Genomic DNA, 55898 nt, shown 5'->3' on the forward strand with positions numbered 1-55898 from the left:
GACGATCTGGCCTTCACTATCGAGCCCGGCGAAGACGCCCTCGGCAGTACTGCCGCGCTGCGTGACGACACGCATGCGGCGATTCTGGAACCGCTGCGGCTCCGCGCGGAGCTGCTCCAGTGCCAGCGCCCCCTGCTGCTGCGCAACAGCGGGAGCGACTGCGGCGACCTCCGGTTGCGGTTCGTCGACCACGGGAGACTGCATGGGCGGAGCGCCCTCACGCAGCCTTGGGTAATGGTCGTCGCGCACCGCCCAGCCCTTCTGCGCCGAGCGGTAGAGTTCGACCTGCAGCCAATCGGGCTGGCCAGCCACCCTGAAGCCCAGCGGTACGCTCAATTCGTTGCGGCGGGTATCCAGGCGCGGCAACGGCGACAGCTCCACCTCATGGCTGGCGAAACGCCGTTGCAGATAGTCGCGCAGGACCCAGGCAAGGGTATCCTGGGAATCGAAGCGGGTATCCACCAGGCCGTCCCTGTAGCGCAGGCGGTCGGTATACAGCTCGATCTGCCCGCTCAAGGTGGTTTTGTATTCCGCCGGCAGCACCAGATGGAAAGCGCCGCGCATGCGGTTCGGCGACTCCGGGTGCAGGTCCAGATGCAAGCTGTAGCCCCGGCTCAGACGCCGGGCCTCGGGCAGGTCCTGCTCCGGCTCCAGCCAGCTGATCTCGATCTCCGGGCGGACACCGCTATCGTCCGGCAATACATCCAGTTGCAGCGGGCCGTTCGGCAGTTGCGGCAAACGCACCTGGATTTCGCGCCGGGCATAGAAGTCCTGCCCTTCTCGCAGGCTCAGCACACCGTCGATCAGCTCGGCCTGTTCCGGAGCGAAAGGCGCGCCGCGGAACTCGCCGCGCAGGCTGATCGCCAGCTCCGGCTGTGGCGGCGGCTCCGGCCTGAGCCATTTCAGGCTGAAGAGCGCCTCCAGCCGAGAGCTGTCGTGGCTGGCCATCAGCGCCAGACCGACCACCAGCGGAATCCAGCCCAGCGCGCCAAACACCACAGCCTTGCGCACCAATCCCCAATAGCGCAGCAGGAACACCAGCGCCAGCGGCGGAAACAGGCTGGCGATGCCCCACAGCAGGCTGCGCCCGAAGGCCAGCATGACGAACCACACATAGCCCGCCAGGATCAGCAGCAGCCCGCCCAGGATCAGCAAGGTTTCCATTCGATGCCTCGTGGCTAGGGCACGTCGATCTTGAAATGCGCGCGCGCCGTGGCAATCGGTTCGTCACGATGGGTCTGCCAGGCGGTGATCGCCACGTTCGCCACCTTCCGACCCTGGCGCCAGACCTGGCACTGCGCGTAGGTATCGCGGAAGTGCCCGGCACGCAGGTAGTCGGTCGAAAAGTCGATGATCTTGGGGATGTGCGGAACGCCCATGAACATCAGCAGGTGCAGCACCGCCGAATGCTCCATGAACCCCGCGATCACCCCGCCATGCAGTGCCGGCAGGATCGGATTGCCGATATTGTCCTTGTTCGCCGGCAGGTGGAAGATCGCCTCGTCCCCCTGGCGCTGGCACTGGATACCGATCATCCGGGCGTAGGGAATGGCGTCGATCAACGGACTGTAGTCGTTGGTTTCGCGGGCCACGCACACCAGTTCGGCGATGTTGAGCACGGTCATTGCGCACCTCCGGCGGCCTTGGGCGGCCTGGTCGCATTCTTGCCCAGGCGCATGAAGGTGCCGACCACATGGGCGATCGGCTTCTGCGGGTCGTCCTGGAAGGCGAAACCACGGGTAAAGATGACTTCCCGCGTTACCCGGTAGCATTCGGCGAATCCATAGACGTCCTTGCCCGGCTCGGCCGGTCGCATGTAGTCCACGCGCAGGTCCAGCGTCGGGCACACCTCGAATTCGGGCAGCACGCAAACGGTGGAGATGCCGCAGGCGGTATCCATCAGGGTGGTGATGGCGCCCCCGTGGATCACGCCGGTTTCCGGATTGCCGATGATCGATTCGCTATAAGGCAGGCGTAATGTCAGTCCCTTTTCGTCCGCTGAATGAATACTGACGCCAAGCACCTGGCAGTGCCTGATGACCATGAGAAAACGCTGTGCGCGCTCTAGAATGGGGCTCTTGCTCATCAATGCGATTCAACCAAGTCACTGAACGAGAGCGCATCATACCCCGCCGGACGAAGGGCCTACAGAGCGCGAAAAACGAAGATTTGTAGATTCGTCAGGAACTTCTGCCACACTCCTCATCTCAAACGGTTATCAACAGGAAAGCCATACATGGAGGCTCCGCAATGAAAAAAGCTCTTCCCTTCGCTCTGCTGCTGGCTGCTGGTCTGGGTCTCGCCGCCTGCGACAAGAAGGAAGAATCCAGTGCACCGGCTACCCCGCCGGCCACCGAGCAACCGGCTGAGCCGGCACCGGCACCGACCACTCCGCCTGCCAGCGAACCTGCTCCGGCCGCGCCGAGCACCGCCCCTGCACCGGCGGAAGGCGAACAGCAGAGCCAGTAACCCGCGTTACTACGTAAAACACGAGGCCCGCATTTGCGGGCCTCGTCGTTTCTACTCGGTTTCCTTTGGCGGCTCGCTGAGCGACGTCGGCGTGTAGACCATCACGTTCAGCACGTCGGAATGGAACTCGCGGCGATACAGCACCAGCACCACGCCGGCAGTGACCAGCATGAACAGCCAGGGGTGGATGAACCAGGCGAGCATCGCCAGGCCGAAGTAGTAGGAACGCAGGCCCAGGTTGAACTGGTTGGCCGCCATCGACACCACCCGCGCGGCGCGATCGGCGAATGCCCTGCGTTCCTGCTCATTGACGTGACGCTCGGCGACCATCGGCGCCGATCCCACCAGCACCGCGGCGAAGTTGTACTGGCGCATGCACCAGCTGAAGGTGAAGAAGGCATAGACGAACACCACCGCCAGGGCGAGCAGCTTCAGCTCGGACAGGCTGCGGCTGGCGGGTTGGGTGAACGGCAGGTCCGCCAGTACCGAGATGGTCTGCTCGGCGGAACCGAGCAGCGTCAGGATGCCGGCCAGGATGATCAGGGTGCTGGAGGCGAAGAAGGAGGCGTTGCGCTCCAGATTGGCGATCACGCTGGCGTCGGCCACCCGGTTGTCACGCAGCAACAGGCGACGCATCCAGTCTTCCCGGTAGAGATGCAGCACGCTGGCCAGGCACGGCGTATCGCGCCCCTTCCAGGTGGCATAGCGGGTATAGCCGAGCCAGCAGAACACGAACCACAGCACTGCGATGAGGTTCCACAGGTATTGCACGTCGAACAGGTCGGAAACGTCGGTCATGGCTATCCTTGGCCGCTCCTGACGTCAGGCTCGGCTCGATCCGGTAACTGGAGAAATCGCCGCAGTTAGACACATTTCGCGGCTCCCAGGTTACGCCGTAGGCATAAAAAAGGTCGCCCGGAACAGACCGTGTGAAAACGTCGCGAGCGAAGGTTAGGCAAGGCGAAATCAGGCGAAAAAGCGCAGTTTACGAGCTGTAAATGAGCATTTTGAGCCTGATTTCAACGCCGCATAACCGAGCGCAGCAGTTTTCACACAGTCTGGAAGGCGACCTCTTTTTGACTGCCGGGATCAGGCCATCGCTTCGGCCGGTTTGCCCAGCAGACGATCGACCCCCACCATCAGCGCCAGTGCGATGACCGACGGGATCAGCCAGGCCAGGCCCTGTTCAGTCAGGGGCAGGTGAGTCATCCAGGACGGCATCCAGGCATCCAGACCGGCACCCTTCAGCGCATCGATGACGCCGAACAGCAGGGAAACCGCCATTACCGGCGCGACGATGCGGGCCTGCGAGTGCCACAGGCCGGCGCAGAAGCTCAGCGCGACGAGAACGATGCACGGCGGGTAGATGGCGGTCAGCACCGGCACCGAGAAGGCGATCAGCTTGGTCAGGCCGAGGTTGGAAACCTGCAGCGAGAAGCCAGCGAGGATGATCACCAGGCTGCGATAGGACAGCGGCACGATGCGGCAGAAGTACTCGGCGCAGGCGCAGGTCAGGCCAACGGCGGTGACCAGGCAGGCCAGGGCGATCAGCACGGCGAGGAAGCCGCTGCCCAGCGAACCGAAGGTGTGCTGCACGTAGGCATGCAACACCGCCGCGCCATTTGCAGCGCCGGCCGCGATGTCATGGCTGCCCGCGCCAAGACGGAACAGGCTGATATACACCAGCGCCAGCCCTACCCCGGCGATCAGGCCGGCGATGACAGCGTAGCGGGTGATCAGGCGCGGCGACTGCACGCCACGGGAACGGATCGCATTGACGATGACGATGCCGAATACCAGCGCCCCCAGGGTATCCATGGTCAGGTAGCCATTGATGAAGCCCTGGGAGAACGCCGCGTTCTGGTAGGCCGGTTCGGCGGTGCCGATAGTGCCGGCCGGCAGCATGAAGGCAGCGATGCCCAGTGCGGCCAGAGCGACGATCTTCAGCGGCGCGAGGAAGCGGCCGACGGTATCCAGCAGGCGGCCGGGATACAGCGAGATCACCAGCACGACCAGGAAGTAGACCAGGCTGTAGATGAACAGCGGCAAGGGGCCGTCCCCGGTCAGCGGCGCCAGCCCTACTTCGAAGGAAACGGTGGCGGTGCGCGGGGTGGCGAACAGCGGGCCGACCGACAGGTAGCAGACGGCCGCGAGCAATCCGCCGGCAACTCGGCCAATGGGATGGCTGAGGGTGTCCATCGCCCCGCCGACCTTGGCCAGGGCGACCACGGTGATCACCGGCAGGCCGACGGCGGTGATCAGGAAGCCCAGGGCCGCCATCCATACGTGTGGACCGGACTGCAGGCCGACGATGGGCGGGAAGATGATGTTGCCTGCCCCGACGAACAGGGCAAAAGTCATAAAACCAAGCGCCAGGATATCCTGGCCTTTCAAGACGTTCATGAAGGGAAATACCACAGTGCTGAAACGGGGGTTAGCAGAGGTCTTCCTAATGGCTCGTGGCCAGGTACGCTCCTGCATTCTCGGAGTCCCGCCATCCGTGACGGGTCAGGAAATACGCTCGCCCGGGTAGGACGAACGGCACGCCGGACGTCACCCTTGTGGGGCGAGAGGTCCAAGTAGTTGCTAGCCTAACGATTTGCCGATCCGGACGGCAGTGACACAAGTCAGGCTGTCTCCGGGATGTTCGAGGCTGTCGCATCGACGACAGTTATTGCGGGGGTTTGGTAACGACAGAGGCCACCCGCGGGTGGCCTCTGTGCGATGCACGGTCGGTAAGCGAGACGCTTACTTGACTTCCCAGCCAGTCAGCTCGGCCAGGGCCTTGCCGATGTCAGCCAGGGAACGCACGGTTTTCACACCGGCGTCCTGCAGGGCGGCGAACTTCTCGTCCGCAGTGCCCTTGCCACCGGAGATGATGGCGCCAGCATGGCCCATGCGCTTGCCCGGCGGGGCAGTCACACCAGCGATGTAGGAAACCACCGGCTTGGTGACGTTGGCCTTGATGTAGGCAGCAGCTTCTTCTTCAGCGGAACCGCCGATCTCACCGATCATGACGATCGCTTCGGTCTTCGGATCTTCCTGGAACAGCTTCAGGATGTCGATGAAGTTGGAGCCCGGGATCGGGTCGCCACCGATGCCCACGCAGGTGGACTGGCCGAAGCCGGCGTCGGTGGTCTGCTTCACGGCTTCATAGGTCAGGGTGCCGGAACGCGACACGATGCCTACCTTGCCCGGCAGGTGGATGTGACCCGGCATGATGCCGATCTTGCACTCGCCGGGAGTGATCACGCCCGGGCAGTTCGGGCCGATCAGGCGTACGCCCAGCTCGTCGCACTTGACCTTGGCTTCCAGCATGTCGATGGTCGGGATGCCTTCGGTGATGCAGACGATCAGCTTGATGCCGCCGAAGGCAGCTTCCAGGATCGAGTCCTTGCAGAACGGAGCCGGAACGTAGATCACCGACGCGTCGGCGCCAGTGGCTTCCACGGCTTCCTTGACGGTGTTGAACACCGGCAGGCCCAGGTGGGTGGTGCCGCCCTTGCCGGGGGTCACGCCGCCGACCATCTTGGTGCCGTAGGCGATGGCTTGCTCGGAGTGGAAGGTACCCTGCGAGCCGGTGAAGCCCTGGCAGATGACTTTGGTGTCTTTGTTGATCAGGACGCTCATTACTTACCCTCCGCGGCCTTGACGACTTGCTGGGCGGCGTCGGTCAGACCGTTCGCAGCGATGATGTTCAGACCGCTTTCGGCCAGAACCTTGGCGCCGAGATCGGCGTTGTTGCCTTCCAGGCGAACCACGACCGGAACCTTCACGCCAACTTCCTTCACTGCACCGATGATGCCTTCGGCGATCATGTCGCAGCGCACGATGCCGCCGAAGATGTTCACCAGAACGGCCTTCACGTTGTCATCGGAGAGGATGATCTTGAACGCTTCGGTCACGCGCTCTTTGGTCGCGCCGCCGCCAACGTCGAGGAAGTTCGCCGGCTTGCCGCCGTGCAGGTTGACGATGTCCATGGTGCCCATCGCCAGACCGGCGCCGTTCACCATGCAGCCGATGTTGCCGTCCAGCGCAACGTAGTTCAGCTCCCACTTCTGCGCATGGGCTTCACGAGCGTCGTCCTGGGACGGGTCGTGCATGGCACGCAGCTTGGGCTGACGGTACATGGCGTTGGAGTCGATGTTGATCTTGGCGTCCAGGCAGTGCAGGTTGCCGTCTTTCTTGATCACCAGCGGGTTCACTTCCAGCAGTGCCAGGTCGTAGTCCTGGAACAGCTTGGCCAGGCCAACGAAGATGTGGGTGAACTGCTTGATCTGGTCGCCTTGCAGGCCCAGCTGGAAGGCCAGCTCGCGGCCCTGGTACGGCTGAGCGCCGACCAGCGGGTCGATGGTGGCCTTGAGGATCTTCTCAGGAGTCTCGTGAGCGACTTTCTCGATGTCCACGCCACCTTCGGTGGAAGCCATGAACACGATACGGCGGCTGGAACGATCGACTACGGCGCCGAGGTACAGCTCCTTGTCGATATCAGTGCAGGATTCCACCAGGATCTTGCTGACCGGCTGGCCGTTGGCGTCTGTCTGGTAGGTCACCAGACGCTTGCCCAGCCAATTGGCGGCGAACGCCTTGGCGTCCTCTTTGCTCTTGACCAGCTTCACACCGCCCGCTTTACCGCGGCCACCGGCGTGCACCTGGGCCTTCACGACCCACTCGCTGCCACCGATTTTTTCACAGGCTTCTGCGGCCTCTTCGGGTGTGTCGACGGCAAAGCCCTTGGATACGGGCAGGCCGTACTCAGCGAACAGCTGCTTACCCTGATACTCGTGGAGATTCATGCTTGTCTACCGTTTTCGTCTTGGGTATTGCGCATTCGGCGCAGCGCGCAAGGCACCGCGCCACCTGTGACCAGATCCCCGGAGGGAAACGGTCCGGCGGGGTCGGTCGGCAGTCCCTCGCGAATGGCTGCCGACCTCCCCCGCCGTGGTCCTGTCGTCTTAGCGCTTCTTGCGGTTGGCGATGTGGATGGCGTGGCCATTCACTGCCAGGGCCGCTTCGTGCAGCGCTTCGGACAGAGTCGGGTGGGAGAAGACCATCATGCCCAGGTCTTCGGCACTGGTGCCGAATTCCATGCCGATCGCGCCCTGCTGCACCAGCTCGGCGGCGCTCGGGCCGATCACGTGGACGCCCAGTACGCGGTCGGTCTTGGCATCGGCGATGACCTTGACCAGGCCGGTGGTGTCGTTGGCTGCCATGGCACGGCCGCTGGCGGCGAACGGGAAGGTGCCGACGTTGACTTCGACGCCTTCAGCCTTCAGGGACTGCTCGGTCTTGCCGACCCATGCGATTTCCGGGTGGGTGTAGATCACCGACGGAATCAGGTCGTAGTTCATCTGCGCCTTGTGGCCGGCGATACGCTCGGCGACCATCACGCCCTCTTCCGAGGCCTTGTGCGCCAGCATTGCGCCGCGGACCACGTCACCAATGGCGTAGACGCCCGGAACGCTGGTCCGGCAGTAGTCGTCGACGAAGATGAAGCCGCGCTCGTCGAGGGTCACGCCGCTGTCGGCGGCCAGCAGATCGGTGGTCACCGGACGACGGCCTACCGCAACGATCAGCTTGTCGAAGACTTCCTTCTGCTCGCCGTTGGCGTCGGTGAAGCTGACGGTTACCTGCTTCTTCTTCACCTCGGTGCCGGTCACGCGGGCGCCCAGGCGAATCTTCAGGCCCTGCTTGGTCAGGACCTTCATGGCTTCCTTGGCGATCTGCTCGTCGGCAGCCGGGAGGAACTTGTCCAGGGCTTCCAGAACGGTCACTTCAGCGCCCAGGCGGGCCCATACCGAACCCAGCTCCAGGCCGATGACGCCGGCGCCGATGACGCCCAGCTTCTTCGGTACGCTCTGGAATTCCAGGGCGCCGGTGGAGTCGACGATCACGTCCTGGTCGACCGGGGCCGGCGGGATTTCGACCGGCTTGGAGCCGGAAGCGATGATCACGTTCTCGGCTTCCAGGACCTGCACCTTGCCGTCCAGACCGGTCACTTCGACCTGCTTGTTGGCCAGCACCTTGCCGTGGCCTTCGAAGGCGGTGACGCCGTTGGCCTTGAACAGGGTAGCGATGCCGCCAGTCAGGTTCTTGACGATGTTGGCCTTGCGCTCGACCATCGCCGGCACGTCCATGGAGACGCCCTTCACCTCGATGCCGTGGACCTTAAAGGCTTCCTTGGCTTCGTGGTACTTGTAGGAGCTGTCCAGCAGCGCCTTGGACGGGATGCAGCCTACGTTCAGGCAGGTGCCGCCGAGAGCGACTTTACCGTCCTTGCCGATGTACTTCTCGATGCAGGCGGTCTTCAGGCCGAGTTGGGCGGCACGGATGGCGGTAACGTAACCGCCGGGGCCAGCGCCAATCACAACCACGTCGAATTTCTGGCTCATATTCAATCCTTAATTCCGGTGAGGCGAACGGCCCCTTGTGGGGGCCGTCGAGTATTACGGGGCCGTCGGGTCGGGTAGTACGACGTATCAGACGTCCAGCAGCAGACGAGCCGGATCTTCCAGCAGGTCCTTGATGGCAACCAGGAAGCTCACCGCTTCCTTGCCGTCGATCAGGCGGTGGTCGTAGGACAGGGCCAGGTACATCATCGGCAGGATCACCACCTGGCCGTCGACCGCCATCGGGCGCTCCTGGATCTTGTGCATGCCCAGGATCGCGGTTTGCGGCGGGTTGACGATCGGAGTCGACAGCAGGGAACCGAATACGCCACCGTTGGAAATGGTGAAAGTACCGCCGGTCATGTCTTCGATGGTCAGCTTGCCGTCACGGGCCTTCTTGCCGAAGTTGGCGATGGTGCCTTCGACTTCCGCCAGGCTCATGAACTCGGCATTGCGCAGTACCGGCACCACCAGGCCACGGTCGCTGGAAACGGCAACGCCGATGTCCTGGTAGCCGTGGTAGACGATGTCGTTGCCATCGATCGAGGCGTTCACGCCCGGGAAGCGCTTCAGCGCCTCGGTGGCGGCCTTGACGAAGAAGGACATGAAGCCCAGGCGGACGCCGTTGTGCTTCTTCTCGAAGAGGTCCTTGTACTTGTTGCGCAGGTCCATGACCGGCTTCATGTTGACCTCATTGAAGGTGGTCAGCATGGCCATGGCGGACTGGGCTTCGACCAGGCGCTCGGCGACCTTGGCGCGCAGGCGGGTCATCGGCACGCGCTTCTCGACGCGATCGCCGGCAGCGAAGATCGGTGCTTCGGCGGCCGGAGCAGCCGGCTTGGCGACCGGGGCGGCCGGAGCGGCTTTCTTGGCCTCGACGGCGGCAACCACGTCTTCCTTGGTTACGCGACCGCCCTTGCCGGTACCGGCGATGCTGTTCGGGTCGATGGCGTTCTCTTCGGCGATCTTGCGTGCAGCCGGCGAGAGGATGGCGTCCTCGCTGGCAGCGGCCGGTGCGGCAGCCTGGGCGGCCGGAGCAGCTGCAGCCGGTGCGGCCACGGCGGCACCGCCTTCGCCCAGCAGGCCCAGCAGTTCGTTGCTGAGTACGGTGTCGCCCTCGTTCTTGATGATTTGAGCGAGGACGCCGTCGGCTTCGGCCAGAACTTCGATCACCACCTTGTCGGTCTCGATGTCGACGATCAGCTCGTCGCGCTGTACAGCATCGCCCGGCTTCTTGTGCCAGGTAGCGACGGTGCCGTCAGCAACCGATTCCGGGAAGGTTGGGGCTTTGATTTCGATAGCCATTCTGAGTATTTCCTTAAAAATTCGGTTTCAATGCGCCTGGGCGTTAAACAGTAAAGGCGTCCTGCAGCAGCTTTTCCTGCTGCTCGGCGTGCATCGAGGCATAGCCACATGCCGGTGCTGCCGAACCTTCGCGGCCCGCATACTCAAGGTTGAGGCCTTTCTTGTGTGCGCTGATGACACGGCGCATGTGGTGCTGGCTGCAGTACCAGGCGCCCTGGTTCATCGGTTCTTCCTGGCACCAGACGACGTGCTTGAGGTTCTTGTACTGCGACAGGACCTCGGCCAGATCATCTTCCGGGAACGGATAGAGCTGCTCGATGCGGACGATGGCGATATCGTCGCGGCCTTCGGCGCGGCGCTTCTCCAGCAGGTCGTAGTACACCTTGCCGCTGCACAGGACCAGACGGTCGACCTTTTTCGGATCCAGGCTGTCGATTTCCCCGATCACGCTATGGAACGAACCGTTGGCCAGTTCTTCCAGGGTCGAGATGGCCAGTTTGTGGCGCAGCAGCGACTTCGGCGTCATCACCACCAGCGGCTTGCGCAGCGGGCGGATCACCTGGCGACGGAGCATGTGGTAGACCTGTGCCGGGGTAGTCGGCACGCAGACCTGGATGTTCTGCTCGGCGCAGAGTTGCAGGTAGCGTTCCAGACGCGCGGAGGAGTGCTCCGGGCCCTGCCCTTCGTAGCCGTGCGGCAGCAGCATGGTCAGGCCGCAGAGGCGCTGCCACTTGATCTCGCCGCTGGTGATGAACTGGTCGATCACCACTTGTGCGCCGTTGGCGAAGTCGCCGAACTGGGCTTCCCAGACGACCAGCGCGTTCGGCATGGTGGTGGCATAGCCGTATTCGAAGGCCAGTACCGCCTCTTCCGAGAGCAGCGAGTCGTTGATGGTCATGCGCGGCTGGCCTTCGTACAGGTTGGCCAACGGTGCGTAGACCGAACCATCCTTCTGGCTGTGCAGCACGGCATGACGGTGCGAGAAGGTGCCACGGCCGACATCCTGGCCGGTCATGCGCACCGGGTGACCTTCGAACAGCAGGGTCGCGTACGCCAGGTTCTCGGCGAAGCCCCAGTTGATCGGCAGGCCACCGGCGGTCATCTTCTGGCGGTCTTCGTAGATCTTGGTGACCTGGCGCTGAACCACGAAGCCTTCCGGCACTTCCAGCAGCTTGCTGGACAGTTCCTGCAGGGTCTTCAGGTCGAAGCGGGTATCGTGACGCGCGGTCCAGGCATGGCCCAGATACGGACGCCAGTCGACGAACAGCTCCTTGTTCGGTTCCTTGACCAGGCTCTTGACCACGTGCAGGCCGTTGTCCAACGCATCACGGTAGTCGTCGACCTTGGCCTGGATCTGCTCCTTGCTCAACACGCCCGCGCCAACCAGGGCGTCAGCGTACAGCTCACGGGTGGTGCGCTGCTTGGCGATCTGCTGGTACATCAGCGGCTGGGTGCCACTCGGTTCGTCGGCCTCGTTGTGGCCGCGACGGCGGTAGCAGACCAGGTCGATGACCACATCGCGCTTGAACTGCATGCGGTAGTCGACGGCCAGCTGGGTAACGAACAGCACGGCTTCCGGATCGTCGCCGTTCACGTGGAAGATCGGCGCCTGGATCATCTTCGCCACGTCGGTGCAGTACTCGGTGGAGCGCGCATCTTCCTGGCGGTTGGTGGTGAAGCCGACCTGGTTGTTGATCACGATGTGGATGGTGCCGCCCGTCTTGTAGGCACGGGTCTGCGACATCTGGAAGGTTTCCATGACCACGCCCTGCCCCGCGAACGCGGCATCGCCATGGATGGAAATCGGCACGACCTTGTCGCCATTGCCGTCATTGCGACGGTCCTGGCGGGCGCGCACGGAGCCTTCCACCACCGGGGAAACGATTTCCAGGTGGGACGGGTTGAACGCCAGCGCGAGGTGGACTTCGCCGCCGGTGGTCATGACGTTGGACGAGAAGCCCTGGTGGTACTTCACGTCACCGGAACCCAGCTCGACGATCTTCTTGCCTTCGAACTCGTCGAACAGGTCGCGCGGGTTCTTGCCGAGGGTGTTGACCAGCACGTTCAGGCGGCCGCGGTGGGCCATGCCGATGACGATTTCCTTGGCGCCGTAGGAACCGGAGCGCTGGATGATCTCGTCGACCATCGGGATCAGGCTCTCGCCACCCTCCAGGCCGAAGCGCTTGGTGCCCGGGTACTTGGTGCCCAGGTACTTCTCCAGGCCCTCGGCCGCGGTCAGGCGCTCGAGCAGGTGCGCGCGCGCTTCGGCGGAGAAGTCCGGACGGCCACGCACGCTTTCCAGGCGCTGGGCGAACCAGTGGCGCTGTTCGGAATCGACGATGTGCATGAACTCTGCGCCGATGCCGCCGCAGTAGGTGCTTTTCAGGCAGTCGACGATTTCGCGCAGGGTCGCCTCTTCCTTGCCGATGTACAGCTCACCGGTACGGAAGGTGGTGTCGAGGTCGGCTGCGGTCAGACCGTAGTGTTCGACCGACAGATCGGCAGGCGGAGTGCGCTTCCAGAGGCCCAGCGGATCGAGTTTGGAAGCCTGGTGACCACGCAGACGGTAGGCCAGGATCAGGCGCAGGACTTCTACCTGTTTCTTCTCATGCTCGGTGCTTACGCTGCCAGCGGAAACCGGCTGGGCGCGGCGCTGGTTCTTGGCCAGCAGGACGAAATGATCACGTACGGAGGAATGCGATACGTCAGGGGTGGGGTTACCGTCGGTGGGGAGTTTCTGGAAGTACGTGCGCCACTCTTCGGGCACAGCGTTGGGGTCGTGCAGGTAGAGCTCGTAGAGCTCTTCGACGTAGGCAGCGTTGCCACCGGATAGATGGGCACTGTTCCACATCCGCTGCATTACGCTTTCGTGCATGCTTGGTCACCCTCGGGTAAGGGGACACCACCTGGCGTGAAACCGACCGGCCGCGAAATCCATTTCCAGGAGTTTCGCTGAACCGCTAGGGATCCCGCAGATAGTCCGGGTACCAGCCCGGATGCCCCTGCTGGTCATCTATATAATTTTCAAAATCAGAACCACCGCTTTGTGGGCTGTGGTTCGTTAGTTGCTGCACCGCCGGAACTGATCCGGCGGTGCAGGTCTTGCTCTTACAACTACTTGCTTCGTTCGCAAGCGAACGAATCAGGTACCGCTATGCAGCAGCATGCTGCGCACGTGACCGATTGCCTTCGTCGGGTTCAGACCCTTCGGGCAGACGTTCACGCAGTTCATGATCCCGCGGCAACGGAACACGCTGAACGGATCGTCCAGCGCGGCCAGACGCTCTTCGGTCTTGTTGTCGCGACTGTCGGCCAGGAAGCGATAGGCCTGCAGCAGCGCAGCGGGACCGAGGAACTTGTCGGGGTTCCACCAGAACGACGGGCAGGAGGTCGAGCAGCAGGCGCACAGGATGCACTCGTACAGACCGTCCAGCTTTTCGCGCTCTTCCGGGGACTGCAGACGCTCGATGGCCGGGGCCGGAGTATCGTTCTGCAGGAACGGTTTCACCTTCTCGTACTGCTTGTAGAAGATGCTCATGTCCACGACCAGGTCACGGATCACCGGCAGGCCCGGCAGCGGGCGGATCACCAGCTTGCCGCCCTTCAGGCCGGCAGCGGACAGCGGAGTGATGCAGGCCAGGCCGTTCTTGCCGTTGATGTTCATGCCGTCGGAGCCGCAAACGCCCTCACGGCAGGAGCGACGGTAGGAGAAGCCTTCGTCCTGTTCCTTGATCAGTGCCAGCACGTCGAGGACCATGATGTCCTTGCCGCCGGTATCGACCTGGAAGTCCTGCATGAACGGAGCTTCGTCCACATCAGGGTTATAGCGATAAACACTTACATTCAACATGGCGGGCACCCTTAGTAAGTCCGAACCTTGGGTTCGAATGCCGGAACGGTCTTCGGCGCGAAATTGACGGCACGCTTGGCAACGCGCTTCTCACCCGGGAAGTACAGGGTGTGGCACAGCCAGTTCTCGTCATCGCGCTCCTCGAAGTCTTCGCGGGCATGGGCGCCGCGGGACTCTTTGCGGACTTCGGCCGCAATAGCGGTGGCTTCGGCCACCTCGAGGAGGTTTTGCAGTTCCAGCGCTTCGATGCGCGCGGTGTTGAATGCCTGGCTCTTGTCGGCGATCTTGACGTTGGCGATGCGCTGACGGAGCTCGGCCAGTTGGGCAATACCCTTCTGCATGTATTCGCCGGTACGGAATACACCGAAGTAGTTCTGCATGCACTGTTGCAGCTCTTTACGCAGCGGAGCCACGTCTTCGCCGGAGGTGCGCTCGTTCACGCCGTTCAGGCGCTTGAAGGAGGCTTCCAGGTCGCTCTCGGACGCACCGCGAACTTCGATGCCTTCCTTGAGCGCTTTTTCCAAGTGCAGACCGGCCGCACGGCCGAACACCACCAGGTCGAGCAGCGAGTTGCCGCCCAGGCGGTTGGCGCCGTGTACCGACACGCAAGCCACTTCGCCCACGGCGAACAGGCCTTCGATGATGGTGTCGTTGCCGTTGGCGTCCTGGGTGATGGCCTGGCCATGAATGTTGGTGGCAACGCCGCCCATCATGTAGTGGCAGGTCGGGATAACCGGGATCGGAGCCACGACCGGGTCGACGTGGGCGAAGGTCTTGGACAGCTCGCAGATGCCGGGCAGGCGGCTGTGCAGGACTTCCTCGCCGAGGTGGTCGAGCTTCAGCAGCACGTGGTCCTTGTCCGGGCCCACGCCGTTGCCGGCGATGACTTCCTTGACCATGGAGCGGGCGACCACGTCGCGGCCGGCCAGGTCCTTGGCGTTCGGAGCGTAACGCTCCATGAAACGCTCGCCATGGGCGTTGATCAGGTAGCCGCCTTCACCGCGGCAACCTTCGGTGACCAGTACACCGGCGCCGGCGATGCCGGTCGGGTGGAACTGCCACATCTCGATGTCCTGCACCGGTACGCCGGCACGCAGGGCCATGCCCACGCCGTCGCCGGTGTTGATCAGGGCGTTGGTGGTGGAGGCATAGATACGGCCGGCACCGCCAGTGGCCAGGACCACGGCCTTGGAGCGGATGTAGACGGTTTCGCCGGTCTCGATGCAGATGGCGATGATGCCGACAATGGCGCCGTCCTGGTTCTTCACCAGATCGACCGCGTACCACTCATTAAGGAAGGAAGTGCCGCTCTTCAGGTTGGCCTGATAGAGGGTGTGCAGCAGGGCGTGACCGGTACGGTCGGCCGCAGCGCAGGTACGGGCAGCCTGGCCACCCTTGCCGAAGTCCTTGGACTGGCCACCGAACGGACGCTGGTAGATGCGGCCCTGCTCGGTACGGGAGAACGGCAGGCCCATGTGCTCGAGTTCGAACACGGCTTCCGGACCTACGGAGCACATATATTCGATAGCGTCCTGGTCACCGATGTAGTCGGAACCCTTGACGGTATCGTACATGTGCCAGCGCCAGTCATCGTTCGGGTCGGCCGAAGCGATGGCGCAGGTGATGCCGCCCTGGGCGGATACGGTGTGCGAACGGGTCGGGAACACCTTGGTGACCACGGCGGTCTTGTGGCCGCCCTGTGCCAGTTGCAGTGCGGCACGCATGCCGGCGCCGCCGCCGCCAACGATGATGGCGTCGAAAGAAAGAGTACGAATGCTAGCCATGGATCAGTTACCCCAGAGAATCTGCACACCCCAGACGAACAGTGCGAACATCGCCATGCCGCAAGCTGCCTGGACGAGGAAACGCACGACGGTCGCGGACCGGCCCAGCGCCATCGGAGTCAGGTAGTCGGTGGTGATGGTCCACATACCGACCCACGCGTGCACGCTCAGGGAAACCAGAGTCAGCAGGCTGAAGATGCGCATCAGGCTGTTGGAGAACAGACCATGCCACTCCGCATAGGAGAGGTTCGGGTGAGCGACGAGGTAGCCCAGCAGGAACAATACATAAGCCGCAAGAACGACCGCGGAAACGCGCTGAGCCATCCAGTCATAGAGGCCCGAACGCGAGAAGTTTGTGACGTTAGTTACCATACCCATACCCCCGCCAGAACGATCAGCACCACCGATACGGCGATGACGATTTTGGAACCGCGCTTGCCACCTTCCAGGGTTTCACCGATACCAGCGTCCATGACGAGGTGGCGAATACCGGCTACCAGGTGGTACAGCAGCGCAGACAGCAGGCCCCAGATCACCAGCTTGGCCAGCGGACTGGTCAGACACGCCTTCACCTGCTCGAAGCCCTCTTCCGAAGCCAGGGACCTGTCGAGCGCGAACAGCAGCACGGCAATACCCAGGAACAGAATGACGCCGGAGATACGATGCAGAATGGACGTGTAAGCAGTGACAGGGAGTTTTATGGTCCTAAGGTCTAGGTTTACTGGTCGTTTGCTATTCACGGCTTTTTTTCACACTGAGAGCCCCAAGGAGCAGGGCTAGTTGTCGGGAGGTGCACTTGTCAGGTACCCATCACCTTTTGGGAGTGACAACCGCCCCGTGGAGCAAGGCCCTGGGGGCCCTAGGCGGCTGGTCGCGGAGTATAGACAGTTAGGCTCCTAATGACAACGGAAACGCCTACTCCTAAGGACGTATTGCCGCACCCCCTTCAAAAGCGTAAAAAGTCGCTTTTTTCGCCAAAAACAATGGCTTGAGAGTGGCTCTGGAACGCCATCTGGCAAATTGACTTTCGAATTTATCTCTCTATAGTGGTGCGGGCCCTGCGTGGGGGGTAGTACTGATGATTTCAAGCATAAATAGGAGGCCATCATGGCTGACAAAAAAGCGCAGTTGATCATCGAGGGCGCAGCCCCCGTCGAACTGCCTATCCTCACCGGCACCATGGGGCCCGATGTCGTAGATGTACGAGGCCTTACCGCCACGGGCAGCTACACCTTTGATCCTGGCTTCATGTCGACCGCCTCTTGCGAGTCGCAGATCACCTTCATCGATGGCGACAAGGGCGTGCTGCTGCATCGCGGCTACCCGATCGAGCAGCTGGCCGAGAAATCCGACTACCTGGAAACCTGCTACCTGCTGCTGAAGGGCGAACTGCCCAACGCTGCGCAGAAAGAGCAGTTCGTCAGCACCATCAAGAACCACACCATGGTTCACGAGCAGTTGAAGAGCTTCTTCAACGGCTTCCGCCGCGATGCCCACCCGATGGCCGTGATGTGCGGCGTGGTCGGTGCGCTTTCGGCCTTCTATCACGACTCCCTGGACATCAACGATCCGCGCCACCGCGAAATCTCCGCGATGCGCCTGATCGCCAAGATGCCGACCATCGCCGCCATGGTTTACAAGTACTCCATGGGCCAGCCGATGATGTATCCGCGCAACGACCTGACCTACGCGGAAAACTTCCTGCACATGATGTTCAACACGCCTTGCGAGACCAAGCCGATCAGCCCGATTCTGGGCAAGGCGATGGACCGCATCTTCATCCTCCACGCCGACCACGAGCAGAACGCCTCCACCTCCACCGTTCGCCTGGCCGGCTCCTCGGGCGCCAACCCGTTCGCCTGTATCGCCGCCGGCATCGCCGCCCTCTGGGGCCCGGCCCACGGTGGCGCGAACGAAGCCGTTCTGCGCATGCTGGATGAAATCGGCGACGTCTCGAACATCGACAAGTTCGTGGCCAAGGCCAAGGACAAGAACGATCCGTTCAAGCTGATGGGCTTCGGCCACCGCGTGTACAAGAACTTCGACCCGCGCGCCAAGGTCATGAAGCAGACCTGCGACGAGGTTCTGAGCGAGCTGGGCATCAACGACCCGCAGCTGGAACTGGCCATGAAGCTGGAAGAACTGGCTCGCCAGGATCCGTACTTCAAGGAGCGCAACCTGTACCCGAACGTGGACTTCTACTCGGGCATCATCCTGAAGGCCATCGGCATCCCGACCAGCATGTTCACCGTGATCTTCGCCCTGGCGCGCACCGTCGGCTGGATCTCGCACTGGCAGGAAATGCTCTCCAGCCCGTACAAGATCGGTCGTCCGCGCCAGCTGTACACTGGCCACCAGGAACGCAACTTCGTCGGCCTGAGCGACCGCAAGTAAGCGTTCCGCCAGGAACGAAAAAGGCTGCCTCGGCAGCCTTTTTCATTTCTTCCCGCAAAGCAGGGAAAGCATCAGCCTTCCCCTACCCCAGGCGATGGCCAGGTCGCCCGGCCAACCAGCCCTTACCTTCCGGCGATCAGCGCGGAAGCCCGCACCTCACGCCCTGCCCGCGCCACGCTCTGCGGCAGCATTTCCGGCCGATAACCCAGGCGCAACCCGCCCCACTGGCGACCGGCGACGAAGATCGGCACCGACAGGTCGTGCATCAGTTCGCCGGTATCCCGGCAATAGGTCTGCAACAGCAGCGGCTGCTGGTGGCTGCCACAACGCAGGCCGGCACGATCGTTGAACAGGCGCTTGCTGCGGCTCTTCAGGCGATCCACGCGCGGATCGCCAATCGGCGACTGGTTGAACGCCGCGTTGTGCGTCGGCACGTAGCCTTCCGGGGTGCAGGCGATGGCGTAGATCAGCCCTTCGTGCCGCTGCAGCAGATCCTCCTGGATACGCGGCAGTACCTCGTCGGTGTAACGATCGAAGCGCGTGGCGTATTTCTGCGGATCGGTCCCCGGCAGTGCCTGATAGTCGCGGTCGAACAAGTCATTGGCGGAAATCCGGCCGGCCTCTATATCCGCCGCGAAGCGCGCAGCGATGGCATGCGCGCCCTCACGGGCGAGGTCGTAGACGCGCTGGTGATAGTCATCCAGCGCCACCTCGGCGAGCCGTTCGCTGATCTCCTCGGTCTGCGCCTCCAGCTGTACGGCGGCCTCGGCCAGGCGATGGGTCTGCTCGTCACTGACACGCAGGTCGCCGCGCATCTGCTCCACCGCGGCGAACAGGCTGTCCAGTTGATGACGGTTGATCTCCGCGCCCTCGGCAATCTCGGTGATCTGCTTTTCCACCCCCGAAGCCAGTCCGGCGATCAGCTCCAGTTGCTGGCCGGTCCGCTCCACCTGGCCGACACCTTCGTCGAGGTCGCCGGCCAACTGGCGGATCTGCTCGACCACCTCGCCGGTCCGCTGCTGGATGTCCTCGACCATCTTGCCGACCTCTTCGGTGGCATCCGCCGTGCGTCCGGCCAGGCCGCGCACCTCTTCCGCCACCACGGCGAACCCGCGCCCATGCTCGCCAGCCCGCGCCGCCTCGATGGCCGCGTTGAGCGCCAGCAGGTTGGTCTGGTTGGCGATCGACTGGATGACGTGGGCGACGCGCTGGATTTCCTCACTGCGCTGGTTGAGCGCCTCGATCAGCTCGCGACTGGCGCTGGCCCGGGCGCTGAGCTGGTGCATGCGGGCGATGGCCGCCTGCAGCTCGCTGCGGCCGGCGTCGCTGCCGACGCGCGCCTGGGTCGCGGACTCCATGGCCTGCCGCGCCAGGTTGGAAGTGGCCCGCTCGGTGTGGATCATCACCTCGGCGCTGCCGACGATCTGCTCCGCCGCCAGCAACTGCGATTCCAGGCGATCCACCAGCTGTTGCACCGAATAGGAAACGCCCGCGGCGGAAAGCGCGTTGTGGCTGATGCCCTGCGACAGGTCGCGGGTCAGCTCGGCAATATCCGGCAAGTCCCGGGACATGCGCGGCGTGGCGCGGCGACCGGCAATGCACCAGGGCAGCCAGAGCAGCGCAAGCGCCAGCAGCAGGCACAGCGAGAGCGGCCAGCCGCCCATGCCCTGGGCGATGAACAGCAATGCAAACCCGGCGGTCTGCAGGGAAAGGACAGGGAAAATACGCGAACGCGCGGAACCCATGGGGGATTACCTCTTCGAGCGCCAGCCGTGCGGCACTCCATTTACTACGAAAGAGATAAGCCCGCCGGAAAACCTGACTGTTGTTGTCGGGTGTATTAGGCGGCCTGACTGCGTTTCCGGCTATACGCCCTTAGTGGTAAGGCAGAGTCCCGCCGGCACTGCTACCGGCGGGACCACGGCTGCGCCGTATCAGAGGTCGAAGGTAGCGGACAGCGACAGGGTTCGCGGGTCGTTGAGGGTGAGTTGGCCGAAGGAGTTGGCGTCCCAATAGTTGTCGTCCAGCGCATTGTCCAGGTTGGCGCGCAGGGTCACCGCCTTGCCCTCGCCGCGCTCGAAGCGGTAGCGGGCGCCGATGTCCAGGCGCGTCCAGGCGGGAATGTCCTGGGTATTGGCCTGGTCGAGATACATCGATTCGTTGCGCGTCGCACGGGCACTCAAGGTCAGACCGGGCATGAACGGGGTGTCCCACTCCGCCCCGAGGATCAGGCGCCACTCCGGCACCGCGGCACCCCGGTTGCCCTCGTTGATCCCGCCTTCGGTCCTGGTCAGTTCGGAGTCTATATAGGCCGCACCACCCAGCAGGCGTACACCCTCCATGACCTCGCCATAGACATTCAGATCCATACCGCGGTGCCGCTGCTCACCATTGACCTTGAAGATGTTGCTGGCCGGGTCGGTGAAGGCGCTCGGCTGGGTGATCTGGTACAGCGACAGGGTCGCGCCGAAGCCATCGAGCTCCAGCTTGGTGCCGACTTCGTACTGCTCCGTCACCGAAGGCGCGAACACCTCTCCCGCGTTCGCCGCGGTATCCGGCGCGGTGGGGCCTTGCTCCAGCCCCTCGATGTAGTTGGCATAGAAGGAAACCTCCTGCCATGGCCTGATCACCAGCCCGGCCATGGGCGTTACCTCTTTCTCGTCGTAGCTGACGCCGAAGCCGGTCGAATCGATTTTCTGCTGGCGCGCGCCGAGGGTGAGTTGTACCCGCTCCTCGAATACCGACAGCGTATCGACCAGAGCCACGCTGGAAAGCTTCAGATCCTGCATCGTCTGTGCGTCGTTCAGATCCGGCACCAGGGAAAAGTCCGGCTTCGGACCGAACACCGGGCGATAGATGTTGGACGCGGGAACTGCGCCAGGCAGATTGACATTGATGCGCCGCCAGTCCCGGTCCAGCCCGCTGTAGGCCAGTACCGCCTGATGGCTCACCGGCCCGGTCTCGAAGCGCCCCCGGAGGCCTGCTTCCTGCGCCCGCGAATACATCTTGTCGGCCGACATGCGTCCATTGCCCGGCGCCAGGTTGCCCTCGGCGTCGACGATGGTGCGAAGGTTCAGCATATATTGCGTGTTGCGCTCGCTGCCGCCCGCCGCGGCGTAGCCGGTGAGATGTTCGTTGAAGTCAAACTCGCCGCGCACGGTGCCGTAGTACACCTCGGGCTTGCTGAAGTCGTAGGGACCATCGTAGTTGTCGCCGGCGTCGGGCGCGTCGGGAACCGGCACCCCGGCGGCCAGACTGGTGAAGTCGGTGATGCCTTCAAGGTCCTGCTTCTGGTAGCCGAGATCGGAAGACAGGCGCAGGCTCTCGCCGCTGTAGTCGAGCCCGAGAGCCAGCAGTTGCGACTCGCGCGACTGATGGTCGGTGGCCGTATCGCCATCGCGGTAGACGCCGTTGAAGCGCACGCCGAACTCCTGCTCCGCGCCGAAGCGCCTGCCGATGTCGAGATGCCCGCCGACCTGGGAATCGGACGCATAGCTGGGTGTGAACTGCGTCAGCGGCTGCGCGCCGGCACGCTTGGGCACCAGGTTGATCGTCCCGCCGACGCTGCCGTTGGGTGCCGAACCGTTAAGGAGGGCATTGGGCCCCTTGAGCACCTCCACCCGCTCGATGGACTCGGCCATCATCGAGTTGAAGAACGTCGGAGCGACGCCGGGCATGCCGCCAAACAGCAGGTCGGTGTTGCTGACATAGAAACCGCGGATGCTGAAATCGTCCGCACCGGTCGAAGTGGCGCCGTTCGCATGGGCAGTCGGGTCGTTGTTCAGCACAGCGGCGATGTGGCGCGCCTGCTGGTTCTCCATCAGCTCCGCCGTGTAGTTGGTCTGGTTGAACGGCGTATCCATGATGTCGCGATTGCCGAGGATACCCACCTGGCCTCCGGTGGCGACCTGCCCGCCAGCATAGGCCGGCATCGGTTCGCCGGACAGGCGGGGGCTGGCGGTCACCGTCGAGGCCGGCAGCGCCAGCGTGTCGGCGGTTCCGGGCAATCTCTGCAGCGACCAGGCGCCGTCGCCCTTGTCCACCAGCTCATAGCCGCTGCCGGCGAGCAGGCGGGCGAAACCTTCCTCGACACTGAAGCTGCCCTGAAGCCCGTCGCTGTGAATGGCGGACAACGGCCGCGGGTCGAACGAAAGCGGCACGCCGGCCGATGCGGCGAAATGCGCCAGCACATCGCTCAGCTTTCCCGCGGGAATGGCGTAGCGTTTCTTCTCGCCGACGACCGCTTCCGCCGCCTGCACCGCCCCACTGCCAATCAGCGCAGCGCCGACGATCCCCGCCAGGGCGCTGCCGACAGCCAGGCTCAGGACGCTCGCGCGCATCTGCAGGATCGCCGGGCTGGCGTGAAGGCTTGGCCGCTGGGCTGGGCGGGATTGGCGAAGAGACCTGGGGCGCATGATTTCTACCTTGTTGTCGAGGGTTGGCGGGACGCGTGCAGGAACACGCTTTCATCCGCTACACCGAACGACAGGAAAAAAGGTATCAGCCCCACTGCAAATATTTTCCAAGGAGGCTCAGCGGGCCTCGACGGCGACCCACCAGGATGTCGTGCTGCTGATGTGCAGCGGCAGGGTTTTCTCCAGCAGCGCCAGGCTGGCGCGCGTATCCCGCAGCGGGAACGCGCCGGAGACGGGCATATCGGCCACAGCCGGATCGCAGCGCAGGATCCCCGTGCGATAGCGCCCGAGCTCCCGCAGCAGATCGCCCAGGCGCATGTCCTTGGCGACCAGCATGCCCTGCTCCCACAGTGCGGCGCTGGCATCCACCGGCTGCACCGCCTGCGTCCGGCTCGCGCTGAAGGTCATCCGCTCTCCGGCCCGGACGATCGCTGCATCGCCCGCCGCGAGCGGCTGCACGGCGACCGCGCCCTCGAAGACCGCCACGTGCGTGCTGTCGGCATCGCTGCGCACGGTGAAGCGGGTCCCCAGCGCCCGCAGGCTGCCATGGACGGTCTGCACGATGAAGGGACGATAGGCCGGCGATGGGTCCCTGCCGGTGGTGACGAGAATTTCACCGGCCCGCAGCAGCAGGCGCCGCTCGCCCGCACTGAAGACGACATCCACGGCGCTCGCGGTATTCAGCACCAGGCGGGTGCCGTCGGCGAGGTCGATGGCCTTCTGCTCGCCGGTGCCAGTGCGGATATCCGCGGTCCACTCCCGCCAGGGCATCTGCCGCCAGGCCAGCCAGGCGGCCGGCGCAGTGGCCAGCAACAGCCCCAGCGTGCGCAGAACCTGACGGCGTCCCGGTTTGCCGAGACGTTGCAGGGTGGTGCGGCCGATGGCCGGCGGAACCTGCCGGAAGGCGCCAAGGATGGTTTCGGCGCGCCGCCAGGCCTCCTCGTGCGCAGGACTCTGCCCACGCCACAGGGTGAGCGCGGCGAGGTCCGCATCGCCGGCCTCGCCGGATTGCAGCAGCACCAGCCAGTCGGCCACCTCATCGAGGATCGCCGGATCGATGTCGTCGCGTTGCGCCATGCCCGCCTGCATGTCCCGTTCGTCCTAGGCCACGGCGAGACAGGCGAGAAACGCCTTGCGCATGTGCCGTTTCACGGTGATCAGCGAGGTGCCCAGGCGTTCGGCGATTTCCCGGTAGGCAAGGCCGTCCAGTTGGGCGAGCAGGAATATCTCCCGCGTCTGCTCCGGCAAGCCGCGCAGCATCGCCTCGATGCGGTACAGCGCTTCGAGGATCAGCAGGCGCGTTTCCGGCGACGGGGTCTCTGGCTCGGGCAGATGGGCGATGGCGTCCAGATAGGCGCGCTCGACGTCCTGCCGGCGCCAATGATCCACCACCAGAGCCTTGGCGATGTGCGTCAGCAGTGCGCGCGGCTCGTCGCCGAACTGCGTGCGGCGCGACTGCATGAGGCGGACAAAGGTGTCGTGGGCGAGATCCGCCGCATCGCAGGCATTGCCCAGCTTGCCGCGCAGCCAGCCATACAACCAGCCGTGGTGATTGCTGTAGAGCGCATGGATTTCACGCTGCGGGGCGAACTCGGCCGGCACGGCGCCTCCTTGGGAAGTCTGGTTTCCGTTGCCGGAGATGGACAAATGAGAATTAGTTTCATTTTAAACAGGGCAAAATCCGCTGCGCAAGAGCAGGCAGCCGGGAAGCTGCCCCGCCCCGCCGGCACACCGCACTCAATGGATATCGCCGCGCCATGCAGCGCGGCTGAGAATCAGAGCGTCCTTTCCAGTTCCGGCAGGAGCTCGAACAGATCGCCGACCAGTCCGTAGTCCGCCACCTGGAAGATCGGCGCGTCCTTGTCCAGGTTGATCGCCACTATCACCTTGGAGTCCTTGATCCCGGCCACATGCTGGATCGCCCCGGAAATGCCCACCGCTATATAAAGCTGCGGGGCGATGATCTTGCCACTCTGGCCGACCTGCAGATCGTTCGGCGCGAAGCCGGATTCGACGGCGGCAAGCGAGGCGCCGACCGCCGCTCCTAGCTTGTCGGCCAGCGAGTAGAGCAGCGCGAAGCTTTCCTCGCTCTGCAGGCCTCGACCGCCGGCGACCACGATCTTCGCCGTGCCCAGCTCGGGGCGGTCGGAGCTGGAAAGCTCTTCGCCGACGAAGGAAGACAGCCTGGCATCGACAGGTCCGGAAACCGTCTCGATGACCGCCTCGCCGCCTTCAGCACTCACCGGCTCGAAGGCCGTGCCGCGCACGCTCAACACGGTCACGGCAGCGATGGACTGCACCGTGGTTACGGCATTGCCGGCATAGATGGCGCGCCTGAAGGTATCGGGGCCGAGCACGTCGACGATTTCGGATATCTGGTCGACATCCAGCAGCGCGGCAACACGCGGCAGCAGGTTCTTGCCATCGGCAGTGGCCGGCGCCAGGACATGGCTGTAATGCCGCTCGCGGACCAGCCGGACGATGAACGGCGCCAGGTTCTCCGGCAGGCGATGGGCGCACGCGGCGTCATCCGCCAGCAGGACCTTCGTCACCCCTTCGATGCGCGCCGCCGCCCCGGCGACGCTGGCGACGTTCTGCCCGGCGACCAGCACGTCGATCTCACCGCCGATCTTTCGCGCGGCGGCGACGGCGTTCAGGGTCGTACCGTCCAGGGCGCCGCCGGATGTCGTGTGCTCAGCGATTACCAGGATTGCCATGACGCCCTCGCCGCGAAGTTGCCCGGGAGAAGGAGTCTAGCCCAGAAGGCAAGCCGTCCGGTCGCAGCCCGGTGCCATCAACCGCCGCCGGGTTGATCCAGGCCAATCGAAAGGAACGGAGCGGTGCCAATGCATGGCACCGCTCCGAATGCGTCAGCGAATGCCCGCGTTGCGCAGGGCGGCCGGAGTGAAGTCTTTCAGAGTGAAGTTCTGGCCATACTGGTTGTAGTGCTTGGACTCGTTCATCAGGCCCAGCACGGCGTAACGCCCGGCGATCAGGTCATACAGCGTCTGCGCGGCGTACAGGCTGGCGCCCTGCTGGTAGTCCAGCACCTGGAAGCCTTCGCCGACGCGCCAGAGCTGGCCGCGCCCGTCGTAATGATCGACCTCGGCGATGCTCCAGGTGTCCTCGTCGATGAACATGTGGCGCTTGGCATAGATGTGCCGCGCCCCCGGCTTGACCGTCCCGATCACTTCCCATACCCGGTGCAGTTCGTAACGGGTCAGGTCCTGGTTGATATGGCCGGGCTTGAGGATGTCCGAGTACTTCAGGTTGGTCGACCACAGCCGGTAGTTGTTGTACGGGATGTACAACTCCTTCTTGCCGACCAGTTTCCAGTCGTAGCGGTCCGGTGCGCCGTTGTACATGTCGTTGTTGTCGGCGGTGCGCATGCCGTCGGAGGCCGTACCCGGACCGTCGTAGGCGACCTGCGGCGCACGCCGCACACGGCGCTGGCCGGCGTTGTAGGCCCAGGCCAGACGGGGCTCCTTGACCTGGTCGATGGTCTCGTGGACCAGCGTCACGTTGCCGGCCAGCCGCGCCGGGGCAACGATTTCCTGCTTCACATAGAAGAGGAAGTTGGCCCCACGCTCCGGACTGACATCCGACATCATCTGCGGATAGGCGATGTCCTGCTTGAATTCGACGATGGTGTAGGTCCCGTTCGCCTGCGGCGTCGCCTGGGCGATCACCTGGGTCATGTTCGAACCGCGAAAGCGGGTTTCGTGGTTCCACACCACTTCCACGCCACTCTTCGGGATCGGGAAGGCGTAGTTGTGCGATTTCTCGAAGTTCTTCAGGCCATTGCCGTCATTGACCGTTTCAGTATTCAGAGCACTGACCTTGGCCGCATCATAGAGCGCTTGCGGCGCGGCAGCGGTGCGGCGGGTCTGGAATACCGGAATCCTGTAGGTGTCCGGATAGCGCTGGAACATCGCCAGTTGGCCGGGACTCAGCTTGTCCTTGTACTGCGCGACATTGGCCGCGGTGATGGTGAACTGTGGCTTGTCGCCGGGGAACGGGTCGCTGAGAAAGCCATTGGCAGCCACCGGTGCGGCGCCCGGCTGCAGGCCGCCGCTCCAGGCGGGAATGCTGCCGTCGGCATTGCCGGCCTTTTCGGCGCCCAGCGGAGTCAGGCTGGTTCCAAGCTTGGCCGCTTCGTCGGGAGATACTGCGGCCATCACGCCGCTGGCGAGAAGTGACAGCGCCAGAACGGTCGTATGCATCATTGTTCTTGTATTCATGCACTTTGCCTCTACTTGTCTGGTGAGGTATCGGGACGTACACGCCGACGTTGCGCACAGCCAGGCCGCGCACGTCGTTGATGCCTCGATGCCCGCCATGGAGATCGATGTAACGAAGCTGGCGGTCTGGGCATTCAGGTAATCCGCATGGACGACTTCGTTGGCCGGCAAGGGGTTTTCCCCAGGAACGGACAATCCCCATCACGTCACAAGCCCGGGTCAGGCTCTTCGAGCGGAAAGCCACAGCCGGCGCGGGCTACAGGCAGATCCGATTCGATAGCCCCGGGAACATTAAGTGTAGAAGCAGTTGCCTCCATGTTCCTGCCCCAGGCATCGACGCCGCGCGGAACGGACGTGCGGGGGCGACTGCTGGTAGAATTCGCGGTTGCCCTCCCGGCGAATGCCTCCGCGAAACAGACGTACCCCAATGCCTGCAGAAACGACCCAGACCAAGGAATCCACCCGCCCAGCCCTGTCCCGCCGCTTCTCGGTTGCCCCGATGATGGACTGGACGGATAGGCACTGCCGTTTCTTCCTGCGCCTGCTGTCGCGCAATACCCTCCTCTATACCGAGATGGTTACCACCGGTGCGCTACTGCACGGGGATCGCCAGCGCTTCCTTCGCCACGACGAGAGCGAGCACCCGCTGGCACTGCAACTGGGCGGCAGCGTGCCAGCCGAACTGGCTGCCGCGGCCCGATACGCCGAGGAAGCCGGGTACGACGAGGTGAACCTGAACGTCGGCTGCCCCAGCGACCGGGTGCAGCACAACATGATCGGCGCCTGCCTGATGGCGCATCCCGCGCTGGTGGCCGATTGCGTGAAGGCCATGGGCGACGCGGTTTCCATCCCGGTAACGGTGAAACACCGGATCGGCATCAACGGCCGCGACGGCTATGCCGAACTGTGCGATTTCGTCGGCCAGGTGCGCGAGGCCGGCTGCCGCAGCTTCACCGTGCACGCGCGCATCGCCATCCTCGAAGGCCTTTCGCCGAAGGAGAACCGCGAAGTGCCGCCGCTGCGCTATGACGTGGCCGCACAGCTCAAGCGCGACTTCCCCGAGCTGGAAATCATCCTCAATGGCGGCATCAAGACCATCGACGAATGCCGCGAACACCTGCAGACCTTCGACGGCGTGATGCTCGGCCGCGAGGCCTACCACAACCCTTATCTGCTGGCCCAGGTCGACTCCGAGCTGTTCGGCGACGACCGCGCCCCGATCAGCCGCGCCGAAGCGCTGGCACGCCTGCGTCCGTACATCGAGCGGCACATCGCCGAGGGCGGCGCGATGCACCATGTCACCCGCCATGTGCTTGGCCTGGCACAGGGCTTCCCCGGTGCGCGACGCTTCCGCCAGCTGCTCTCGGTGGACGTGCACAAGGTCGCCGACCCGCTGGCCCTGCTCGACCAGGCTACAGAACTTCTCGTCGGGCACTGAGTCCCGTTGAGCAGAGCCGCGGGCTCGGGTAAGGTCGATGGACCGCAACCGGAAGACCCGCCATGACCTCCAAGCTGGAACAACTCAAGCAGTACACCACGGTGGTAGCCGACACCGGCGATTTCGATGCCATTGCCCGCCTGAAGCCGGTCGATGCCACCACGAACCCCTCCCTGCTGCTCAAGGCCGCAGCCCTGCCCCGCTATGCCGAGCATCTGGCCAAGGCCACCGAGGCCGGCAAGGGTGACGCCGGCCTGGCCTGCGACCGCTTCGCCGTGGCGGTGGGCACGGACATCCTGGGAGTGATCCCCGGCCGCGTTTCCACCGAAGTTGACGCGCGCCTGTCGTTCGACCGCGATGCCACCCTGCAACGCGCCCAGCGCCTGATCGAGCTCTACGCCGAACAGGGCATCGGCAAGGAGCGCGTGCTGATCAAGATCGCCTCGACCTGGGAGGGCATTCGCGCCGCCGAGATTCTCGAGCGCGAAGGCATCCAGACCAACCTCACCCTGCTGTTCTCCTTCGCCCAGGCGGCTGCCTGCGCCGATGCCGGGGTGTTCCTGATTTCGCCCTTCGTCGGCCGTATCTACGACTGGTACAAGAAGGCCAACAACCGCGACTACACCGGCGCCGAAGACCCCGGCGTGCAGTCCGTCGCGCGGATCTACCGCTACTACAAGGCCAACGGCTACAACACCGTGGTCATGGGCGCCAGCTTCCGCAACATCGGGCAGATCGAGCAACTGGCCGGCTGCGACCGCTTGACCATCAGCCCTGACCTGCTGCACCAGCTTGCTGACGCCCAGGGCGAGCTGCCGCGCAACCTGCAGCCCGGCGCCGGCGAAGCCCGCCAGGTGCTGGACGAAAGCGCCTTCCGCTGGCAGCTGAACGAGGACGCCATGGGTACCGAGAAACTGGCCGAGGGCATCCGCCTGTTCGCCCGCGACCAGGAAAAGCTCGAAGCCCTGCTGGCAGGCAGAAGCTGAGCAAGCGCAAACGAAAACCGGCGCCCAAGGGCGCCGGTTCTCGTTTCAAGCCTGGAAATCAGGGACGTTCCAGCGCACTCACCAGATCATGGAACGCTTCGCGGTTGGACTCGTTCAGCCCCATCAGGATGCGGTGAGCCTCCAGCACCTTGTTGCGTACCACGTCCTCGGACTGATCCTGCGGCGGCAGGTCGGTCAGGCACTCTGGGCACGGAATCGGCCGGTCGACGATGTTGAACACCTGGTCGAAGCCCATCGACTGCAGCAACCGGGTGATATCCGGGTTGGTGGTCACCAGGGTCGGCAACAGCCCGATTTTCTGCCGCGAAAGGATCGACAGCTTGGCCAGCAGGCCAAGAGTCGTGCTGTCGATGCTCTGGGTTTCCGTGAGATCGATGATGATCGCCGTGAAATTCAGCGCAGCGAAGATTTTTTCAATGGTGGCATCCAGTGCCGAACACAGGGTCAGTCGGACTTCGCCCGTGAACTTCAGAACGAAGGAGCCATCCTGTTCAGCGAACTGGATCTTACCGGTACTCATGCAAGGTTCCTGCTCAACACCAGCAACGCAATATCATCCGGCATCTCGGACAACTTCGCCAGCCCGAAGACCTGACGCAAGCCATCCAGAGTGCCTTTAGCGGCAGTCACCTGCTCCGGCAGCGTCGCCTCCTTTTCCTTCAGGGTAGTGCCGGGCAGCACATCGAGGATGCCGTCGGAGAACAGCGAAATGCTGAAGGATTCGGGCAGTTCGAGGACGTGGTCGTCGTACTTCGCCTCGTTGAACAGGCCGACCGGCAGGCCGCGGCCGTCCAGGTAGCGCGCCTGGCCATCGGCGTAGAGCACCGGCAACGGCAGATGGCCGCCGACGCTGTAGGTCAGGCGGTTGGTATCCAGGTCGATCACGCCACCGAGCATGGTCACATGCTTGCCCAGCTTGCAGTTGATCAGGCCGCGGTTGATGTGGCCGAGCACATCGGACGGCTGGAACTCCGGCAGACCGCCGTTGCGCCGCGACTCATAGAGCAGGCGGGTGGTCATGAACTTGAGCAGCACAGTGACGAACGCCGACGAAGCGCCATGCCCGGAGACATCGGCCAGATAGAAGGCGATGCGCCGCTCGTCGACGCGGAAGTAGTCGACGAAATCACCGGACAGATACAGCGACGGAATGATCTGGTGGGCGAACACCAGGCCGTCGGTTTCCCACGGGGTCACCGGGAGCATGTTCATCTGCACCTGGCGACCGGCGTTCTGGTCTTCCTGGAGCAGGCTCAGGCTGGCCTGCAGCTCGCGGTTGGCGGTTTCCAGCTTTTCCCGGTAGCGGCGGTTCTCGGCGCGCAGATTGGCGCGATCCAGCGCGCGGCGCACCGAGTGCTCGAGCACGGCGAGGTCTTCCAGCGGCTTGATCAGGTAATCGGCGGCGCCCAGGCGCAGGGCCTCCACCACATCGCTCATCACCCCGGCGCCAGAAAGCACGATCACCGGCGTTTCCACGGCCTTCTCGCTGATCCGGCGGATCAATTCGAGGCCGTCCAGTTGCGGCATGCGCAGATCGCAGATCACCACGTCGGGCAGGTCGTGTTCGAAGACCTGCAGGCCCTGCAGGCCATTGGCCGCCTGCAGTACATGGAAACCACTGTCTTCCAGATAGGCGGCGAGACTGATCCGCACTACCTCGTCGTCATCGATGATAAGCAGCTTGGCACTGGCTTTGTGCATGGGGTATCCAGGCATTCGGCGCCGAAATTGTTGGATATGGCGCCTTTATGGTGGCAATCACGCGGGTCGGGGGCCGACAAGGCGCAGACACTACTCCCATCCGCAGGCGGGTTCAAGCGCGGCGCCGGGGCGCCGCGCGAGGGCCTGCCTGGCCGCCGACGATCAGAAATCGTCCTCGACCTGCCCGTCCTTGACCTTGAACTCGCGGTTCTGCAGATAAGCATTGCGGATGAAGTTGTATTTGTCGCCACTGATCAGCTTTTCCGACTTCAGCAGGTCGGCACGGGTATCGACCACATCGACCGCGCGGATGCTGTTGCGCAGCGATACGTCGTCGATATACGAGTACGGGCCGAGGAAGGAATCCGGGATCTTGGCCGGCGCGTCACGCAGGGTGCTCGGACCGAAGAACGGCAGCATCACGTACGGACCGCTGCCCAGGCCCCAGGCGCCCAGGGTCTGGCCGAAGTCCTCGTCGTTGCGGTCGAGGCCCATGCGGGTGGCGACGTCGATGAAGCCGGCCAGGCCGAAGGTGGTGTTGAACAGGATGCGGCTGGTATCCACGCCGGCCTCGTGAACCTTGCCCTGCAGCAGGTCGTTGACCAGGTTGCGCACGTCGCCGATGTTGCCGAAGAAGTTGTGCACGCCATCCTGCATGAACTGCGGGGTCACCTTCTGGTAGCCCTGCGCGACGGGCTTCAGCGCATAGGTATCGAGGGTGTCGTTGAACACGAAGATCGGGCGGTTCACGCTTTCCCAGGGATCGTCGGCACTGTCCGCCTGCGCCAGGAATGGCACGAAAGCCAGGCTGGCGGTGGCCAGCAGTCGAATACCGCGTTGCATCCAGTTCACGCCCTTGCAGCGCATCGAAAATCTCCTTTTGAGAAGCACCAGACCGCTGGCATGCGGCCAGTCAAACCTGCGCAGTATATCGGGATAATCGGTATTTTCAGCGCGAAAATGCCGTGTTCGCGCCGTTCGTTCAGTTCCTTTTTGTTACCGGCTCCGGATAGCTCGCCTCGATCACCACCTCCAGCGCATCCGGGCGCCAGAACTCCTGGTCGAACTCGACGATCCGCTCGCCCTCGGCGAAGCTCTGCCGCTCCAGGTACAGCGCCGGCGAACCCGGCGCCAGCTGCAGCGGCTCGGCCTGGGCGCGGTCCAGCGCCGTGGGATGCATCGCCAGGCGGCAGCGGCTCGGCGCCAGGCCGAACTCCTTCTGCAGCAGGTCGCCCAGCGAGGTATCCAGGTTCAGTTCCAGCAGCCCCGGACACCAGTCGGCATCCAGGGCGATCACTTCGAGCATCACCGGACGCTGGTCGATCCAGCGGCGCCGATGCACGAGGAACACCTCGTCCGTCTCCGCCAGCCCCATCCGCCGCGCCAGCCAGGCGCCGGCGGGACGGCGCTCGGCGTGCAGCGTCTCGGTGCGCGGCACACGTCCCTGGCCCGCCACGTAGTCCATGAAGCCGGTGGTGCGGGTCGGGTTATAAAGGATGCGCGGCGGCGAGACGAACCAGCCACGGCGATTCTCGCGATACACCCGGCCTTCGGTTTCCAGTTGCTGCAACGCCTCGCGCAGGGTGATGCGCGTACAGCGGAAGCGTTCGGCGAGTTCGCGTTCGGAGGGTAGCTTGAGGGTCAGGGTCCCCTCGGCGATCTCCAGGGCAAGCTGGTCGCGGATGCGCAGGTAGTGTCGTGACTGGTCGGCCGGCATGGCGGGCTCTCTGCTTCGGGCTGAGGGATTATAACGGCCCGGACGGCACGTAACTTGAACGTCATGGGCATCGGCTAGGCTTGCGCGGATAAGCCGGCACCCACCCCGCCCGCGAGGAGAATCGCCATGAAGCCCACCCGCCACCGCTTCCTCGACGAACTGGCCGAACGTTTCGCCAGCCATGGAGCGGAACCCTACGGCGAGGCCATCAGCCAGGCGGAGCATGCCCTGCAATGCGCGACCCTGGCCGAACGGGCAGGCTGTTCCGACAGCCTGGTGATCGCCGCCCTGCTCCACGACATCGGCCACCTGTACGAAGACCCGGCGGTCATCGACGAACAGGACCTGCGCCACGAGGAATTCGGCGCGCGGCTGCTGCGCGACCTGCTGCCCGAATCGGTATGGCAGCCGATCCGCCTGCATGTCGCGGCCAAGCGCTATCTCTGCGCGGTCGACAGCAGCTATCACGCCAGCCTGTCGGACGCCTCCCTGCACAGCCTGGACCTGCAGGGCGGGCCGTTCGACGAGCGCGCCGTCAGCGCCTTCCTCAAGGCGCCCTACGCCCAGGACGCGGTCACCCTGCGCCGCTTCGACGACCTCGGCAAGGACCCGTCGATGCGCACGCCGGAGCTGTCGTACTTCTTCCCGCTGATCGAACGCCTGCTGCGCACTGATCGGCATCAGACACGCCTGCACAAGGCGAGTTAAGCTGTCTGGCATGGCGATGGATTTCCTGCCGCCGAGGCAGGGTCCATCATGGGTATGCACCGCAGAAGGAAACCACCATGCCGACACAACGTCTCCGGGAAGAACTGCAGGCCCTGCGTGACCAGTTGGAGCGCCAGCCGCCATTGAGCGAAGAGGAGCGCGCCTCGCTGCAGACGCTGATCGAGGATATTGAGCTGCAACTGGCCAACGAGGAGGCGCTGTCCAACGAAAGTCTGGTGGATGGCCTCAACCTCGCGGTGGAGCGATTCGAAGTCAGCCACCCGACCCTGGCCGGTACCCTCCGCTCCATCGTGCAGACCCTGGCGAACATGGGCATCTGAACGACCCACAATGAAAAAACCCGGCTTCGATGCCGGGTTTTTTGTATCCGCTTCTTACTGGCGCACCAGTCGCCGGTTGTCCACTTGAACCTCTTCGGTGCTGCGGTACGGATTGATGTCCAGCCCGCCGCGCCGCACGTAGCGGGCGTAGACCGTCAGGCGTCGCGGCTGCAGCAGGCGCTGCAGGTCGAGGAAGATACGCTCGACGCACTGCTCGTGGAAATCCTGGTGCTGGCGGAAGGAAGCCACATAGGCCAGCAGGCTCGCAGGGTCCAGCGCCGGGCCGCTGTATTCGACCACCAGCGTGCCCCAGTCGGGCTGGCCGGTGACCGGGCAGTTGGATTTCAGCAGATGGCTGTAGAGCACCTCGTCCACCCGCCGCGCATCGTCGCAACGCAGCAGTTCCGGGCGCGGGTGGTCGTAGCTCTCCACCGTCACGTCGAGGTCGTCGATGCAGGTGCCTTCGATGCCGGCGACACCTTCGCCGGCGACTTCGTCGAGACCGCGCACGCGCACGCCCACCGGCTTGCCGGCGGCGGCCGACAGATCGCGTTCGAGCACCACGCGCAGCGCCTCGGGGCTTTCGAAGGCGCTCTGGTTCAGCGAGTTGAGGTAGAGCTTGAACGACTTGGATTCGATGATGTTCGGCGAATCCGCCGGAATCGCGAACTCGCCGATGGCCACCACCGGTTTGCCCGACGGGGTCAGCCAGGACAGCTCGTAGCAGTTCCAGATATCCACGCCGCGATACGGCAGCGTCTCCGCGCTCAGCCCCAGCTCGGCCCACTTGGTGGCCCGGGAAATCGGGAACAGCAGCTCGGGCGAATAGGTGGAAACGTACTCGCTGGACTTGCCCAGTGGAGAATGTTCGGCGGGATGGTGCATGACGGGAAACCTGCTGGATCGATCGACGCCAGGCTGAAGCGCCGGCGGGCGACAAGTGTATACAAATCGGCCGGCGCTTTCAGCCCTCGGTCGCCGCACGACCTGTAGGTTGGGCTGAGGTACGAAGCCCAACGAAATTGGTACAGGCCCCACCAGATGTTGGGCTTCGCTGCGCTCAGCACCAACCTACGCGACCGACTCAAAACCACATCCGCACCCCGGCCACCCACATTCCTTCCTCGTCGTCCCCGCCCTCGGCGCGGGCGATGTCGCCGTTGCGGCCGTACTGTCTGTTCCACTGGTAACCGATATAGGGCGCGAACTCGCGGCGGATCTCGTAACGCAGGCGCAATCCCGCTTCCAGCTCGCTGCCACCGGCGCCAACGCCAATATCGCGGTCGTCGGCCAGGGCCAGTTTGTATTCCAGCGACGGCTGCAGGATCAGCTTCTGGGTCAGCAGCAGCTCATACTCGCTTTCCAGGCGCAACGAGGGATCGCCGCGTTCGCTGACGAACAGGTTGGCGTCCACCTCGAACCACTGCGGCGCCAGTCCCTGCACGCCGAGCACGGCGTAGCTGCGCGACGGTCCGGGCTGGTCGTCGTATCTCAGGCCGGCCTGCACATCCCAGAAGTCGGCAACCATGCGCTGGTAGAGCAATTGCACCTCGTTGTCGGTGGTCGGCCCACCGGCGTCGCGCTCGCCTTCCAGCTTCAGGCGCAGCTTCTGGTAATCGGTGCCGTACCAGCCCTGCGCTTCCCAGGCGAGCGCCTGGTCGTTGCCGTGGAAACGGTTTTCCAGACGCTGGATCAGCAGCGAGCCCAGTGGCATGTGGTCCATCTCGGCGCTTTCCACGGGCAGCGCCAGGACCGCGGCGCAGGCCGCCATCGCGACAGCTTTCATGGCGCCTCCTGCAGTGCGGTCGGAGCCGGCTCGACGATGACCTTGCGCATCATCCCGGCGGCCATGTGGTAGATCAGGTGGCAGTGGAACGCCCATTCGCCGAGGGCGTCGGCGGGTACGTCCACATCCAGCGTGCTGCCCGGGGCGACGCTGACCACGTGCTTGAGCGGATTGAAGCGGCCGTTGCCCTTGTCCAGCTGCATCCACATGCCGTGCAGGTGCATGGGGTGGGTCATCATGGTGTCGTTGACGAAGCGGATGCGCACCCGCTCGCCGTAGGTCAGGCGGATCGGTTCGGCCTCGGAGTACTTCTTGCCGTTCATCGACCAGAAGTAGCGCTCCATGTTGCCGGTCAGGCGGAACTCGATGGTGCGGTCCGGTGCGCGGTAGTCGGCGTAGGGCCGCATCGCCTTGAGGTCGGCATAGACCAGCAGCCTGTCGCCCGGATTGGCGGGCTGCGGAGCCAGGCCGCTGCCCGGCGCATAGTCGGAGCGCGGCGGCGGCACGGAATGGTCCATCGCCGAATGATCCATCCCGGCCATCTGCGAATGGTCCATCCCCTCGTGGTTCATGCCCATGTCCGCCATGCTCAGCAGCGGCCGCTCGCGCAGCGGCGGCACCTCGCCCTGCATGCCGGCGCGCGGCGCCAGGGTGGCGCGGGCGTAGCCGCTGCGGTCCATGGCTTCGGCGAACAGGGTATAGGCGCGTTCCTCCTGCGGCTGGACGATCACGTCGTAGGTCTCGGCCACGGCGATGCGCAGCTCGTCCACCGTCACCGGCTGCACATCGTTGCCGTCGGCCTGCACCACGGTCATCTTCAGCCCGGGAATGCGCACGTCGAAGTAGCTCATCCCCGAGCCGTTGATCAGCCGCAGGCGCACCCGCTCGCCCGGCTTGAACAGCCCGCTCCAGTTCTGCTGCGGGTCCTGGCCGTTGACCAGGAAGCGGAAGCCGGCGATGTCGGCGATATCGGTCGGCGTCATGCGCATGCCGCCCCAGTCCAGGCGATCCTTCAGCGTGGCTCGCCAGCCGTTGGCGCGGGCGTCGGCGAAGAAGTCGCCGAGGGTGCGCTGGCTGTAGTTGTAGTAGTCGCTCTGCTTCTTCAGGTTGGCGAACACGGTTTCCGGGCGGGTGTCGTGCCAGTCCGCCAGCAGCAGGGTGTATTCGCGGTCGTAGCGATACGGCTCGCGTCCCTTCGGCTCGATCACCAGCGGCCCGTAGAGCCCTTCGATCTCCTGGAAATCCGAATGCGCGTGATACCAGTAGGTGCCGGACTGGCGGACCGTGAAGCGGTAGGTGAAGGTCTGCCCCGGCTTGATCCCGGGGAAGCTGATGCCCGGCACACCGTCCTGGGTATAGGGCAGGATGATCCCGTGCCAGTGCAGCGAGGTGTCGCGGTCGAGGGTGTTGCGCACGCGGATCTCGACTTCCTCACCTTCCCTGATACGCAGCTCCGGCGCCGGAGTCTGGCCATTGACGGTCAGCGCCTTGCGCGGGCCGTCAGACAACTGCAGCCGCCCCTCGCCGATGGTCAGCTCATAGACGCCCGCCTCGGCCAGCAGCGCCTGTCCCAGTAGCACGCCGCCGAGCAGCAGCGGCAATTTCCCTTTGCGCATGATCGCCCCCTGCCATCAGGGTTTGACGGTGAGGTCGCCGACCATGCCGGCCTGGTAATGCCCGGGGACGTTGCAGGCGAACTCCAGGGTGGTGGCCTTGCCGAAGGTCCAGGTCAGTTCGGCGGTCTTGCCCGGCTCCACCAGCACGCTGTTGGGATCGTCGTGCTTCATCATCTGGCCGTGATCCATGCCGGCCGTGCCCTGCCCCATCTTGCTGTGGTCCATCTTGCTCATGTCGTGCTGCATGCCGGTCGGCGTGAGCATGCCCATGTCCTGCATGTGCTGCATTTCCTTCTGGTGCTCGGCGTGCATGGCGGCGCGGCCGAGGTTGAATTCGTGCAGCAGGCTGCCCTCGTTCTTCAGGACGAAACGCACGGTTTCGCCGGCCTTCACTTCCAGCGACTTCGGCTCGAAATACATCTCGCCCATGACCACCTCCACCGTACGGCTGGCCTGTTCGGCTTTGGCCGGCTTGCCAAAGTCATAGGAGTGCCCGTTCGCGGCCAGGGCCGGGAGGCTGGCGGCGCAGGCCAGGGCGAGGAAGGCGGCGGAGAACAGCTGACGCATTTGCATGGCGGTGATTCCTTGCATACCAGAATTGCCGGCCATTCTCGCGCCGCCCGCCTGCCGCCTGGCTGTCGGGAAGATTACAGTTCTGTCAGCTTCGCCCGACCTGCGCCGCCCGAACGCTAGAATCACCCCGTCCGTATTACCTGGAGAGCCCGCGTTGAAACTGCTGATCGTCGAAGACGAGCCGCGCATCGGCCACTACCTGCAGCAGGGCCTGAGCGAAGCCGGTTTCGCCGTCGACCTGTGTGCCGATGGCGCGGAAGGCGAACAACTCGCCCTGGGCGGCGCCCACGACCTGCTGATCCTCGACGTGATGCTGCCCGGCCGCGACGGCTGGCAGATTCTCCAGTCCGTGCGCCAGGCCGGGCTGGCGGTGCCGGTGCTGTTCCTCACCGCCCGCGACGCCGTGGAAGACCGCGTGCGCGGCCTGGAACTCGGCGCCGACGACTACCTGGTGAAGCCCTTCGCCTTCGTCGAACTGCTGGCCCGCGTGCGCACCCTGTTGCGCCGGGGCAGCCAGCAGCTGCAGGAAACCACCCTGCAACTGGCCGACCTGGAACTCGACCTGCTGCGACGCCGGGTGCAGCGCGGTGGGCGGCGCATCGAGCTGACCGCCAAGGAGTTCGCCCTGCTCGAACTGCTGCTGCGCCGCCATGGCGAGGTGCTGCCGAAATCGCTGATCGCCTCGCAGGTGTGGGACATGAATTTCGACAGCGATACCAATGTCATCGAGGTCGCCATCCGCCGCCTGCGCGCCAAGGTCGACGACGAATTCCCGCACAAGCTGATCCACACCGTGCGCGGCATGGGCTACGTGCTGGAAGAGCGCGACGCATGAAGCCGTCCCTCGCCACGCGCCTGAGCCTGCTGTTCGCCGCCTGCACCGCCGCGGTCTCGCTGATCGCCGGGATCGTCTTCAACCGTGCCAGCGAAGCGCATTTCGCCGAACTCGACCACCAGCTCATGGCCGGCAAGCTGGCGTTCTTCCAGGAAACCCTGGCAGGCGTAACGAATGCCGCACAAGTCCCATCCCGCGAGGCCGAGCTACGCGGCGAACTGGAGCGCCATCCCGACCTCGGCCTGCGCCTGACCGGCCCGGACGGGAGCCGCTGGTTCGAGCGGCTGCCCAGCGCCACCGGCACGGAGACCGCCGCCTACCGCGAACTCCCCGCCCCGCTCGACCCGCAGCACCCCGACGGCAGCCGGTTGACCCTGATCCTCGACATCACCCACCACCAGCATTTCCTGCAGCGCGTGCAGCGGTTGATCTGGCTGACCATGGGCCTCTCGGCGCTGGCCACTGCCCTGCTCGGTGCCTGGGCCGCCCGCGCCAGCCTGCGGCCGCTGCGGCGGATCAGCGCGACCGCCGCGCATGTTTCGGCGCAGTCGCTGACCACCCGCCTGGACAGCGCCAGCTTCCCGGTCGAACTGCGTGGGCTGGCCGACGAGCTGAACGCCATGCTCGCCCGCCTGGAAGACGCCTTCCAGCGGCTGTCCGGATTCTCCGCCGATATTGCCCACGAACTGCGCACCCCGCTGACCGGCCTGCTGACCCAGACCCAGGTGGTGCTGGCCCGTCCGCGCACGCTGGAGGATTACCGCGAAGCGCTGCACGGCAACCTGGAGGAACTGCAGCGCCTGACCGCGATGGTCAACGACATGCTGCTCCTGGCCAAGGCCGACCACGGCCTGCTCGCCCCCGACCGCCAGCCGCTGGAACTGGCCGCCGAGGTGGATGCGCTGCTGGAGTTCTACGCGCCGCTGGCCGAGGAACGCTCGATCCGCCTGGAGCGCGAGGGGGAAATGCAACTGCGCGGCGACCGCGGCATGCTGCGCCGGGTGCTGGCCAACCTGCTGGACAACGCGCTGCGCTTCAGCGCCGACGGCACGGCCATCCGCATCCGCCTGCAACCGGGCAGCGTCAGCGTGGAAAACCAGGGGGCGCCCATCGCCGTCGAACGCCTGCCGTACCTGTTCGAACGCTTCTACCGCACCGATTCGGCTCGTCGCGAAGGCCACGGCGAACACGCAGGACTCGGCCTGGCGATCTGCCGCTCCATCGTTCGCGCACACGGCGGGGAAATCCGCTGCGAGTCGAACGATGGCTGGACGCGGTTCATCATCGAGTTTCCCGCCATATCGGCCCCATAAGGCACAGCCGGATGCGCTGAGCCAGGAGCAGCCATGGATGAACGAGCCGACGATTCCGGCTTGTGGCCGGAACCGTCGCTCGCCCGAGGCTTGGAATGATGGAGCATCTCCCGGTGCTCGTAACTCCGGGCGATGGCATGCCCATCCGGCACAAGGCGGGGCGGAATGCCGGTGCATTGTGCCGGGCCTTGCTTTCACGATCCTTTCGGCTCACCCCACCCCGCCGGGTGGACAACGCTTTGCTTGTCCACCCTGGGCACGGCACGCTGGTGAAGCGCCAGCGCTTACTGACGCATGCCGCGGCCGCTGATCAGCAGACGGATGCAGAAGAAGTAGAGGATCACCGTAGCCGCCAGCATGAAGGCGATGGCGATGCCGATGCGGATGTCCGACACGCCGAGGATGCCGTAGCGGAAGGCATTGACCATATGCAGGATCGGGTTGGCCAGCGACACCGTCTGCCAGAACGCCGGCAGCATGTGGATCGAGTAGAACACCCCGCCCAGGTAGGTCAGCGGCGTCAGCACGAAGGTCGGGATGATCGAAACATCGTCGAAGTTGCGCGCGTACACGGCGTTGATGAAGCCGCCCATCGAGAAGATGGTCGCCGTCAGCAGTACCACCAGCACGGTCACGCCCAGGTGGTGCATCTGCAGCCGGGTGAAGAACAGCGACAGCACCGTGACGATCACCCCCACCGCCAGCCCGCGCAGCACGCCGCCGGCGATGTAGCCGATGAGGATGGTATGCGGCGATACCGGCGAGACCAGCAGTTCCTCGATGTTGCGCTGGAACTTGCTGCCGAAGAAGCTCGACACCACGTTGCCGTAGGAGTTGGTGATCACCGCCATCATGATCAGCCCCGGCACGATGTACTGCATGTAGGTGAAGCCACCCATGTCGCCAATCTGCCGGCCGATCAGGTTGCCGAAGATGACGAAGTACAGAACCATGGTGATCGCCGGCGGCAGCAGGGTCTGCGGCCAGATGCGCACGAAGCGGCGGACTTCGCGGTAGACGATGGTATTCAGGGCGACCCAGTTGGCCTGCAGTTCGCTGCTCATACCGCCACCCTCGACAGGTTCTTCTCCACCAGCGACACGAACAGCTCCTCCAGCCGGTTGGTCTTGTTGCGCAGGCTGAGCACCTCGATGCCCTGTGCCGCGAGCTGGCCGAACAGGCCGGTGATGCCCTGCTCCTTCTCCACCTGGACTTCCAGCGTGTGGTCGTCGACCAGGCGTGCCGGATAGCCATCCAGCACCGGCACCTGCTGCACGGACGCCTTCAGGTCGAGCAGGAAAGTTTCCACGTGCAGCTTCTTCAGCAGCTTGCGCATGCTGGTGTTCTCCACGATGGTGCCGTGGTCGATGATCGCGATGTTGCGGCAGAGCTGCTCGGCCTCTTCCAGGTAGTGCGTGGTGAGGATGATGGTGATGCCCTGCTGGTTCAGCTCGGTGAGGAAGTTCCACATCGAGCGGCGCAGTTCGATGTCCACCCCGGCGGTCGGTTCGTCGAGGATCAGCAGGCGCGGCTCGTGGACCAGCGCGCGGGCGATCATCAGTCGGCGCTTCATGCCGCCGGACAGCTCGCGGGAGGCGGAGTTGCGCTTGTCCCACAGGCCGAGCTGGGTCAGGTACCTCTCGGCGCGCTCCCTGGCGATCTTCGCCGGGATGCCGTAGTAGCCGGCCTGGGTGACGACGATGTCGAACACCTTCTCGAACTGGTTGAAGTTGAACTCCTGCGGCACCACGCCGAGGCAGCGCTTGAGCTTGTAGGGCTCGCGGTCGAGGTCGTTGCCGAACACCGAGACGCTGCCGCTGGTCTTGTTCACCAGGGTCGAGAGGATGCCGATGGTGGTGGACTTGCCGGCGCCGTTGGGGCCGAGCAAGGCGAAGAAGTCACCTTCGGCCACTTCCAGATCGATGCCCTTGAGGGCCTGGAAGCCGTTGCCGTAGGTCTTCGTCAATTGACGGATGGAAAGCGCGGAACTCATGGGATTTCCCGTGGCAGAGCGGAAAAAGGAACAGCTAGATAAGGGGGCGCGGCGGCAAATGCAACCATTTGTTGCACTCAGGTCAGCGCCGTCATCACCGCCTTGCGGTAGGCCGGGCGCTCCTTCAGTCGCGCATACCAGGCGGACAGGTGCGGCAAGGGCGGGCGCTGGATCGGCATTTCGAACCAAGCATAGATGAAGCTTCCCAACGGAATGTCGCCCATTCCGAAGTGCTCGCCGGAAAGGTACGGTTGTGTCGTCAGAACCTTCTCGGGAATCGTCAGCAGACGTCCGCATTCGGCTAGCGCGGTGGCGATGGCGGCCTCGTCGCGCTGCTCCGGCGGCGTGCGCAGGGTGCCCCAGAACAGCGTGCGGAATGGCCCGGCGAAAGCCGAGGTGGTCCAGTCCATCCACTTCTCGGCGCTGGCGCGCTGCTGCAGGTTGGAGGGATAGAGCGCCGGCGCGTACTTCGCCGCCAGATAGCGGACGATGGCGTTGGACTCCCACAGCACGAATCCGTCGTCCTCGATCATCGGCACCAGGCCGTTCGGGTTCTTCGCCCGGTAGGCCGGCTCGTTGACCACGCCGAAGGCACCGCCGGCATCGACGGCTTCGTAAGCCAGCCCGGCCTCCTCCGCGCACCACAGCGCCTTGCGCACGTTGGACGAATTCTTCCTGCCCCAGATCTTCAGCATGCCATGCAGCCCTTTTCGGTGGTTGATGGATCGGCGCCCGCCCCCCGGCGGGCACGGGCTCCGGATTGCAGCACCCTACCGGCGATGACGCACGGAAAAAAGGCATGCATATCGATGATGACTATCGATGTCCTTCATACGATGCGGCTCCGCCTATCGACACCCTGCCCGCCCCGGCCGTCTAAGCTAGATGGATTGTCGTAACTCATGGAGGAATCCCGCATGTTGCTGCTCTGGCTGATCGTCCTGATCCTCGGCGTGGCCTGGCTCGCCCACCGGCGCGTCGCCCCGGCACCCGCCCTCGGCATCGTCGCCGTCTACCTGATCCTGATGGGGCTGTTCAGCCACGCCCACGGCTGGATGATCCTGCTCTGGCTGCCCTGGCTGGCGGTCACCGTCTCGCTGCTCGCGCCGGACCTGCGCCGTACGCTGGTCAGCGCGCCGCTGTTCGCCTGGTTCCGCAAGGTGCTGCCGCCGATGTCCGACACCGAGCGCGAGGCCATCGAGGCCGGCACCGTGTGGTGGGATGGCGAGCTGTTCAGCGGCCGGCCGGACTGGAGCAAGCTGCTCGGCTATCCGCGCCCGCAACTGAGCGAAGAGGAGCAGGCGTTCGTCGACGGCCCCACCGAACAGCTCTGCGCCATGGTCGACGACTGGGAGCTGGGGCAGCGCATGGACCTGCCGGCGGAAGCCTGGGCCTTCATCAAGGAACAGGGCTTCTTCGGCCTGATCATCCCGAAGGAATACGGCGGCAAGGGCTTCTCCGCCCTCGCCCATTCCCAGGTGGTGATGAAGCTCGCCACCCGCAGCGGCGACCTGGCGTCCACCGTGATGGTGCCGAACTCCCTCGGCCCGGCCGAACTGCTGCTGCACTACGGCACCGACGAGCAGCGCCGGCACTACCTGCCGCGCCTGGCGAAGGGCGAGGACATCCCCTGCTTCGCCCTGACCAGCCCGCTGGCCGGCTCCGACGCCGGCGGCATGACCGACATCGGCATCGTCTGCAAGGGCCAGTGGGAAGGCCAGGAAGTGCTCGGCCTGCGCCTGACCTGGGAGAAGCGCTACATCACCCTCGGCCCGGTGGCGACGCTGCTCGGCCTGGCCTTCAAGTGCCATGACCCGGACCACCTGCTGGGCGACGAGGAAGACCTCGGCATCACCCTGGCGCTGATCCCCACCAGCACGCCGGGCGTGGAGATCGGCCGCCGCCACCTGCCGCTGGGCGCCGCGTTCATGAACGGGCCGAACTCCGGCAAGGACGTGTTCGTCCCGCTGGACTTCGTCATCGGCGGCCAGGAAATGATCGGCAAGGGCTGGATGATGCTGATGAACTGCCTGTCGGTCGGCCGCTCGATCTCCCTGCCTGCCGCCGGCACCGCCGCGGCCAAGGCCTGCAGCTTCGTCAGCGGCCGCTACGCGCAGATCCGCGAGCAGTTCAACGTGCCGATCGCCGCCTTCGAAGGCATCCAGGAAGCCCTGGCGCGGATCGGCGGCAACGCCTGGATGATGGACAGTGCGCGCATCCTCACCGCCAGCGCGGTGGACCTCGGCGAGAAACCCTCGGTGCTCTCGGCGATCCTCAAGTACCACCTCACCGAGCGCGGCCGCGCCTGCGTCGCCGACGCCATGGACATCCACGGCGGCAAGGGCATCGTCCTCGGCCCGAACAACTACCTCGGCCGCGCCTGGCAGACCGCGCCGATCTCAATCACCGTGGAAGGCGCCAACATCCTCTCGCGCAACCTGATGATCTTCGGCCAGGGCGCGATCCGCTGCCATCCGTACGTGCTGGAGGAAATGTCCCTGGCCCAGCGCGAGGATCAGGGTCAGGCCGAGCGCGAGTTCGACCGGCTGCTGGTCAAGCACGTCGGCTTCGCCGTCAGCAATGCCGCCAGCAGCCTGCTGCTCGGCCTCGGCTTCGGCACCTTCGACCAGGTGCCCGGCGACCGCGTCAGCCGCCGCTACTACCGCGCGCTGAACCGTCTGGCGGCGGCCTTCGCCCTGCTCGCCGACTTCAGCATGATGCTGCTGGGCGGCGAGCTGAAGCGCCGCGAACGCCTCTCGGCCCGCCTGGGCGATGCGCTGAGCCATCTCTATCTCGGCTCGGCGGCGCTCAAGCGCTACCACGACCTGGACAATCCGGAGTACCTGCAGCCACTGCTGCGCTGGGCCATGGAGGAAAACCTGTGCAAGGCCGAAGCGGCGCTGGCCGGGCTGCTGGAGAACTTCCCCAACTGCTGGCTCGGCTGCGCGCTGAAGGTGCTGGTGCTGCCGCTCGGCCGCCGGCACAAGGGCCCGGGCGACAAGCTGGACGCGGAGATCGCCGAAATCCTCGGCCATCCGCTCGGCAGCCCGGCCTTGCAGGCGATCCTTGCCGGCGCCTTCCTGCCAAACGATCCGCAGGACCCGGTCGGCAAGCTGACAGCCGCCTACGACCTGCTGCGCGACGCCGCCCCGGCGCAGAAGAAGCTGCAGCAGGCCCTGCGCGACGGGCGGGTCAAGCCGGCCGCCGGCGAATCGCCGATCAGCGCCGCACTGCAGGCCGGTGCGCTCGACGGCGACGAGGCGGAACGCCTGCAACAGGCGGAAGCGGCACGGCGACAGGTCATCGATGTCGATGACTTCGCCAAGGAGGAGCTCGGCAGCCGCTGAGCCCTGGTCCGGCACGGGCGCCGCAGGGCGTCCGTGCTCGCGACGGGCGGAAATCCGACGGCCAGCCGCCCCCTCGCCGCCTTTCCGGGTGCACACTGGACGGACATATCGACGGATCACCGACCATGCGCGCAATCCCTACGCTGCTCGCCGTCCTCCTGCTGAGCGCTCCGCTCGCCGAAGTCCGGGCCGATAACTGGCTGTATCCAAGCCGCCCCGCCACTCCCCCGCCGACTCCCGGCCTGGTAGTCGATCCGCTGCAACGCCAGCAGGACATCCTGCGCCAGCAAGCCGAACAGCGGAAACGCGACCAGCAGGACCGCCGCTACCAGTACGAGGACCAGCGCCTGCAGATGCAGCAGCAACAGCTCGACCGCGAGCGGGAGGTCCAGCAACGCCTGGACCAGCAGCGCCAATTGCAGAACCGCATGATCCAGCGGCAACAGAGCGATCTGCAGCAGTTCCGTTACCAGCAGCAGCAACAGCAGATCGACCAGCAGCGGCAGATCATCGACAACCGCCGCCGGGCGCTGCAGTCGCAGCCGCTCCGCTGATACGCCGATCGCCAGCAGGGTTGGCAAACCCTATATACTCCGCGGCCGTTTCAGATCCTGGAGGACACGCCATGGCCAACGCCTATCTCGACCACCACCTCGCCCTGCTCAAGCACCTGCGCACCATCCTCGGCGCCCTGGGTGAGGCCGAGCAGGTGCCGGAAGAGAACCACGGCCTGTTCCTCGAACGTTTCGACGAGCTGCTGGTGGAACTGCCGAAGGACCCGGTCGGCGCGCAGTACCTGGGCCAGGACCTGATCTGTCAGGTCGTCCACCGCTACCCGCAGATCGCCCACCTGGTCCCACGCGACCTGCTGTGGTTCTTCGGCGGCGACTGCCTGCACTTCATGCCCGACGAGGAACTGGCCATGTACCAGCAACTCGACGAACGCCGCTTCGAAGCCGAAGAGCGCGGCGAGGTCTTCGACTGGACGCGGGAAAAACAACTCCTGGCCCTGCCGGAAGACGCGCCGAAGCACTGATTTCCCTACCTCACGGTTGGGCTGCATCACGTAGGTTGGGCTGAGCTTGCGAAGCCCAACAATGTACTACCCGGCACGCTGGATGTTGGGCTTCGCTTCGCTCAGCGCCAACCTACGATGCCAACCTACGGTCGCGGCACCAGGATGCGGTGCGTCGACTTGATCTCCCGCAAGGCCAGGGTCGACTGGATCGAGGCGATCCCCGGCTGCTTTCTCAGCACGTTCTCGACGAAATCGCTATAGGCGTCCAGATCCTTCTCCAGCACCTGCAGGAGGAAATCGGCATCGCCGGTGATCTTGTGGCAGGACAGCACCTCCGGCAGCGTCCTGACCAGTTCCTCGAAGCGATCCGAAGCGTTGTCGGCATGGGAGGCGAAGCGTACATGGACGAACGCGAGGATATTCAGGCCCAGCAGGTGCCGGTCCAGGTTGGCCTGGTAATCCTCGATGTAGCCCTCTTCCTCCAGGCGCTTTCGCCGGCGCCAGCAGGGCGTCACGCTCAGCGACAGGCGCTCGCTCAACTCGGCATTGGACAGGCTGGCGTTCTGCTGGAGCAGATCGAGCATGGCGAGGTCGGTTGCATCCAGCTCCGCTTCCCTGGAATTTTTTTTCTTCACACCTCACCACCTTGGTCTGTTTTTCCCATAACAGGGAATATCACGCACTCGAAAGCAAAGTAATTCCCCAGGGCGTAGATAGACTGGTTGTGGCTCCTTGTAAAGGCCGGCCCCGCTGCCGCGGTGGGCGTGCAAATCGATCCCGAAGCACCACGGCAACGCCGGGCGACCGGCCAGCAACCACAATCCGAAGGTGCATTGCGATGACACGTTATGTCGATGTGAAAGACGTTGGCCGCCTGGTGGGCAGCCTCGGCCTGAACCGGGTAATCAGGAACATGGCCTCCTACATAGAGGCCGACTACCGCCGCTGGCCGAGCTTCGACAAGGCCGCGCGGGTCGCCAACCACTCCAGCCAGGGCGTCATCGAACTGATGCCCACCGACGATGGCGAGCTCTACTCGTTCAAGTACGTGAACGGCCATCCGAAGAACATCCGCTTCGACATGCTCACCGTCATGGCCTTCGGCGTGCTCGCCGAGGTCAAGACCGGCTACCCGCTGCTGCTCAGCGAACTGACGCTCACGACCGCCATCCGCACCGCCGCGACGTCTGCCCTGCTCGCCCGCTTCCTCGCGCGCAAGAACTCGCGCTCGATGGCGCTGATCGGCAATGGCGCGCAGAGCGAATTCCAGGCGATCGCCTTCCACGAACTGCTTGGCATCGAGGAAATCCGCATCTTCGATATCGACCCTGCGGCGATGATGAAGCTGCAGCAGAACCTGGCCGGCATCCCCGGCCTCAAGGTGATTCCGGCCACTTCGGTACGCGAATCGGTGCGCGGCGCCGATATCGTCACCACGGTGACCGCGGACAAGACCAACGCCACCATCCTTACCGCCGACATGCTGGAACCCGGTATGCACCTCAACGCGGTCGGCGGCGATTGCCCGGGGAAAACCGAACTGCAGGCGGAAATTCTCCAGCAGGCACGTGTCATCGTCGAATTCGAGCCGCAGACCCGCGTCGAAGGCGAAATCCAGCAGATGCCGGCCGATTTCCCGGTCGTCGAGTTCTACCAGGTGCTGAGCGGCGCCGCCGAAGGCCGGCAGAACGACCAGCAGGTGACCATCTTCGACTCGGTCGGCTTCGCCCTGGAGGACTTCTCGGCGCTGCGTTATCTGTACGACGCGACGGTGAAGATGAATATCGGCCAGACCATCGACCTGGTGCCGACTCCGGCGAATCCGAAGGACCTGTACCAGTTGACCATGCCCACTTCCAGCCTGCTGCCGGCGGCGGAAGCGGAATGGCGCGACGCCCACGGGCATTCCGTGCACTGAGGCAGCATGGGGATCGGGGAAGGCGGACAGCGTTCCCCGATTCGGACTCGCCGCAGCGACAACGGGGAAGCAGAAATGAAAAAAGGGCCCATTGGGCCCTTTTTCGTCGAATCGCGAATTTCACGATTCATGTTTGGAGCGGGAAACGAGACTCGAACTCGCGACCCCGACCTTGGCAAGGTCGTGCTCTACCAACTGAGCTATTCCCGCATCAACTTTTTGCGTATCCGGCTTGCACCGGGATACAAACGCCATTTCATTTTTCAGTCACCGCCTTGTGGCGCTAACCGAGAATTTGGAGCGGGAAACGAGACTCGAACTCGCGACCCCGACCTTGGCAAGGTCGTGCTCTACCAACTGAGCTATTCCCGCAATGGCGTCCCCTAGGGGACTCGAACCCCTGTTACCGCCGTGAAAGGGCGGTGTCCTAGGCCACTAGACGAAGGGGACGCAGCCTGGAGCTTACAACAGATCTTCCAGATTCCTACGCTAGCGATTAGTGCGTTGCGTCGGAATGGCGCGCATTCTAGGGAGCCACCGAATGATCGTCAACCCTTCTGGAAAATTTTTTTTAAATCAAAGACTTCTGAACAAAATTTGAGCTGCTGCTATGAGCGCTGGCACCAAGACATTACACTCGAAGAAAAAATGCCGCTCGGGAGCCCACCACGGTGTCACCTCTTCTCATTACAGTCCTGGTAGCTGTCGGCATCGCCATCCTGATCGCCATTGGCTACATCAATCATCTGGTAGAAAACCGCAAACTGACCCAGGCGCGCCTGAAGGCGGACCTGCTCGACCGCTACCGGCGCTGCGCGGATACGTCCGAAACGCTGCCCGGACAGTTCATGTCCCCCGCCCTGAAACTGCTGCTCAGCCGCTTCGAACTGAACCTCGGCGAACGCCTGCTGGCAGTGGACAAGGGCAACGCCCAGCTCGGCGAGCGCGTCGGCGAGCTGAAACGGCTGGTGGCCCTCGGCGATTCCATCCCGGTCAAGAATGCTCCGCAACCGGTCATCAGCGAGACCAAGGCCAAGGGCGTGCGCTTCCTCTTCGAGGTACTGCACGCGCAGGTCAACCGCTTCGCCCAGGAGGGCCTGCTGGCGAACAATGAAGCGCAGCACTGGTTGCGCGAGATTCGCCACCTGCTGGCGCTGCTGCATATCGAGTTCTTCGGCAACCTCGGCCACCAGGCCCTCCAGCAGGGACATGCCCGCCAGGCACGACTGGCTTTCGAGCGTGGCGTGCAGTATCTGCGCAAGCAGGAGGACGTCGGCCGCTACCAGGCGCAACTGCGCCAGATGGAAGCCCTGCTGGAACGCGCCAATGCCATGGTGCTGGAAAGCACCAAGCCAGAACTCGAGGAAACCACCGCGCTGGCCGAAGGGCTCAACACCTTCGACGACGACGATCTGTGGAAGAAGAAGAACGTTTATGACTGAAATGCGTCGAAACTTCATTCCTGTCTGACATCCACCACTCCCTCAAGGAGCCAAGAATGAGCATTACCGTGTTCGGGGCCGCGCTGTCGCCCTTTGTCCGGAAGGTCCGCCTGTTCCTCGCGGAGAAAGGCACGGATTACCAACTGGAGAACGTCGCGCCATTCACTCCGCCGGAGTGGTATCTCGAACTCAACCCGCTCGGACGCATTCCGGCGATCAGGGACGGCGAGCTGACACTGGCCGACTCCAGCGTGATCTGCCACTACCTCGAAGAACGCAACCCCGAACTCGCGCCCCTGTGCGGCGAAGGCGCGGTGGCGCGCGCACGGGTCAGCTGGCTGGAAAAATACGCCGACTATGAAGTGGCGCCGCTGTCGACCTTCACCGTCTTCCGCAACCGCCTGCTCATGCCGCTGATGGGCAAGGAATGCAACGAAACCGCGGTACAGAGTGCGCTGCAGGAGAAGCTGCCACGACACTTCGACTACCTGGAACGCTGCCTGGGCGATCAGGAGTACCTGGTCGACAACCGCTTCAGCCTGGCGGACATCGCCCTGGTCTGCCAACTGGTAAACATGCGCCACGGCGGCGAAAGCGTCGACGCTTCGCGCTGGCCCGGTCTGGCCGCGCATTTCGAGCGCGTCGTGGCGCGCCCGGCGATGCAGGAAATCCTCGCGGGCGAGCAGACGATCATCGCCAAGATGACGGCCAAAGCGGCCGCCGCCAAGGCCTGAGGCCATCCATCGGCCGGCGCTTTCCGTAGGTTGGCGCTGAGCTTGCGAAGCCCAACGATGCAGGTGTTGGGCTTCACTGCGTTCAGCGCCAACCGAAGGCATTTCTTCAGAACGTAGGGTGGAAAACGGCGAAGCGGATGGCCGCCCCGCCTTTCCACCATCAAGCGCGGCGCGACGGGAAGGTGGACAAGCTTCGCGTTGTCCACCCTACAAAAAGCACCCTCGGTCGCAAGACAGTTGCTCCTACGAAGATGCTCTCGTGTGGCCGGCCCCCTCACCCCAACCCTCTCCCGGAGGGAGAGGGGGCAGATTGGCGCAGGGATGAATGCCGTGCCAACCGGCGACCCTGGACAGTCCCCTCTCCCCTTGGGAGAGGGTTAGGGTGAGGGGAATAAGACAGTCGCTCATTCAGCAGTCGGTAAGACGCAGGAAGATTTCCGCCAGCCGCTCGATGCCCGCCTGATCCTCGGCGCTGAAGCGCCCGATGCGCGGGCTGTCCAGGTCCAGCACGCCGACCAGTTTTCCATCCTTGACCAGCGGCACCACCAGCTCGCTATTGGAAGCGCTGTCGCAGGCGATATGGCCCGGGAAGGCATGGACGTCCTCGACCCGCTGAGTCTCCCGCGTACGCGCCGCCGCCCCGCACACGCCCTTGCCGAAGGGAATGCGCACGCAGGCGACCTTGCCCTGGAACGGGCCGAGCACCAGTTCCTCGTTGCGATTCAGATAGAAGCCGGCCCAGTTCAGGTCGCCCAGCTCGTGATAGAGGAAGGCGGAAAACTGCGCCGCGTTGGCAATGAAGTCACGCTCGTCGGCGAACAGCGCCTCCGCCTGGGCCGCCAGCAGCCCGTATCCGTTCAGCCCCTCGCCCGCTTTTTCGAGATCGATCATGCCGACGCGCCTTCCAGCAGTTGCCGGCCGACCCAGTGGCGGGCGAACTGGTAGGCGCAGCGGCCGTTGCGGTTACCGCGCTGGGACGCCCAGCGGATCGCCTCCTTCTCCAGCTCCTCGTCCCAGCTCCAGACCAGCCCGCACTTGCCGGCCAGCACCTCGACCCAGTGCCGCACGACACTGAGGAAATGCTCCTGGGTGAAGGGATAGAACGACAGCCACAGGCCGAAACGGTCGGACAGAGCGATCTTGTCCTCCACCGCCTCGCTCGGATGGACCTCTCCGTCCACCAGCGCCCAGTCCAGGTTGTCGCTTTCCTTCTCCGGGACCAGATGGCGGCGGTTCGAGGTGGCGTAGAGCAGCACGTTGTCCGGCGCCTGCTCCAGCGAGCCGTCCAGCACGCTCTTCAGCACCCGGTAGTCGTCCTCGCCGGCGCTGAAGGAAAGGTCATCGCAGAACAGCACGAAGCGCTGCGGCAAACCGCGCAGTTGTTCCACCACACGCGGCAGGTCGGCCAGGTGGTCGCGCTCGATCTCGATCAGGCGCAGCCCGTCCCTGGCCATTTCCGCCAGCAGCGCACGCACCAGCGACGACTTGCCGGTGCCGCGGGCGCCCCACAGCAAGGCGTGGTTGGCCGGCTGGCCGGAGACGAACTGGCGGGTGTTGCGGGTCAGTTGCTCGCGCTGGCGATCAACGCCGAGCAGGTCGTCCAGATGCAGGTCGAGGCTGACATCCAGCGCCTGCAGGTAGCCGCTGCGGCCATCGCGATGCCAGCGGGCGGCCAGGCAAGTGTTCCAGTCGATCGACTCGCGAATCGCCGGCAGCAAGGGTTCCAGGCGCGCGAGCACGCTTTCGGCACGCGCGAGAAAATCGTTCAGGCGGGAATCCACAGTGTTCTCCCAGGGTTCAGAAAGAGGTTTGCCCGGATTTCCCGGGCGCGGGGTTTGCCGGCTGGCGGTGGGGATGGGCTATCCTACGCGGCACCGATGCCGCCCCGAGGCGATGTTCCCCTCCCCCATGGATATTGCGCTTACCCATCGCCTTTCGTTCAAGCAGGCCGGCCTCACCGTGCTGGTGGCGTTCCTCCTGGGCACGCTGCTCAGCGTCATCCAGGTGGGGGTCGATTATGCCAGCCAGGACGCCTCCATCAACCGCGAAGTGCGCGCGCTGCTGGATGTCAGCCACAACCCGGCGGCCCGCATCGCCTACAACATCGATACCGAGCTGGCCCGGGAACTGGTGGCTGGCCTGCTGCGCTCGCCGGCGGTGATCGAGGCGGAGATCGTCGACAACACCGGCACAGAAATGGCCAGGGCCGAGCGACCGTTCGGCGAAAGCCGGCTGCGCGGCGTCAGCGACTTTCTCTTCGGCCACCTGCGCATCTACGAGGAACCGCTGTACCTCGACCATGCGCCCGGCGAAGTGCTGGGCACGCTGAGCCTGAAGATCGACACCTTCGTGTTCGGCAACGATTTCCTGCGGCGCGCCGGCATGACCTTCCTCTCCGGCGTCGTGCGCAGCCTGCTGCTCTCGCTGATCCTCCTGGTGCTTTTCTACATCCTGCTGACCAAGCCGCTGGTCAGCCTGATCGAATCCCTCAGCCGCCAGGACCCGCGCTCGCCGTCGCGGCCGAACCTGCCCTGCCCGCGCGGCCACGAGCACGACGAGATCGGCGTGCTGGCCCAGGTCACCAACCAGCAACTGAGCCGCATTTCCGTGGAGATGCAGCAGCGGCGCGAGGCCGAGGACCGCCTGACGCAGTACCTGTCCGAGCTGGAAAGCATCGTCGCCGCGCGCACTGCCGAACTGAAGGCGGCCAACGCGCGCCTGACGCAATCCAACCAGGATCTCGAACGCGCCCGCCAGACCGCGCTGGACATGGCCCAGACCCGCGCCACCTTCCTCGCCAGCATGAGCCACGAAATCCGCACACCACTCAACGGCCTGCTCGGCATGCTTGGCCTCGCCCTCGACGGACCGCTGAGCGCGGAACAGCACCAGCAACTGTCCATCGCCCATGACTCGGGCAAGGTGCTGGTCAAGCTGCTCAATGACGTGCTTGACCTGTCGAAGTTCGAGTCTGGCCAGTTCGAACTGGAAAACATCCCGTTCGATCTCGGCCTGCTGATCGAGGACACCGCCTGCCTGCTGTCGCAGCACGCCGCGCCGGGCGTGGAGCTGACCTGCCTGATCAGCCCGCAGTTGCCGGCACAGTTGAGCGGTGACCCCACGCGGGTGCGCCAGGTGGTCAGCAACCTGCTCTCCAACGCCCTCAAGTTCACCCGCCTGGGGCGCGTCGATGTGCGTGCCGAAGCGGTGCCGGGAGGAGTACGCATCAGCGTGCGCGATACCGGCATCGGCATCGCCGCGGACTCCCTGCAGCGCATCTTCCAGCCCTTCACCCAGGCCGATCCGGCCATTACCCGCCAGTACGGCGGCACCGGCCTGGGCCTGGCGTTGACCCGCAAGCTCTGCGAAGTGATGCAGGGCGAGTTGCAGGTCAGTTCCCGGCTTGGCCATGGCAGCGAGTTCACCGTCACCCTGCCGCTGCAAGCACTCACTCCCGCCGCCACGCTGGCGCCACTCAAGGGCCGGGTGATCGCCCAGTGCGCCGTCGGCAGCGGGCTGGCGGAACTGCTGCAGACCTGGCTGCCGCGCTGGCAGATCGACTACCGGCGCCTGGATATCGACGACAGCCTTGCCGGCGTGGAGCTGGATGCACTGCTGTCCGACTGCCCCGAATGCCTGCTCGGTCTGCGCCAGCGGATGGAAAAGCCGGTTCTGCTGGTGACGGCGTACGGCAGCTTCCTGGAACCGGAAACCACCCGACAGCTCGCGCCACTGCGTCAGCTGGCGCGGCCGCTGACCCGGGCAACGCTCTACCAGGCCCTGCAGAAGGCGCTCGAAGTGCAAGCGGCGCCAGCGCCGGCAGTCACGACCGGGCACCACCAGCGCTATGCGGCGCAGGTACTGCTGGTGGAGGACAACCCGGTCAATCAACTGGTCGCCAAGGGCATGCTGCAGAAGCTGGGCTGCGCGGTGCGCGTGGCCGGCAACGGCGAGCGCGCGCTGGGTATCCTCAGGGAAGAGGAGTTCGACCTGGTGCTGATGGACTGCAACATGCCGCTCATGGACGGCTACGAGGCCACCCGCCTGATCCGTAACAGCGGCAACTGGCCGGACCTGCCGATCATCGCCCTGACCGCCAACGTCCTGCCGGAAGAGCGCGAACGCTGCCGCGCGGCGGGCATGGACGACTACCTGGCCAAACCCTTCCACCGCGACGAACTGGTCGCCATCCTCGAACGCTGGGTCAACCACACGGTCGGCAGTTGACCGCTGGATGGGTGATCGAGGAGCAACTGTTTTGCATCCTGCGTAACCACGTGGCTGGGCCAGAACTCGCGTAGGTTGGTGCTGAACGCAGTGAAGCCCAACGATGGCGATGTTGGGCTTCGCGTTGCTCAGCGCCAACCTACGGTAGCTCCGGCGCAGGGGACGTAGGATGGGTTGAGCGAAGCGATACCCATGAGCCAGGTGCAAATGACCGTTGATGGGCATCGCAAGCTCAACCCATCCTACGAACCACGTATGACCTGCTTTTGTAGGAGCGGCCCATGGCCGCGATGGACCGAGGGTCGCGGGCATGGCCCGCTCCTACGGGCGCGACCCCAGCGCCAGCAATTGCTCCAGCAGGTCGCCCAGCCGGCCATGCAATTCACCCAGGGCATTCGGGTCCAGGCCGCTGCCGCATAACAATCTCTGGCGCAGCGGCAGGACCTGTTCGCGCATCGCCAGTCCGGCGGGCGTGAGGCCGATATGCACTTCGCGCTCGTCGTGGCGGGCGCGGCGGCGCTGGATCAGGCCGAGCTGTTCCAGGCGCTTGAGCAGCGGCGTGAGCGTGCCGGAATCGAGCATCAGGCGCTCGCCCAGCGTCTTCACCGAGGGCTGCGCCGGCGGTTCGGCCTGCCATTCCCAGAGCACCAGCATCACCAGGTACTGCGGGTAGGTCAGGCCGAGCGCGTCGAGCATCGGCCGGTAGCCGCGGATGATCGCCCGGGAGGCGGCATACAGGCGGAAGCACAGCTGGTTGTCCAGCAGCAGTTCCGGATCGGCGGCCAGCGCCCTGCTCTCTTCGCTCATTTCAGCAGCGCTTCGATCTCCGAAACCATGTGCTCCGGCTTGGTCAGCGGGGCGAAACGCTTGATCACCTTGCCGTCCCTGCCGATCAGGAACTTGGTGAAGTTCCACTTGATGCGCTGGCTGCCGAGCGCCCCCGGAGCACGCTTCTTCAGCTCCACATAAAGAGGATGAGCGTCGCTGCCATTCACCTCGATCTTCTTGAACAGCGGGAAGCTGACGCCGAAGTTCATCTCGCAGAACTGCGAAATCTCGCCCTCGCTGCCCGGTTCCTGGCTGCCGAACTGGTTGCAGGGGAAGCCGAGCACCACCAGCCCCTGGTCCTTGTACTTGCGCCAGAGGTTCTCCAATCCCTTGTACTGCGGGGTGAAGCCGCACTGGCTGGCGGTGTTGACCACCAGCAGCGCCTTGCCGCCGAAGTCGGACAGGGTTTTCTGCTCGCCTTTGATGGTCGTGCAGGGAATATCGAGAATTGCGTCGCTCATGGGGATGCTCCGGGTGAGTGGGATGCGGATAACGTAGCGAGCAAATAA

At 64.4% G+C, this 55898-nt stretch carries 50 protein-coding genes, 3 tRNA genes and 1 pseudogene (1 of these 54 cut by a window edge); 15 read left to right on the forward strand and 39 right to left on the reverse strand.

Annotation, left to right across the window (positions count from 1 at the left end; genetic code table 11):
- The 3 genes in view from JFY56_RS03250 to JFY56_RS03260 are tightly spaced (at most 14 nt apart) and all read right to left on the reverse strand, a layout consistent with a single transcriptional unit that may run on beyond the window.
- On the reverse strand, nt 1–1164 hold the 5' portion of the coding sequence (locus JFY56_RS03250; RefSeq protein ID WP_208312026.1) for an MFS transporter. It extends 87 nt beyond the left edge of the window; the window shows 1164 of its 1251 coding nt (coding positions 1–1164); its start codon is at nt 1162–1164; its stop codon lies off the left edge, out of view.
- Nucleotides 1165–1178: 14 nt separating this feature from the next.
- Nucleotides 1179–1625, reverse strand: a complete 447-nt coding sequence (locus JFY56_RS03255) for a PaaI family thioesterase (protein WP_208312027.1) — start codon at nt 1623–1625, stop codon at nt 1179–1181.
- Nucleotides 1622–2086: a PaaI family thioesterase gene (locus JFY56_RS03260; RefSeq protein WP_208312028.1), complete on the reverse strand. Its 465-nt coding sequence runs from the start codon at nt 2084–2086 to the stop codon at nt 1622–1624. The genes JFY56_RS03255 and JFY56_RS03260 overlap by 4 nt, the downstream gene beginning before the upstream one ends.
- A gap of 164 nt (nt 2087–2250) precedes the next feature.
- Between JFY56_RS03260 and JFY56_RS03265 the strand changes: the two genes are divergently transcribed.
- Nucleotides 2251–2469 carry a hypothetical protein gene (locus JFY56_RS03265; RefSeq protein ID WP_208312029.1) on the forward strand — a complete coding sequence of 73 codons (219 nt, stop codon included), beginning with the start codon at nt 2251–2253 and terminating at the stop codon, nt 2467–2469.
- Nucleotides 2470–2520: 51 nt separating this feature from the next.
- Here JFY56_RS03265 and JFY56_RS03270 read toward each other — a convergent pair whose 3' ends face one another.
- From JFY56_RS03270 to sdhC, 11 genes are all read right to left on the reverse strand, one after another.
- Entirely contained in the window at nt 2521–3267 is a 747-nt protein-coding gene (locus JFY56_RS03270; RefSeq protein ID WP_208312030.1) for a DUF599 domain-containing protein, read from the reverse strand.
- Between the two features lie 291 nt (nt 3268–3558).
- Entirely contained in the window at nt 3559–4872 is a 1314-nt protein-coding gene (gene brnQ / locus JFY56_RS03275; RefSeq protein ID WP_208312031.1) for a branched-chain amino acid transport system II carrier protein, read from the reverse strand.
- A 345-nt stretch (nt 4873–5217) separates the two neighbouring features.
- Nucleotides 5218–6099, reverse strand: coding sequence for a succinate--CoA ligase subunit alpha (gene sucD, locus JFY56_RS03280; RefSeq protein ID WP_208312032.1), 882 nt, complete (start codon nt 6097–6099; stop codon nt 5218–5220).
- Nucleotides 6099–7265, reverse strand: coding sequence for an ADP-forming succinate--CoA ligase subunit beta (gene sucC / locus JFY56_RS03285; protein ID WP_208312033.1), 1167 nt, complete (start codon nt 7263–7265; stop codon nt 6099–6101). The genes sucD and sucC overlap by 1 nt, the downstream gene beginning before the upstream one ends.
- Nucleotides 7266–7424: 159 nt before the next feature.
- Complete coding sequence (lpdA, locus tag JFY56_RS03290) at nt 7425–8861, reverse strand: dihydrolipoyl dehydrogenase (protein ID WP_208312034.1); 1437 nt, start codon at nt 8859–8861, stop codon at nt 7425–7427.
- 87 nt (nt 8862–8948) lie between these two features.
- Nucleotides 8949–10163: a 2-oxoglutarate dehydrogenase complex dihydrolipoyllysine-residue succinyltransferase gene (gene odhB / locus JFY56_RS03295; protein ID WP_208312035.1), complete on the reverse strand. Its 1215-nt coding sequence runs from the start codon at nt 10161–10163 to the stop codon at nt 8949–8951.
- Nucleotides 10164–10206: 43 nt separating this feature from the next.
- Entirely contained in the window at nt 10207–13038 is a 2832-nt protein-coding gene (locus JFY56_RS03300) for a 2-oxoglutarate dehydrogenase E1 component (RefSeq protein ID WP_208312036.1), read from the reverse strand.
- A 267-nt stretch (nt 13039–13305) separates the two neighbouring features.
- Nucleotides 13306–14013 (reverse strand): succinate dehydrogenase iron-sulfur subunit, encoded by a 708-nt coding sequence (locus JFY56_RS03305; RefSeq protein WP_208312037.1) that lies wholly within the window; start codon nt 14011–14013, stop codon nt 13306–13308.
- Between the two features lie 11 nt (nt 14014–14024).
- A complete protein-coding gene (gene sdhA / locus JFY56_RS03310) occupies nt 14025–15797 on the reverse strand; it encodes a succinate dehydrogenase flavoprotein subunit (protein WP_208312038.1) in 1773 nt (590 codons plus the stop codon).
- Nucleotides 15798–15800: 3 nt separating this feature from the next.
- Nucleotides 15801–16169, reverse strand: a complete 369-nt coding sequence (sdhD, locus tag JFY56_RS03315; protein ID WP_208312504.1) for a succinate dehydrogenase, hydrophobic membrane anchor protein — start codon at nt 16167–16169, stop codon at nt 15801–15803.
- On the reverse strand, nt 16163–16537 hold the full coding sequence (gene sdhC / locus JFY56_RS03320; protein ID WP_208312039.1) for a succinate dehydrogenase, cytochrome b556 subunit: 375 nt from the start codon (nt 16535–16537) through the stop codon (nt 16163–16165). Before sdhC ends, sdhD begins: the two co-directional genes overlap by 7 nt.
- Before the next feature lie 367 nt (nt 16538–16904).
- Here sdhC and gltA point away from each other — a divergent pair, with 367 nt between their 5' ends.
- Nucleotides 16905–18191 (forward strand): citrate synthase, encoded by a 1287-nt coding sequence (gene gltA / locus JFY56_RS03325; RefSeq protein WP_208312040.1) that lies wholly within the window; start codon nt 16905–16907, stop codon nt 18189–18191.
- A 122-nt stretch (nt 18192–18313) separates the two neighbouring features.
- Here gltA and JFY56_RS03330 read toward each other — a convergent pair whose 3' ends face one another.
- The 6 genes from JFY56_RS03330 to JFY56_RS03355 form a co-directional block, all read right to left on the reverse strand.
- Nucleotides 18314–19936, reverse strand: a complete 1623-nt coding sequence (locus JFY56_RS03330) for a methyl-accepting chemotaxis protein (protein WP_208312041.1) — start codon at nt 19934–19936, stop codon at nt 18314–18316.
- A gap of 189 nt (nt 19937–20125) precedes the next feature.
- Nucleotides 20126–22531: a TonB-dependent receptor gene (locus JFY56_RS03335; protein WP_208312042.1), complete on the reverse strand. Its 2406-nt coding sequence runs from the start codon at nt 22529–22531 to the stop codon at nt 20126–20128.
- A gap of 192 nt (nt 22532–22723) precedes the next feature.
- Entirely contained in the window at nt 22724–23683 is a 960-nt protein-coding gene (locus tag JFY56_RS03340) for a FecR domain-containing protein (RefSeq protein WP_208312043.1), read from the reverse strand.
- Nucleotides 23684–23707: 24 nt separating this feature from the next.
- Nucleotides 23708–24208: a sigma-70 family RNA polymerase sigma factor gene (locus tag JFY56_RS03345; RefSeq protein ID WP_208312044.1), complete on the reverse strand. Its 501-nt coding sequence runs from the start codon at nt 24206–24208 to the stop codon at nt 23708–23710.
- Nucleotides 24209–24381: 173 nt separating this feature from the next.
- On the reverse strand, nt 24382–25323 hold the full coding sequence (locus tag JFY56_RS03350; RefSeq protein ID WP_208312045.1) for an electron transfer flavoprotein subunit alpha/FixB family protein: 942 nt from the start codon (nt 25321–25323) through the stop codon (nt 24382–24384).
- A gap of 153 nt (nt 25324–25476) precedes the next feature.
- A complete protein-coding gene (locus JFY56_RS03355; protein ID WP_208312046.1) occupies nt 25477–26847 on the reverse strand; it encodes a DUF1329 domain-containing protein in 1371 nt (456 codons plus the stop codon).
- Between the two features lie 431 nt (nt 26848–27278).
- Between JFY56_RS03355 and dusA the strand changes: the two are divergent.
- Nucleotides 27279–28285 (forward strand): annotated as a pseudogene (dusA, locus tag JFY56_RS03360) (tRNA dihydrouridine(20/20a) synthase DusA).
- A gap of 62 nt (nt 28286–28347) precedes the next feature.
- Complete coding sequence (gene tal / locus JFY56_RS03365) at nt 28348–29271, forward strand: transaldolase (protein ID WP_208312048.1); 924 nt, start codon at nt 28348–28350, stop codon at nt 29269–29271.
- Between the two features lie 58 nt (nt 29272–29329).
- Here the strand turns inward: tal and rssC are convergent, their stop codons facing one another.
- The 4 genes from rssC to JFY56_RS03385 all read right to left on the reverse strand — a co-directional run bounded on the left by rssC (nt 29330) and on the right by JFY56_RS03385 (nt 32710).
- A complete protein-coding gene (rssC, locus tag JFY56_RS03370; RefSeq protein WP_208312049.1) occupies nt 29330–29812 on the reverse strand; it encodes an anti-sigma factor antagonist RssC in 483 nt (160 codons plus the stop codon).
- On the reverse strand, nt 29809–30993 hold the full coding sequence (gene rssB, locus JFY56_RS03375) for a two-component system response regulator RssB (protein WP_208312050.1): 1185 nt from the start codon (nt 30991–30993) through the stop codon (nt 29809–29811). The genes rssC and rssB overlap by 4 nt, the downstream gene beginning before the upstream one ends.
- A gap of 162 nt (nt 30994–31155) precedes the next feature.
- Nucleotides 31156–31860, reverse strand: a complete 705-nt coding sequence (locus JFY56_RS03380) for an MlaA family lipoprotein (RefSeq protein ID WP_208312051.1) — start codon at nt 31858–31860, stop codon at nt 31156–31158.
- 115 nt (nt 31861–31975) lie between these two features.
- Nucleotides 31976–32710, reverse strand: a complete 735-nt coding sequence (locus JFY56_RS03385; RefSeq protein WP_208312052.1) for a UTRA domain-containing protein — start codon at nt 32708–32710, stop codon at nt 31976–31978.
- A gap of 126 nt (nt 32711–32836) precedes the next feature.
- Between JFY56_RS03385 and JFY56_RS03390 the strand changes: the two genes are divergently transcribed.
- Together JFY56_RS03390 and JFY56_RS03395 are read left to right on the forward strand one after the other, a co-directional pair.
- Entirely contained in the window at nt 32837–33418 is a 582-nt protein-coding gene (locus JFY56_RS03390) for a phosphonate degradation HD-domain oxygenase (protein ID WP_208312053.1), read from the forward strand.
- A gap of 77 nt (nt 33419–33495) precedes the next feature.
- Entirely contained in the window at nt 33496–33759 is a 264-nt protein-coding gene (locus JFY56_RS03395) for a DUF4404 family protein (RefSeq protein WP_208312054.1), read from the forward strand.
- Nucleotides 33760–33813: 54 nt separating this feature from the next.
- On the opposite strand, the gene queF is transcribed toward JFY56_RS03395, so the two are convergent.
- The 4 genes from queF to copI form a co-directional block, all read right to left on the reverse strand.
- Entirely contained in the window at nt 33814–34644 is an 831-nt protein-coding gene (queF, locus tag JFY56_RS03400; protein ID WP_208312055.1) for an NADPH-dependent 7-cyano-7-deazaguanine reductase QueF, read from the reverse strand.
- 199 nt (nt 34645–34843) lie between these two features.
- Nucleotides 34844–35545, reverse strand: coding sequence for a copper resistance protein B (locus tag JFY56_RS03405; RefSeq protein ID WP_208312056.1), 702 nt, complete (start codon nt 35543–35545; stop codon nt 34844–34846).
- Nucleotides 35542–37161: a copper resistance system multicopper oxidase gene (locus JFY56_RS03410; RefSeq protein WP_236032408.1), complete on the reverse strand. Its 1620-nt coding sequence runs from the start codon at nt 37159–37161 to the stop codon at nt 35542–35544. Before JFY56_RS03410 ends, JFY56_RS03405 begins: the two co-directional genes overlap by 4 nt.
- A 15-nt stretch (nt 37162–37176) precedes the next feature.
- Nucleotides 37177–37734: a copper-resistant cuproprotein CopI gene (gene copI, locus JFY56_RS03415; RefSeq protein ID WP_236032409.1), complete on the reverse strand. Its 558-nt coding sequence runs from the start codon at nt 37732–37734 to the stop codon at nt 37177–37179.
- 154 nt (nt 37735–37888) lie between these two features.
- Between copI and JFY56_RS03420 the strand changes: the two genes are divergently transcribed.
- Together JFY56_RS03420 and JFY56_RS03425 are read left to right on the forward strand one after the other, a co-directional pair.
- Nucleotides 37889–38569, forward strand: a complete 681-nt coding sequence (locus JFY56_RS03420) for a heavy metal response regulator transcription factor (protein WP_208312058.1) — start codon at nt 37889–37891, stop codon at nt 38567–38569.
- On the forward strand, nt 38566–39882 hold the full coding sequence (locus JFY56_RS03425) for a heavy metal sensor histidine kinase (RefSeq protein ID WP_208312059.1): 1317 nt from the start codon (nt 38566–38568) through the stop codon (nt 39880–39882). The genes JFY56_RS03420 and JFY56_RS03425 overlap by 4 nt, the downstream gene beginning before the upstream one ends.
- Before the next feature lie 284 nt (nt 39883–40166).
- Here the strand turns inward: JFY56_RS03425 and JFY56_RS03430 are convergent, their stop codons facing one another.
- The 3 genes from JFY56_RS03430 to JFY56_RS03440 all read right to left on the reverse strand — a co-directional run bounded on the left by JFY56_RS03430 (nt 40167) and on the right by JFY56_RS03440 (nt 42570).
- The gene (locus JFY56_RS03430) at nt 40167–40946 is read right to left on the reverse strand and encodes an ABC transporter permease (protein WP_208312060.1); all 780 of its coding nucleotides are present in this window, start codon (nt 40944–40946) and stop codon (nt 40167–40169) included.
- Entirely contained in the window at nt 40943–41875 is a 933-nt protein-coding gene (locus JFY56_RS03435) for an ABC transporter ATP-binding protein (RefSeq protein ID WP_208312061.1), read from the reverse strand. Before JFY56_RS03435 ends, JFY56_RS03430 begins: the two co-directional genes overlap by 4 nt.
- 77 nt (nt 41876–41952) lie before the next feature.
- Nucleotides 41953–42570 (reverse strand): glutathione S-transferase family protein, encoded by a 618-nt coding sequence (locus JFY56_RS03440; RefSeq protein WP_208312062.1) that lies wholly within the window; start codon nt 42568–42570, stop codon nt 41953–41955.
- Nucleotides 42571–42792: 222 nt separating this feature from the next.
- Here JFY56_RS03440 and JFY56_RS03445 point away from each other — a divergent pair, with 222 nt between their 5' ends.
- The 3 genes from JFY56_RS03445 to JFY56_RS03455 all read left to right on the forward strand — a co-directional run bounded on the left by JFY56_RS03445 (nt 42793) and on the right by JFY56_RS03455 (nt 46258).
- Nucleotides 42793–45222, forward strand: a complete 2430-nt coding sequence (locus tag JFY56_RS03445) for an acyl-CoA dehydrogenase (protein ID WP_208312063.1) — start codon at nt 42793–42795, stop codon at nt 45220–45222.
- 125 nt (nt 45223–45347) lie between these two features.
- The gene (locus JFY56_RS03450; RefSeq protein WP_208312064.1) at nt 45348–45776 is read left to right on the forward strand and encodes a PA2816 family glutamine-rich protein; all 429 of its coding nucleotides are present in this window, start codon (nt 45348–45350) and stop codon (nt 45774–45776) included.
- A gap of 71 nt (nt 45777–45847) precedes the next feature.
- Nucleotides 45848–46258 carry a PA2817 family protein gene (locus JFY56_RS03455; RefSeq protein WP_208312065.1) on the forward strand — a complete coding sequence of 137 codons (411 nt, stop codon included), beginning with the start codon at nt 45848–45850 and terminating at the stop codon, nt 46256–46258.
- A 125-nt stretch (nt 46259–46383) separates the two neighbouring features.
- On the opposite strand, the gene JFY56_RS03460 is transcribed toward JFY56_RS03455, so the two are convergent.
- Nucleotides 46384–46875 carry an Lrp/AsnC family transcriptional regulator gene (locus tag JFY56_RS03460; protein ID WP_208312066.1) on the reverse strand — a complete coding sequence of 164 codons (492 nt, stop codon included), beginning with the start codon at nt 46873–46875 and terminating at the stop codon, nt 46384–46386.
- Nucleotides 46876–47078: 203 nt separating this feature from the next.
- Between JFY56_RS03460 and JFY56_RS03465 the strand changes: the two genes are divergently transcribed.
- Nucleotides 47079–48158, forward strand: a complete 1080-nt coding sequence (locus JFY56_RS03465; protein ID WP_208312067.1) for an ornithine cyclodeaminase — start codon at nt 47079–47081, stop codon at nt 48156–48158.
- Between the two features lie 134 nt (nt 48159–48292).
- On the opposite strand, the gene JFY56_RS03470 is transcribed toward JFY56_RS03465, so the two are convergent.
- From JFY56_RS03470 to JFY56_RS03480, 3 genes are all read right to left on the reverse strand, one after another.
- Nucleotides 48293–48368: transfer RNA gene (locus JFY56_RS03470), tRNA-Gly, on the reverse strand.
- Between the two features lie 86 nt (nt 48369–48454).
- Nucleotides 48455–48530, reverse strand: a tRNA-Gly gene (locus JFY56_RS03475).
- Between the two features lie 2 nt (nt 48531–48532).
- Nucleotides 48533–48608: transfer RNA gene (locus JFY56_RS03480), tRNA-Glu, on the reverse strand.
- A 221-nt stretch (nt 48609–48829) separates the two neighbouring features.
- On the opposite strand from JFY56_RS03480, the gene JFY56_RS03485 reads away from it, so the two are divergent.
- Nucleotides 48830–49600, forward strand: a complete 771-nt coding sequence (locus JFY56_RS03485; protein WP_208312068.1) for a hypothetical protein — start codon at nt 48830–48832, stop codon at nt 49598–49600.
- A gap of 56 nt (nt 49601–49656) precedes the next feature.
- On the forward strand, nt 49657–50334 hold the full coding sequence (locus JFY56_RS03490; protein ID WP_208312069.1) for a glutathione S-transferase family protein: 678 nt from the start codon (nt 49657–49659) through the stop codon (nt 50332–50334).
- A 408-nt stretch (nt 50335–50742) separates the two neighbouring features.
- Here the strand turns inward: JFY56_RS03490 and JFY56_RS03495 are convergent, their stop codons facing one another.
- Nucleotides 50743–51225, reverse strand: coding sequence for a GAF domain-containing protein (locus tag JFY56_RS03495; RefSeq protein WP_208312070.1), 483 nt, complete (start codon nt 51223–51225; stop codon nt 50743–50745).
- Nucleotides 51222–52115 (reverse strand): ATP-binding protein, encoded by an 894-nt coding sequence (locus JFY56_RS03500; RefSeq protein WP_208312071.1) that lies wholly within the window; start codon nt 52113–52115, stop codon nt 51222–51224. Before JFY56_RS03500 ends, JFY56_RS03495 begins: the two co-directional genes overlap by 4 nt.
- A gap of 112 nt (nt 52116–52227) precedes the next feature.
- On the opposite strand from JFY56_RS03500, the gene JFY56_RS03505 reads away from it, so the two are divergent.
- A complete protein-coding gene (locus JFY56_RS03505) occupies nt 52228–54561 on the forward strand; it encodes a hybrid sensor histidine kinase/response regulator (protein WP_236032410.1) in 2334 nt (777 codons plus the stop codon).
- 321 nt (nt 54562–54882) lie between these two features.
- Here JFY56_RS03505 and JFY56_RS03510 read toward each other — a convergent pair whose 3' ends face one another.
- Together JFY56_RS03510 and JFY56_RS03515 are read right to left on the reverse strand one after the other, a co-directional pair.
- Nucleotides 54883–55368, reverse strand: a complete 486-nt coding sequence (locus tag JFY56_RS03510) for a MarR family winged helix-turn-helix transcriptional regulator (protein WP_208312073.1) — start codon at nt 55366–55368, stop codon at nt 54883–54885.
- Nucleotides 55365–55850, reverse strand: coding sequence for a glutathione peroxidase (locus JFY56_RS03515; protein WP_208312074.1), 486 nt, complete (start codon nt 55848–55850; stop codon nt 55365–55367). The genes JFY56_RS03510 and JFY56_RS03515 overlap by 4 nt, the downstream gene beginning before the upstream one ends.
- Nucleotides 55851–55898 lie beyond the last annotated feature (48 nt).

It is taken from the genome of Pseudomonas schmalbachii (assembly GCF_017589465.1).
GTDB classification, from domain to species: Bacteria; Pseudomonadota; Gammaproteobacteria; order Pseudomonadales; family Pseudomonadaceae; genus Pseudomonas; species Pseudomonas schmalbachii.

What these genes read in the sequence shown, in the direction of transcription:
- JFY56_RS03255 (WP_208312027.1), bottom strand. Translation starts at nt 1,625, where the DNA reads ATGACCGTGCTCAACATCGCCGAACTGGTGTGCGTGGCCCGCGAAACC.
- JFY56_RS03260 (WP_208312028.1), bottom strand. Translation starts at nt 2,086, where the DNA reads ATGAGCAAGAGCCCCATTCTAGAGCGCGCACAGCGTTTTCTCATGGTC.
- JFY56_RS03265 (WP_208312029.1), top strand. Translation starts at nt 2,251, where the DNA reads ATGAAAAAAGCTCTTCCCTTCGCTCTGCTGCTGGCTGCTGGTCTGGGT.
- JFY56_RS03270 (WP_208312030.1), bottom strand. Translation starts at nt 3,267, where the DNA reads ATGACCGACGTTTCCGACCTGTTCGACGTGCAATACCTGTGGAACCTC.
- brnQ (WP_208312031.1), bottom strand. Translation starts at nt 4,872, where the DNA reads ATGAACGTCTTGAAAGGCCAGGATATCCTGGCGCTTGGTTTTATGACT.
- sucD (WP_208312032.1), bottom strand. Translation starts at nt 6,099, where the DNA reads ATGAGCGTCCTGATCAACAAAGACACCAAAGTCATCTGCCAGGGCTTC.
- sucC (WP_208312033.1), bottom strand. Translation starts at nt 7,265, where the DNA reads ATGAATCTCCACGAGTATCAGGGTAAGCAGCTGTTCGCTGAGTACGGC.
- lpdA (WP_208312034.1), bottom strand. Translation starts at nt 8,861, where the DNA reads ATGAGCCAGAAATTCGACGTGGTTGTGATTGGCGCTGGCCCCGGCGGT.
- odhB (WP_208312035.1), bottom strand. Translation starts at nt 10,163, where the DNA reads ATGGCTATCGAAATCAAAGCCCCAACCTTCCCGGAATCGGTTGCTGAC.
- JFY56_RS03300 (WP_208312036.1), bottom strand. Translation starts at nt 13,038, where the DNA reads ATGCACGAAAGCGTAATGCAGCGGATGTGGAACAGTGCCCATCTATCC.
- JFY56_RS03305 (WP_208312037.1), bottom strand. Translation starts at nt 14,013, where the DNA reads ATGTTGAATGTAAGTGTTTATCGCTATAACCCTGATGTGGACGAAGCT.
- sdhA (WP_208312038.1), bottom strand. Translation starts at nt 15,797, where the DNA reads ATGGCTAGCATTCGTACTCTTTCTTTCGACGCCATCATCGTTGGCGGC.
- sdhD (WP_208312504.1), bottom strand. Translation starts at nt 16,169, where the DNA reads ATGGTAACTAACGTCACAAACTTCTCGCGTTCGGGCCTCTATGACTGG.
- gltA (WP_208312040.1), top strand. Translation starts at nt 16,905, where the DNA reads ATGGCTGACAAAAAAGCGCAGTTGATCATCGAGGGCGCAGCCCCCGTC.
- JFY56_RS03330 (WP_208312041.1), bottom strand. Translation starts at nt 19,936, where the DNA reads ATGGGTTCCGCGCGTTCGCGTATTTTCCCTGTCCTTTCCCTGCAGACC.
- JFY56_RS03335 (WP_208312042.1), bottom strand. Translation starts at nt 22,531, where the DNA reads ATGCGCGCGAGCGTCCTGAGCCTGGCTGTCGGCAGCGCCCTGGCGGGG.
- JFY56_RS03340 (WP_208312043.1), bottom strand. Translation starts at nt 23,683, where the DNA reads ATGGCGCAACGCGACGACATCGATCCGGCGATCCTCGATGAGGTGGCC.
- JFY56_RS03350 (WP_208312045.1), bottom strand. Translation starts at nt 25,323, where the DNA reads ATGGCAATCCTGGTAATCGCTGAGCACACGACATCCGGCGGCGCCCTG.
- JFY56_RS03355 (WP_208312046.1), bottom strand. Translation starts at nt 26,847, where the DNA reads ATGAATACAAGAACAATGATGCATACGACCGTTCTGGCGCTGTCACTT.
- tal (WP_208312048.1), top strand. Translation starts at nt 28,348, where the DNA reads ATGACCTCCAAGCTGGAACAACTCAAGCAGTACACCACGGTGGTAGCC.
- rssC (WP_208312049.1), bottom strand. Translation starts at nt 29,812, where the DNA reads ATGAGTACCGGTAAGATCCAGTTCGCTGAACAGGATGGCTCCTTCGTT.
- rssB (WP_208312050.1), bottom strand. Translation starts at nt 30,993, where the DNA reads ATGCACAAAGCCAGTGCCAAGCTGCTTATCATCGATGACGACGAGGTA.
- JFY56_RS03380 (WP_208312051.1), bottom strand. Translation starts at nt 31,860, where the DNA reads ATGCGCTGCAAGGGCGTGAACTGGATGCAACGCGGTATTCGACTGCTG.
- JFY56_RS03385 (WP_208312052.1), bottom strand. Translation starts at nt 32,710, where the DNA reads ATGCCGGCCGACCAGTCACGACACTACCTGCGCATCCGCGACCAGCTT.
- JFY56_RS03390 (WP_208312053.1), top strand. Translation starts at nt 32,837, where the DNA reads ATGAAGCCCACCCGCCACCGCTTCCTCGACGAACTGGCCGAACGTTTC.
- JFY56_RS03395 (WP_208312054.1), top strand. Translation starts at nt 33,496, where the DNA reads ATGCCGACACAACGTCTCCGGGAAGAACTGCAGGCCCTGCGTGACCAG.
- queF (WP_208312055.1), bottom strand. Translation starts at nt 34,644, where the DNA reads ATGCACCATCCCGCCGAACATTCTCCACTGGGCAAGTCCAGCGAGTAC.
- JFY56_RS03405 (WP_208312056.1), bottom strand. Translation starts at nt 35,545, where the DNA reads ATGAAAGCTGTCGCGATGGCGGCCTGCGCCGCGGTCCTGGCGCTGCCC.
- JFY56_RS03410 (WP_236032408.1), bottom strand. Translation starts at nt 37,161, where the DNA reads ATGCGCAAAGGGAAATTGCCGCTGCTGCTCGGCGGCGTGCTACTGGGA.
- copI (WP_236032409.1), bottom strand. Translation starts at nt 37,734, where the DNA reads ATGCAAATGCGTCAGCTGTTCTCCGCCGCCTTCCTCGCCCTGGCCTGC.
- JFY56_RS03425 (WP_208312059.1), top strand. Translation starts at nt 38,566, where the DNA reads ATGAAGCCGTCCCTCGCCACGCGCCTGAGCCTGCTGTTCGCCGCCTGC.
- JFY56_RS03430 (WP_208312060.1), bottom strand. Translation starts at nt 40,946, where the DNA reads ATGAGCAGCGAACTGCAGGCCAACTGGGTCGCCCTGAATACCATCGTC.
- JFY56_RS03435 (WP_208312061.1), bottom strand. Translation starts at nt 41,875, where the DNA reads ATGAGTTCCGCGCTTTCCATCCGTCAATTGACGAAGACCTACGGCAAC.
- JFY56_RS03440 (WP_208312062.1), bottom strand. Translation starts at nt 42,570, where the DNA reads ATGCTGAAGATCTGGGGCAGGAAGAATTCGTCCAACGTGCGCAAGGCG.
- JFY56_RS03445 (WP_208312063.1), top strand. Translation starts at nt 42,793, where the DNA reads ATGTTGCTGCTCTGGCTGATCGTCCTGATCCTCGGCGTGGCCTGGCTC.
- JFY56_RS03450 (WP_208312064.1), top strand. Translation starts at nt 45,348, where the DNA reads ATGCGCGCAATCCCTACGCTGCTCGCCGTCCTCCTGCTGAGCGCTCCG.
- JFY56_RS03455 (WP_208312065.1), top strand. Translation starts at nt 45,848, where the DNA reads ATGGCCAACGCCTATCTCGACCACCACCTCGCCCTGCTCAAGCACCTG.
- JFY56_RS03465 (WP_208312067.1), top strand. Translation starts at nt 47,079, where the DNA reads ATGACACGTTATGTCGATGTGAAAGACGTTGGCCGCCTGGTGGGCAGC.
- JFY56_RS03490 (WP_208312069.1), top strand. Translation starts at nt 49,657, where the DNA reads ATGAGCATTACCGTGTTCGGGGCCGCGCTGTCGCCCTTTGTCCGGAAG.
- JFY56_RS03495 (WP_208312070.1), bottom strand. Translation starts at nt 51,225, where the DNA reads ATGATCGATCTCGAAAAAGCGGGCGAGGGGCTGAACGGATACGGGCTG.
- JFY56_RS03505 (WP_236032410.1), top strand. Translation starts at nt 52,228, where the DNA reads ATGTTCCCCTCCCCCATGGATATTGCGCTTACCCATCGCCTTTCGTTC.
- JFY56_RS03510 (WP_208312073.1), bottom strand. Translation starts at nt 55,368, where the DNA reads ATGAGCGAAGAGAGCAGGGCGCTGGCCGCCGATCCGGAACTGCTGCTG.
- JFY56_RS03515 (WP_208312074.1), bottom strand. Translation starts at nt 55,850, where the DNA reads ATGAGCGACGCAATTCTCGATATTCCCTGCACGACCATCAAAGGCGAG.